58 protein-coding genes, 1 tRNA gene and 2 pseudogenes (1 of these 61 cut by a window edge) are annotated in these 54,856 nt (G+C 62.4%); 32 read left to right on the top strand and 29 right to left on the bottom strand.

The window, feature by feature from the left end; translation table 11 throughout:
• Positions 1 to 28: 28 nt before the first annotated feature.
• A complete protein-coding gene (gene cysE, locus NKH49_RS15380; protein WP_023717455.1) occupies positions 29 to 877 on the bottom strand; it encodes a serine O-acetyltransferase in 849 nt (282 codons plus the stop codon).
• Between the two features lie 159 nt (positions 878 to 1,036).
• On the opposite strand from cysE, the gene NKH49_RS15375 reads away from it, so the two are divergent.
• Positions 1,037 to 1,651, top strand: a complete 615-nt coding sequence (locus NKH49_RS15375; protein WP_352818205.1) for an HD domain-containing protein — start codon at positions 1,037 to 1,039, stop codon at positions 1,649 to 1,651.
• A gap of 42 nt (positions 1,652 to 1,693) precedes the next feature.
• On the opposite strand, the gene NKH49_RS15370 is transcribed toward NKH49_RS15375, so the two are convergent.
• The 4 genes from NKH49_RS15370 to NKH49_RS15355 form a co-directional block, all read right to left on the bottom strand.
• Positions 1,694 to 2,065: a hypothetical protein gene (locus tag NKH49_RS15370; protein WP_352472741.1), complete on the bottom strand. Its 372-nt coding sequence runs from the start codon at positions 2,063 to 2,065 to the stop codon at positions 1,694 to 1,696.
• A 135-nt stretch (positions 2,066 to 2,200) separates the two neighbouring features.
• Positions 2,201 to 2,968, bottom strand: coding sequence for an alpha/beta fold hydrolase (locus NKH49_RS15365; RefSeq protein WP_352702391.1), 768 nt, complete (start codon positions 2,966 to 2,968; stop codon positions 2,201 to 2,203).
• Positions 2,969 to 2,988: 20 nt separating this feature from the next.
• Positions 2,989 to 3,552 (bottom strand): DUF192 domain-containing protein, encoded by a 564-nt coding sequence (locus NKH49_RS15360; RefSeq protein WP_352477423.1) that lies wholly within the window; start codon positions 3,550 to 3,552, stop codon positions 2,989 to 2,991.
• Between the two features lie 19 nt (positions 3,553 to 3,571).
• Positions 3,572 to 4,147 (bottom strand): cold-shock protein, encoded by a 576-nt coding sequence (locus NKH49_RS15355; protein WP_352818201.1) that lies wholly within the window; start codon positions 4,145 to 4,147, stop codon positions 3,572 to 3,574.
• 236 nt (positions 4,148 to 4,383) lie between these two features.
• On the opposite strand from NKH49_RS15355, the gene gloA reads away from it, so the two are divergent.
• Positions 4,384 to 4,824, top strand: a complete 441-nt coding sequence (gene gloA / locus NKH49_RS15350) for a lactoylglutathione lyase (protein ID WP_352818198.1) — start codon at positions 4,384 to 4,386, stop codon at positions 4,822 to 4,824.
• Positions 4,825 to 4,896: 72 nt separating this feature from the next.
• Positions 4,897 to 5,190 carry a DUF2218 domain-containing protein gene (locus tag NKH49_RS15345; protein WP_352818195.1) on the top strand — a complete coding sequence of 98 codons (294 nt, stop codon included), beginning with the start codon at positions 4,897 to 4,899 and terminating at the stop codon, positions 5,188 to 5,190.
• 8 nt (positions 5,191 to 5,198) lie between these two features.
• On the opposite strand, the gene NKH49_RS15340 is transcribed toward NKH49_RS15345, so the two are convergent.
• Together NKH49_RS15340 and ilvA are read right to left on the bottom strand one after the other, a co-directional pair.
• Positions 5,199 to 5,771 (bottom strand): DUF1697 domain-containing protein, encoded by a 573-nt coding sequence (locus NKH49_RS15340; protein ID WP_352541391.1) that lies wholly within the window; start codon positions 5,769 to 5,771, stop codon positions 5,199 to 5,201.
• A complete protein-coding gene (gene ilvA, locus NKH49_RS15335; protein ID WP_352614213.1) occupies positions 5,768 to 7,024 on the bottom strand; it encodes a threonine ammonia-lyase IlvA in 1,257 nt (418 codons plus the stop codon). The genes NKH49_RS15340 and ilvA overlap by 4 nt, the downstream gene beginning before the upstream one ends.
• A gap of 126 nt (positions 7,025 to 7,150) precedes the next feature.
• Here ilvA and NKH49_RS15330 point away from each other — a divergent pair, with 126 nt between their 5' ends.
• From NKH49_RS15330 to NKH49_RS15320, 3 genes are all read left to right on the top strand, one after another.
• A complete protein-coding gene (locus NKH49_RS15330) occupies positions 7,151 to 8,545 on the top strand; it encodes a hypothetical protein (protein WP_352818192.1) in 1,395 nt (464 codons plus the stop codon).
• Positions 8,546 to 8,649: 104 nt separating this feature from the next.
• On the top strand, positions 8,650 to 9,723 hold the full coding sequence (locus tag NKH49_RS15325) for an alpha/beta hydrolase (protein ID WP_352451120.1): 1,074 nt from the start codon (positions 8,650 to 8,652) through the stop codon (positions 9,721 to 9,723).
• 132 nt (positions 9,724 to 9,855) lie between these two features.
• Positions 9,856 to 11,019, top strand: coding sequence for an alpha/beta hydrolase (locus tag NKH49_RS15320; RefSeq protein WP_352818190.1), 1,164 nt, complete (start codon positions 9,856 to 9,858; stop codon positions 11,017 to 11,019).
• Between the two features lie 244 nt (positions 11,020 to 11,263).
• On the opposite strand, the gene ade is transcribed toward NKH49_RS15320, so the two are convergent.
• From ade to NKH49_RS15305, 3 genes are all read right to left on the bottom strand, one after another.
• The gene (ade, locus tag NKH49_RS15315) at positions 11,264 to 13,075 is read right to left on the bottom strand and encodes an adenine deaminase (RefSeq protein WP_352541395.1); all 1,812 of its coding nucleotides are present in this window, start codon (positions 13,073 to 13,075) and stop codon (positions 11,264 to 11,266) included.
• Positions 13,076 to 13,897: 822 nt separating this feature from the next.
• On the bottom strand, positions 13,898 to 14,350 hold the full coding sequence (locus tag NKH49_RS15310; RefSeq protein ID WP_352453477.1) for a cupin domain-containing protein: 453 nt from the start codon (positions 14,348 to 14,350) through the stop codon (positions 13,898 to 13,900).
• A 578-nt stretch (positions 14,351 to 14,928) separates the two neighbouring features.
• Complete coding sequence (locus NKH49_RS15305) at positions 14,929 to 15,411, bottom strand: class I SAM-dependent methyltransferase (protein ID WP_352819708.1); 483 nt, start codon at positions 15,409 to 15,411, stop codon at positions 14,929 to 14,931.
• 349 nt (positions 15,412 to 15,760) lie between these two features.
• Between NKH49_RS15305 and NKH49_RS15300 the strand changes: the two genes are divergently transcribed.
• Positions 15,761 to 16,093, top strand: coding sequence for a tyrosine-type recombinase/integrase (locus NKH49_RS15300; RefSeq protein ID WP_352926508.1), 333 nt, complete (start codon positions 15,761 to 15,763; stop codon positions 16,091 to 16,093).
• A 57-nt stretch (positions 16,094 to 16,150) separates the two neighbouring features.
• Positions 16,151 to 16,239, top strand: a tRNA-Leu gene (locus NKH49_RS15295).
• Between the two features lie 101 nt (positions 16,240 to 16,340).
• On the opposite strand, the gene NKH49_RS15290 is transcribed toward NKH49_RS15295, so the two are convergent.
• The gene (locus NKH49_RS15290) at positions 16,341 to 16,730 is read right to left on the bottom strand and encodes a hypothetical protein (RefSeq protein WP_352614073.1); all 390 of its coding nucleotides are present in this window, start codon (positions 16,728 to 16,730) and stop codon (positions 16,341 to 16,343) included.
• A 48-nt stretch (positions 16,731 to 16,778) separates the two neighbouring features.
• A complete protein-coding gene (locus NKH49_RS15285; RefSeq protein ID WP_352541399.1) occupies positions 16,779 to 17,357 on the bottom strand; it encodes an NUDIX domain-containing protein in 579 nt (192 codons plus the stop codon).
• Positions 17,358 to 17,510: 153 nt separating this feature from the next.
• Between NKH49_RS15285 and NKH49_RS15280 the strand changes: the two genes are divergently transcribed.
• The 8 genes from NKH49_RS15280 (at position 17,511) to NKH49_RS15245 (ending at position 24,209) form a co-directional block, all read left to right on the top strand.
• Positions 17,511 to 18,614: an NADH:flavin oxidoreductase/NADH oxidase gene (locus NKH49_RS15280; protein WP_352926505.1), complete on the top strand. Its 1,104-nt coding sequence runs from the start codon at positions 17,511 to 17,513 to the stop codon at positions 18,612 to 18,614.
• A gap of 109 nt (positions 18,615 to 18,723) precedes the next feature.
• On the top strand, positions 18,724 to 19,041 hold the full coding sequence (locus NKH49_RS15275) for an SH3 domain-containing protein (RefSeq protein WP_352926503.1): 318 nt from the start codon (positions 18,724 to 18,726) through the stop codon (positions 19,039 to 19,041).
• Between the two features lie 61 nt (positions 19,042 to 19,102).
• Complete coding sequence (locus tag NKH49_RS15270) at positions 19,103 to 19,396, top strand: DUF982 domain-containing protein (RefSeq protein ID WP_352749379.1); 294 nt, start codon at positions 19,103 to 19,105, stop codon at positions 19,394 to 19,396.
• 28 nt (positions 19,397 to 19,424) lie between these two features.
• The gene (locus tag NKH49_RS15265; protein ID WP_023674770.1) at positions 19,425 to 19,664 is read left to right on the top strand and encodes a DUF2188 domain-containing protein; all 240 of its coding nucleotides are present in this window, start codon (positions 19,425 to 19,427) and stop codon (positions 19,662 to 19,664) included.
• A gap of 166 nt (positions 19,665 to 19,830) precedes the next feature.
• Entirely contained in the window at positions 19,831 to 20,916 is a 1,086-nt protein-coding gene (locus NKH49_RS15260; protein ID WP_352474052.1) for an ABC transporter ATP-binding protein, read from the top strand.
• A 33-nt stretch (positions 20,917 to 20,949) separates the two neighbouring features.
• Entirely contained in the window at positions 20,950 to 22,275 is a 1,326-nt protein-coding gene (locus NKH49_RS15255) for an ABC transporter substrate-binding protein (RefSeq protein WP_352501618.1), read from the top strand.
• A 187-nt stretch (positions 22,276 to 22,462) separates the two neighbouring features.
• Positions 22,463 to 23,314 (top strand): carbohydrate ABC transporter permease, encoded by an 852-nt coding sequence (locus tag NKH49_RS15250; RefSeq protein WP_502893743.1) that lies wholly within the window; start codon positions 22,463 to 22,465, stop codon positions 23,312 to 23,314.
• 1 nt (position 23,315) lies between these two features.
• Complete coding sequence (locus NKH49_RS15245; RefSeq protein WP_352926496.1) at positions 23,316 to 24,209, top strand: carbohydrate ABC transporter permease; 894 nt, start codon at positions 23,316 to 23,318, stop codon at positions 24,207 to 24,209.
• 88 nt (positions 24,210 to 24,297) lie between these two features.
• Here NKH49_RS15245 and NKH49_RS15240 read toward each other — a convergent pair whose 3' ends face one another.
• Positions 24,298 to 25,284, bottom strand: a complete 987-nt coding sequence (locus NKH49_RS15240; RefSeq protein ID WP_352766768.1) for an alpha/beta fold hydrolase — start codon at positions 25,282 to 25,284, stop codon at positions 24,298 to 24,300.
• A gap of 149 nt (positions 25,285 to 25,433) precedes the next feature.
• Between NKH49_RS15240 and NKH49_RS15235 the strand changes: the two genes are divergently transcribed.
• The 7 genes from NKH49_RS15235 to NKH49_RS15205 all read left to right on the top strand — a co-directional run bounded on the left by NKH49_RS15235 (position 25,434) and on the right by NKH49_RS15205 (position 34,656).
• The gene (locus NKH49_RS15235; protein WP_352926493.1) at positions 25,434 to 26,183 is read left to right on the top strand and encodes a competence/damage-inducible protein A; all 750 of its coding nucleotides are present in this window, start codon (positions 25,434 to 25,436) and stop codon (positions 26,181 to 26,183) included.
• 78 nt (positions 26,184 to 26,261) lie between these two features.
• The gene (locus NKH49_RS15230) at positions 26,262 to 27,095 is read left to right on the top strand and encodes a universal stress protein (RefSeq protein ID WP_352699960.1); all 834 of its coding nucleotides are present in this window, start codon (positions 26,262 to 26,264) and stop codon (positions 27,093 to 27,095) included.
• Between the two features lie 127 nt (positions 27,096 to 27,222).
• On the top strand, positions 27,223 to 27,723 hold the full coding sequence (gene gpt, locus NKH49_RS15225) for a xanthine phosphoribosyltransferase (RefSeq protein ID WP_023674762.1): 501 nt from the start codon (positions 27,223 to 27,225) through the stop codon (positions 27,721 to 27,723).
• Between the two features lie 222 nt (positions 27,724 to 27,945).
• Positions 27,946 to 28,434, top strand: a complete 489-nt coding sequence (locus tag NKH49_RS15220) for an NUDIX hydrolase (RefSeq protein WP_352541407.1) — start codon at positions 27,946 to 27,948, stop codon at positions 28,432 to 28,434.
• A 647-nt stretch (positions 28,435 to 29,081) separates the two neighbouring features.
• Positions 29,082 to 32,846 carry a vitamin B12-dependent ribonucleotide reductase gene (locus NKH49_RS15215; protein ID WP_352926489.1) on the top strand — a complete coding sequence of 1,255 codons (3,765 nt, stop codon included), beginning with the start codon at positions 29,082 to 29,084 and terminating at the stop codon, positions 32,844 to 32,846.
• Positions 32,847 to 32,918: 72 nt separating this feature from the next.
• Positions 32,919 to 33,785, top strand: a complete 867-nt coding sequence (locus tag NKH49_RS15210; protein ID WP_352819691.1) for a HipA family kinase — start codon at positions 32,919 to 32,921, stop codon at positions 33,783 to 33,785.
• Positions 33,745 to 34,656: a DUF3037 domain-containing protein gene (locus NKH49_RS15205; protein WP_352819689.1), complete on the top strand. Its 912-nt coding sequence runs from the start codon at positions 33,745 to 33,747 to the stop codon at positions 34,654 to 34,656. Before NKH49_RS15210 ends, NKH49_RS15205 begins: the two co-directional genes overlap by 41 nt.
• 17 nt (positions 34,657 to 34,673) lie before the next feature.
• Here NKH49_RS15205 and NKH49_RS15200 read toward each other — a convergent pair.
• Positions 34,674 to 34,823: pseudogene (locus NKH49_RS15200) on the bottom strand (glycoside hydrolase family 25 protein); the annotation flags it as partial.
• A 50-nt stretch (positions 34,824 to 34,873) separates the two neighbouring features.
• Here NKH49_RS15200 and NKH49_RS15195 point away from each other — a divergent pair.
• Positions 34,874 to 35,080, top strand: a complete 207-nt coding sequence (locus tag NKH49_RS15195) for a type II toxin-antitoxin system HicB family antitoxin (RefSeq protein WP_352926486.1) — start codon at positions 34,874 to 34,876, stop codon at positions 35,078 to 35,080.
• A gap of 170 nt (positions 35,081 to 35,250) precedes the next feature.
• Here NKH49_RS15195 and NKH49_RS15190 read toward each other — a convergent pair whose 3' ends face one another.
• A complete protein-coding gene (locus NKH49_RS15190) occupies positions 35,251 to 35,622 on the bottom strand; it encodes an endonuclease domain-containing protein (protein WP_352926483.1) in 372 nt (123 codons plus the stop codon).
• 230 nt (positions 35,623 to 35,852) lie between these two features.
• Positions 35,853 to 36,872, bottom strand: a complete 1,020-nt coding sequence (locus NKH49_RS15185) for a glycoside hydrolase family 25 protein (RefSeq protein ID WP_352926480.1) — start codon at positions 36,870 to 36,872, stop codon at positions 35,853 to 35,855.
• 259 nt (positions 36,873 to 37,131) lie between these two features.
• On the opposite strand from NKH49_RS15185, the gene NKH49_RS15180 reads away from it, so the two are divergent.
• Positions 37,132 to 38,046 (top strand): hypothetical protein, encoded by a 915-nt coding sequence (locus NKH49_RS15180; protein WP_352926477.1) that lies wholly within the window; start codon positions 37,132 to 37,134, stop codon positions 38,044 to 38,046.
• Positions 38,047 to 38,059: 13 nt separating this feature from the next.
• Here NKH49_RS15180 and NKH49_RS15175 read toward each other — a convergent pair whose 3' ends face one another.
• From NKH49_RS15175 to NKH49_RS15155, 5 genes are all read right to left on the bottom strand, one after another.
• A complete protein-coding gene (locus tag NKH49_RS15175; protein WP_023717422.1) occupies positions 38,060 to 38,272 on the bottom strand; it encodes a hypothetical protein in 213 nt (70 codons plus the stop codon).
• Positions 38,273 to 38,390: 118 nt separating this feature from the next.
• Positions 38,391 to 38,789, bottom strand: coding sequence for a GFA family protein (locus NKH49_RS15170; protein ID WP_352926475.1), 399 nt, complete (start codon positions 38,787 to 38,789; stop codon positions 38,391 to 38,393).
• Positions 38,790 to 38,985: 196 nt separating this feature from the next.
• On the bottom strand, positions 38,986 to 39,942 hold the full coding sequence (locus NKH49_RS15165; RefSeq protein WP_352926472.1) for an alpha/beta fold hydrolase: 957 nt from the start codon (positions 39,940 to 39,942) through the stop codon (positions 38,986 to 38,988).
• Between the two features lie 24 nt (positions 39,943 to 39,966).
• The gene (locus tag NKH49_RS15160; protein WP_352620675.1) at positions 39,967 to 40,452 is read right to left on the bottom strand and encodes an SRPBCC family protein; all 486 of its coding nucleotides are present in this window, start codon (positions 40,450 to 40,452) and stop codon (positions 39,967 to 39,969) included.
• Positions 40,453 to 40,573: 121 nt separating this feature from the next.
• Entirely contained in the window at positions 40,574 to 40,822 is a 249-nt protein-coding gene (locus NKH49_RS15155; protein ID WP_023674751.1) for a ParB N-terminal domain-containing protein, read from the bottom strand.
• Between the two features lie 155 nt (positions 40,823 to 40,977).
• Here NKH49_RS15155 and NKH49_RS15150 point away from each other — a divergent pair, with 155 nt between their 5' ends.
• Genes NKH49_RS15150 through NKH49_RS15130 form a run of 5 tightly spaced genes read left to right on the top strand, consistent with a single transcriptional unit; the run spans position 40,978 to position 46,477 of the window.
• Positions 40,978 to 42,618: a N,N-dimethylformamidase beta subunit family domain-containing protein gene (locus tag NKH49_RS15150; protein ID WP_352926469.1), complete on the top strand. Its 1,641-nt coding sequence runs from the start codon at positions 40,978 to 40,980 to the stop codon at positions 42,616 to 42,618.
• Between the two features lies 1 nt (position 42,619).
• Positions 42,620 to 43,987 carry an aminotransferase family protein gene (locus tag NKH49_RS15145; RefSeq protein ID WP_352926466.1) on the top strand — a complete coding sequence of 456 codons (1,368 nt, stop codon included), beginning with the start codon at positions 42,620 to 42,622 and terminating at the stop codon, positions 43,985 to 43,987.
• Positions 43,988 to 43,997: 10 nt separating this feature from the next.
• The gene (kce, locus tag NKH49_RS15140) at positions 43,998 to 44,927 is read left to right on the top strand and encodes a 3,5-dioxohexanoate:acetyl-CoA acetone transferase (RefSeq protein ID WP_352501605.1); all 930 of its coding nucleotides are present in this window, start codon (positions 43,998 to 44,000) and stop codon (positions 44,925 to 44,927) included.
• A gap of 9 nt (positions 44,928 to 44,936) precedes the next feature.
• Entirely contained in the window at positions 44,937 to 45,449 is a 513-nt protein-coding gene (locus tag NKH49_RS15135) for a GNAT family N-acetyltransferase (protein ID WP_352926463.1), read from the top strand.
• On the top strand, positions 45,446 to 46,477 hold the full coding sequence (locus NKH49_RS15130; protein ID WP_352474026.1) for a histone deacetylase family protein: 1,032 nt from the start codon (positions 45,446 to 45,448) through the stop codon (positions 46,475 to 46,477). The genes NKH49_RS15135 and NKH49_RS15130 overlap by 4 nt, the downstream gene beginning before the upstream one ends.
• A gap of 18 nt (positions 46,478 to 46,495) precedes the next feature.
• On the opposite strand, the gene NKH49_RS15125 is transcribed toward NKH49_RS15130, so the two are convergent.
• Both NKH49_RS15125 and NKH49_RS15120 read right to left on the bottom strand, forming a co-directional pair.
• Positions 46,496 to 47,761, bottom strand: a complete 1,266-nt coding sequence (locus tag NKH49_RS15125) for a cysteine desulfurase-like protein (protein WP_352818143.1) — start codon at positions 47,759 to 47,761, stop codon at positions 46,496 to 46,498.
• A gap of 48 nt (positions 47,762 to 47,809) precedes the next feature.
• On the bottom strand, positions 47,810 to 48,877 hold the full coding sequence (locus tag NKH49_RS15120) for an aldo/keto reductase (protein ID WP_352818140.1): 1,068 nt from the start codon (positions 48,875 to 48,877) through the stop codon (positions 47,810 to 47,812).
• 383 nt (positions 48,878 to 49,260) lie between these two features.
• On the opposite strand from NKH49_RS15120, the gene NKH49_RS15115 reads away from it, so the two are divergent.
• Positions 49,261 to 49,425, top strand: coding sequence for a hypothetical protein (locus tag NKH49_RS15115; RefSeq protein ID WP_023674744.1), 165 nt, complete (start codon positions 49,261 to 49,263; stop codon positions 49,423 to 49,425).
• 45 nt (positions 49,426 to 49,470) lie between these two features.
• Here NKH49_RS15115 and NKH49_RS15110 read toward each other — a convergent pair whose 3' ends face one another.
• A complete protein-coding gene (locus NKH49_RS15110; RefSeq protein WP_352766959.1) occupies positions 49,471 to 49,977 on the bottom strand; it encodes a DUF1993 domain-containing protein in 507 nt (168 codons plus the stop codon).
• Between the two features lie 123 nt (positions 49,978 to 50,100).
• On the opposite strand from NKH49_RS15110, the gene NKH49_RS15105 reads away from it, so the two are divergent.
• A complete protein-coding gene (locus tag NKH49_RS15105) occupies positions 50,101 to 51,138 on the top strand; it encodes a DUF1176 domain-containing protein (RefSeq protein WP_352818137.1) in 1,038 nt (345 codons plus the stop codon).
• On the opposite strand, the gene NKH49_RS15100 is transcribed toward NKH49_RS15105, so the two are convergent.
• The 5 genes and pseudogenes from NKH49_RS15100 to NKH49_RS34920 all read right to left on the bottom strand — a co-directional run.
• Complete coding sequence (locus NKH49_RS15100) at positions 51,135 to 51,992, bottom strand: alpha/beta hydrolase (protein WP_352772732.1); 858 nt, start codon at positions 51,990 to 51,992, stop codon at positions 51,135 to 51,137. The genes NKH49_RS15105 and NKH49_RS15100 overlap by 4 nt on opposite strands.
• A 92-nt stretch (positions 51,993 to 52,084) precedes the next feature.
• Positions 52,085 to 53,695 (bottom strand): NTP transferase domain-containing protein, encoded by a 1,611-nt coding sequence (locus NKH49_RS15095; RefSeq protein ID WP_352818134.1) that lies wholly within the window; start codon positions 53,693 to 53,695, stop codon positions 52,085 to 52,087.
• Positions 53,692 to 54,396, bottom strand: coding sequence for an XdhC family protein (locus NKH49_RS15090; RefSeq protein ID WP_352614091.1), 705 nt, complete (start codon positions 54,394 to 54,396; stop codon positions 53,692 to 53,694). The genes NKH49_RS15095 and NKH49_RS15090 overlap by 4 nt, the downstream gene beginning before the upstream one ends.
• Before the next feature lie 6 nt (positions 54,397 to 54,402).
• Positions 54,403 to 54,741: an XdhC family protein gene (locus tag NKH49_RS15085; protein WP_352474017.1), complete on the bottom strand. Its 339-nt coding sequence runs from the start codon at positions 54,739 to 54,741 to the stop codon at positions 54,403 to 54,405.
• An 85-nt stretch (positions 54,742 to 54,826) separates the two neighbouring features.
• Positions 54,827 to 54,856, bottom strand: a pseudogene (locus NKH49_RS34920) (AAA family ATPase) (its annotated part continues 67 nt past the right edge of the window); the annotation flags it as partial.

Below are 54,856 nucleotides of genomic sequence, written 5' to 3'. Positions count from 1 at the left end.
GGCAGGAATTCAGCCCCTGCCCGAGCACTCAGATGTCGAAGCTGACGACGTGGTCCATCGTCTGCGATGGCAACAGCTGGTCCATCTGCCGCGAAGGCTGGTCGCAGCCGGTCTCGCCGACGACGCGGGCCGGCACGCCGGCAACCGTCTTGTTGTGCGGTACCGGCGACAGCACCACCGAGCCGGCCGCGATCTTCGAGCAATGGCCGATCTCGATGTTGCCGAGGATCTTGGCGCCGGCGCCGATCAGCACGCCGTAGCGGATCTTGGGATGGCGGTCGCCGCCGGCTTTGCCGGTGCCGCCCAGCGTCACGCCGTGCAGGATTGACACGTCGTCCTCGATCACCGCCGTCTGGCCGACGACGAGGCCGGTGGCGTGGTCGAGGAAGATGCCCTTGCCGATGCGGGCAGCCGGATTGATGTCGGTCTGGAACACCGAGGACGACCGGCTCTGCAAATACAGCGCGAAGTCCTGGCGGCCCTGGTTCCACAGCCAATGCGCCAGCCGGTGCGTCTGGATGGCGTGAAAACCCTTGAAGTAGAGCACCGGCATGATGAAGCGGTCGCATGCCGGATCACGGTCGTAATAGGCCTGGATATCGACGCGCACCGTCGTCGACCAGTCCTTGTCGTCGGCCGCCATCGCCTTGAACGTCTGGCGGATGAGGTCGGAGCCGATGTCCTGATGGGCGAGGCGCTCGGCCAGCCGGTGAATGACCGCTTCTTCCAGGTTTTCCTGATTGAGGATGGTCGAATAGAGGAACGCCGCCAGCAGCGGATCGCGGTTGACCGCTTCCATCGCTTCGTCGCGGATCGAACGCCAGATCGGATCTACCGGCTGCACCCTGGTGGGACGGGAAATCGTAACGCTGTTCATCTGATGTCTCCGGCCATCCAATGTCTCGGCTACCCAATGTCTCGGTTGGCGGCTTGCCTATTCTCCGGCCGCACCTATAAGCCAGATCATAGCACGGGTGAACTCAATTTTCCTTAGTGCTTGGTGAAATGGATTTGGTTGGCGGAATTTCAAGCAGCCATGGAAAACGCAACCTTGATGGACGAGACCCTGAAGCGCGAGCTTTCCGCGCTCTATGAGGCCGAAGATCGCCACTACCACGACCTTGGCCACATCGAGGCGATGCTGGCGCTGGCCAATGATTACAAGGCGTTGTTGCATGACCCTGAAGCAGTCGAGGCAGCGATCTGGTTTCACGACGCGATCTACGACAGCCGCGCCAAGGACAATGAGGCGAGGAGTGCCGCACTTGCCGAGGAAAAGCTCGCCCGTCGCGCCGATGCACAACGCCTCGGCCACATCGCGGCGATGATCACTGCCACCGCCGGCCACGAATTGCCGCCCCTTGGCGACCAGCATTCGGTTCGCGACGCGGCGCTGTTCCTCGACATGGACCTGGCGATCCTGGGTGCTGCGCCCGAGGCGTTCGACGCTTATGAACAGGCGGTCCGCCGCGAATATAAGTGGGTCGATGAGCCGATGTGGCGGGCCGGCCGTGCCGCAGTGCTAGAGGGCTTCCTCGCGCGTCCGCATATCTTCCACAGCGAGGAATTCCGCCGGCGCTTCGAAACCCAGGCCCGGCATAACATGGCGCGCTCGCTCAGGGCGCTGGGGCACAGCCCGCGCCGATCGTAGCCCGAAGCGTCGGCCACTTGCGTCCGGAAGATTTGCCGGAAATCACGTAAACGCGCCTATGGTCGATGCCATGGCCCACAGCATAAACACCCCGGCGGCAAGCGACGCGCCGTTGACCACGATGCCAGCCAGGCCGAGCAAACGATTGTCGTTTGGACGACCCAGCGCCATCAGCCCGAAGACCGCGCCGGTAAGATGCGCCAATGGCCCGACCAGGAAAAATACCGCCATGAAGAAGCCTGTCACACTGTGCTGGATAAGCACGGACGCGTCGCTGGGCATTGCCATCAACGCGGTGATCGCCATCGCGCCTGCCACCAATGCAGCCAGCGCTAGAACAACGGACCATTCGCCGAACCTGCTTTTCGCAACGACGCCCAGCAAAGCGGCGTCGCTTCTTCCCCATTGTGCCATCGTACCCCCTGCCCCTCGTTCAGCGTGGCGGGTTTGAACCGATCCACGCGTCACGCTTAGTTACCCCGGTATCGTTGCAAAACCGCTAAGGACCCCAGCTTCAGGCCCGATGGCCGCTTTTTGGGTAGCCATCCATCAGAGCGGATGCTCGGCATAAAACTCCAGCACGCGCTGCTTGAAGGTCTTGTCGCCGACCGCCAGCATATGGTCGCGGCCTTCGATGTGAAAAGCCCTGGCGTTGGGCATCAGGGCGGCGAGTTCATCCGGCGAGCCGCCGATGTCGTCCTTGGTTCCCACCGCAATCAAGGTCGGCTGGGCAATGCGGGCAATGTCGGCCTCGCTCAGCAATTCGCGCGAGGTGGCGATGCAGGCTGCGAGCGCGCGGCGATCGCTGCGGGTCTGATCGGCGAAGGCGCGGAACGAGCGGCCGCGCGGATCGCTGGTGCCTGCCGGATCGTCGGCCAGAAGGGCGTCGGCTATCGGATCCCAGTCGCCGACGCCGTCGACCATGCCGATGCCGAGACCGCCGAAGACCAGCGTCGCCACCTTCTCCGGGTCGGAGAGCGCCAGGAAGGCCGATATGCGCGCGCCCATCGAATAACCCATGACATGAGCGCGTTCGATGCCGAGATGGTTCAAAAGCGCTGCCGCGTCCGACGCCATTTTTGCCGGCGTGTAGTCAGCTTCGTCATAGCTCTTCGACGACGAGCCATGGCCGCGATTATCGAAGGCGATCGCACGATAGCCGGCGTCGTTCAGCGTCTTGAACCAGCCGGGTGACACCCAGTTGACGTAATGGCTCGAGGCAAAGCCGTGGATCATCAGCACCGGATCGCCCTGCCCCGATGCCGGCTGGCGGTCAAGGAAAGCAAGGTCGAAACCGTCATGTGAGAAGAACTGCATCGGCTGAAGATCCTGCCCGCTCAGTCGGAATCGACACTCGGCGCATCGCCCTTGTCGGGCGGCGGCATGGCCGGCCCCGGCGCCGTGCCGATGGCCGGATGGCGCAGCAGGTCGCCGTCCTTAATGCCCTTTTTGGCGGCCGTGCCCGCCTTGAGCTCGAGCACGAAGCGCACCGGTTCGTCCGGCGAGATGATCGCCTCCGACTGCGGCTCGCCTTGCTCGATCGCCCGGATCCGGCCGTCCTGTCCGACGAAGATCAGGTCGAGCGGCATCGGCGTGTTCTTCATCCAGAAACTCACATCCTGCGGCGCGCCGAAGACGAACAGCATGCCGTGATTGTCGGCCATGTGGCGGCGGAACATCAGGCCGGCTTCGCGCTCGGCGGGCGTGTCGGCGATTTCCACGGAAAAAGAACGCTCGCCGGCCTTCGTCACCGCGACCAGCGGCGCCGGGTCGACGGGAAGGATCATCGCCTTGCCGTCGGCCGAACTCGGTTGCTGAAAATAGAAGAACGCACTTGCGGCGACGATGAGGAAAATCCCGGCGCAGAGCGCGCCCGCCGTCAGCCGGTTCCTGTGAGCCATATGAAATCCTCGGCCGGAACTAATGCGAGACCGGCAAGGTACCCATATCGGGGTGAATTTCGGCAGCCATAAGGCCTTTGTCGCCGCGTCCGAAGCGGACCAGCACCACCTGGCCCGGCCGGAGTTCGGTGATGCCGTAGCGGCGCAGCGTCTCCATGTGGACGAAAATGTCCTCGGTGCCCTCGCCCCGGGTCAGAAAGCCGAACCCCTTGGTGCGGTTGAACCATTTGACCAGCGCCCGTTCGAGGCCGCTTTCCGGCGTCACCGCGACACGGGTGCGCTGCTCCTGCAGCTCCGCCGGATGCACCGCCGTGGTGACATCCATCGAGAGCACGCGGAAGGCCTGCAACCCGCGCTCGCCCTGCTTGACCAGGCAGACGACACGGGCGCCTTCCAGGGCGGTCTGAAAACCGTCCTTTCGAAGGCATGTCACATGGAGGAGGATGTCGCCCGAAGTACCATCATCGGGAAGGATGAAACCGTAGCCCTTGGCCACGTCGAACCATTTGATGGCGCCGGCGATTTCGATGAGATCGGCCGTATCGGCGCTCTCATCCCGCTTCAACGCATCGTTACCGGCCCCGTCCCGCCCCATGAAAGAGGCCTTTTCCCCCATAAGAACGCCCCCTTTTTTCAACAAACACCGCAACTGATTCTTGGTATCAGATTAACACCGCGGCTTCCGGTGTGTGCAAGACCTGACGTGCCTTTTTTCACGGTTCCGTACAGGAATAGCGGATTTGCCGTTTGCCGGCGCCGGCAAGCGTGGCCAATTGCCCTTTGGCCGGGCCGCCCCTATGTTGCGCCGCAACGCAACATAAGGAGGAAATCATGCGCTATCTGCACACCATGGTCCGTGTCGCCGACATCGATGCTTCGCTCGATTTCTACTGCAGCAAGCTTGGCCTCAAGGAAGTGCGCCGCCATGAAAACGAGCAAGGCCGCTACACGCTGATCTTCCTCGCCGCCCCCGAAGACGAGCAAAGCGGCATCAGCGAGAAAGCGCCGCTGGTCGAGCTGACCTACAATTGGGACCCGGAAGACTACAAGGGCGGCCGCAATTTCGGCCATCTCGCCTATGAGGTCGACGACATCTACGCCACCTGTCAGCGGCTGATGGACAATGGCGTTACCATCAACCGGCCGCCGCGCGACGGCAACATGGCGTTCGTCAAATCGCCGGACGGCATCTCGATCGAGCTGTTGCAGAAAGGTCCGGCCAAGCCGAAGGCCGAGCCGTGGGCGTCGATGCCGAACACCGGCAGCTGGTAACCGATCACGTTGAACGGACGCAGGCGGGCCCTGGTTCGGTTTTCGCGTCCGCATTCCCAAGGAGAATTCATCATGCCGGCCAGCCATGTCGACGTCGCCACCGAACACGCCAGCCGCTATCTGCAGCAGCTGTGCAAACATTGGGCGCACAAGTTTCCCGTCGAATTCGACCCGAACCACGGCACCATCGATCTGACGCTCGGCCGCACGGTTCTCGATGCCGACCCGGCTGCGCTGCACATTGCAGTGACGACCGATGAAGCCGGGTCGCTCGAGCGCCTGGAAACGGTCGTCGCCGAGCACATCAAGCGCTTCGCCTTCCGTGAAGAGCTGGCATTCGACTGGAAACGCGATCCGACCGCGTAGACGACCTGTCAACCGCCGGCCTTGGCCATGTCCAGCAGCATCAGCACGGTGCGCCAATTGCGCGCCGTGCCCGGCACCTTCAGAACGCGCGGAATTTGATTGGCAAACACGGATTTGCCGAGCCCGTCAGGCGCATGCAGGTAGAGCACGTCGCCCTTGATCTCGAAGCGTTCTGGCCCGGTGCATTTTTCCGCCAGCCGGGCGACCTCCTCGGCGGTCGGCCGGCGCTCCAGCGCATAGGCATGCAGCTTGGTCGGCTCGCCGGCCACTTCCGGATAGGGATTGTCCGCCGCCAGCCGCTCGAGCCAGCCGAGATCGCGCACCATGATGCGTGAATGGAACCCCCATTTCTTCTCGAATTCCGCTTCCAACCGCTTGGTCAGCGTCGCCCCATCGCCATCTGGCGACCGGAACACGGCGTTGCCGCTCTGCACATAGGTGGCGACATCGGAGAAGCCGAGCTGCTCCAAAAATGACCTGAGTTCCGCCATCTTAACGATGCGGTTGCCGCCGACATTGATGCCGGAAAACAGCGCGATAAAATCCTTCGCCGGAGCGTTCGGAAGATCGTTGCTGCTCATATGATGAACCCGGCGAGCGTCTCGTTGTCCGTGATGTCCTGGTAATGGACGCTCTCGGCGTCGAAATTCGCCTTGAGCAGGTCGAAATTGCGGCGGTCCTTGGTTTCGATGCCGATCAGCACCGAACCGAAATTGCGCGCCGATTTCTTCAGATATTCGAAGCGGGCGATATCGTCGTCGGGACCCAGCAATTCGAGGAAATCGCGCAGCGCGCCGGGCCGTTGCGGGAAGCGGATGATGAAGTATTTCTTCAAGCCCTCGAAGCGCAGCGCCCGTTCCTTCACATCCGGCAGCCGCTCGAAATCGAAATTGCCGCCCGACACCACGGCAACGATGGTCTTGCCCCTGATTTCCTTCCTGGAAAAATCCTTGAGCGCATCGATCGCCAGCGCGCCGGCCGGCTCGAGCACGACCCCTTCGACATTGAGCATTTCGATCATGGTTGCGCAGAGCCGGTTTTCCGGGATCAGCCGCACGGTGTCGGCGGCAAACTCCTTCAGGTGGCGCAACGGCTCGCGGCCGATCTCGGCCACTGCTGCGCCGTCGACGAAATTGTCGACCTTGGCGAGCTTGATCCGCTTTCCGGCGGCAAGGCTATCGCTCAAACTCGGGGCGCCGGCCGGCTCGCAAAAGACGAAGCGCGTTTCGCGGTGCTGGTCGGCGAAATAATGGGTGACACCGGCGGCCAGGCCGCCGCCGCCGACCGGCAGCATGACGATATCAGCCATGCGCGCGCCGGGCATCTGGCCTGATATCTCATAGGCGACGGTCGCCTGCCCTTCGATGATGTCCTTATGGTCGAACGGCGGCACCATGTGGGCGCCGGCAGTTTCGGTGAATTCAAGTGCCGCGCGGTAGCAGTCGTCGAAGAAATCGCCGACCAGCCTGATCTCGACGAATTCGCCGCCGAACAGCCGCGTCTTGTCGATCTTCTGCTGCGGCGTCGTCACCGGCATGAAGACGACGCCCTTCTTGCCGAAATGGCGGCAGACGAAGGCAAAGCCCTGCGCATGATTGCCGGCCGAGGCGCAGACAAACAGCTCGGCCTCATTGCCGGCGGCGAGCGTCTTGCGGAAGAAGTTGAAGGCGCCGCGGATCTTGTAGGAGCGCACCGGCGTCAGGTCCTCGCGCTTCAGCAGCACCCGCGCGCCGGTCTTCTTCGACAGATAGTCGTTTTCCTGCAGCGGCGTTTCCGGAAAGATCTCGCGGATCGCGGCAGCGGCGGCAGCGACGCGAGAGGAGAAACTGGTCATGGCAGGAGCACCCCACAGGCTAGGCGAATTCGGTCCCGCTATTGCATATCCGGCCTCGCGAAGCCATTGTCCGGCCACCCGAAAGGGTGTTCCCAAAACCTCGTTGGCCGTTAGGAGCGTGTGTTCATGCCTGTCGCATCGGTGGCCCAGAAAACCGTGTCGCTGCCGGAGTTCGGCGAGCCGACGGTGATGCCGCTGGTTACGCGCGCCACCTACGAGGCCCGTATAGCGGCACTGGTCGCGCGCGGCGGGTTCGATGCCTTCGTCGTCTATGGCGACCGCGAACATGCGGCCAATGTCGCCTACCTCTGCGGCTACGATCCTCGCTTCGAGGAGACGCTGCTGGTCATCGTTCCCGGCAAGCCGCCGAAACTGCTGGTCGGCAACGAGGGCTGGGGCTATGCCGAGATCTGCGACGGGCCTTACGAGCGCGTGCTCTACCAGACGTTCTCGCTGCCGGCGCAGCCGCGCGACCGCTCGCAAGCGCTGGCCGACATCCTCGTCGGTTGCGGCCTGAAAGCCGGCCAGCGCATCGGCGCCATCGGCTGGAAGCCGTTCGGCCCCGGCGATGCGGGTTTTGGCGAAACGACGCTCGACCTGCCGTCCTTCATCGCCGACACGCTGCGCAGCCTTGCCGGCGATAGGGGCGTGATCATCAACGCGGCGAACCTTTTGATGAACCCTGCCGACGGCCTGCGCGCCATCAACGAGGCCGACCAACTGGCCGCGTTCGAATTCGCCGCGACCTATTCCTCGCAAGGCCTGCGCAATGTCCTGCAAGGCATCGAACCCGGCATGACCGAATTGCAGGCGGCGCGGCTGATGGGCATCAACGGCCTGCCGCAATGCTGCCACCCGATGCTGTCGGCCGGCAGGCGGGCGGCCTATGGCCTGCCGAGCCCGCGTCTTGACGTCATCAAGCGCGGCGACCCGATCACCATGGCCTATGGCATCCAGGGCTCGCTCAATGCCCGCGCCGGTTTTCTGGTCGAGGACGCGGCCGAGCTTCCGAGGGGCATCCAGGACTATGTCGAGAAGCTGGTCGCGCCCTATTTCTGCGCCGTCGTCGACTGGTACGAGACGGTCGGCATCGGCGTTCCCGGCGGCGCGTTGTGGCAAGCTGTGCACGAGCGCATCGGCGATCGGTTCTTCGGCGTAGCGCTCAACCCCGGCCATCTCATCCATATCGACGAATGGATGCATTCGCCGGTATTTTCCGGCTCCGACATCAGATTGAAATCGGGCATGGCGTTGCAGGTCGACATCATCCCGGCGACCGGCACCGATTATTTCACTACAAACATCGAGGACGGCATCGCGCTGGCCGACGAGGCGCTGCGCGAAGAGATCGCGGCGCGCTATCCGGAAGCCTGGCGCCGCATCGAGGCGCGCCGCGCCTTCATGCGCGACGTGCTTGGCATAAGACTGAAGCCGGAAGTGCTGCCGTTTTCCAACATTCCGGCGTTCCTGCCGCCGTTCTGGCTTTCGCGCAACAGTGCGATGGCAGTCGTGGGGCGCTGAGCGCATTTCGGGCGCCTGCGACTTACTTCTGCCGCACTTCGCCTGTCCGGGAGGTGCGGCGGAGGTGGATGGGCCTTTGGTCAGGCCGGAGTGGAATTGCTTAAGTGCCCTTGAAGACGATTTGCATCATTGTCCTTGCCGCGCTGCTCGCTGGCTGCGGCGGCCGCCAAACCGAGGAACTGCTCGGCAGCGCCATGATGGCGGTGCCGGTGACGGAAATCGCCGGCAATCACTCGATCTTCATCGCCACGACGCGCAAGCGCTCCGACGATCCCAACAAGGTCTTCGACGGCGAGCGCTCGGCGACGCTGAACTATGCCCGCGTCAACGTCACCGTCCCCGGCATCCACAAGACAGGCCAGATCGAGCGGCGCTCACGCGGCAAGTCGGACGATCCGGCCAAATACTTCATGGCTTCCGAGGTCGTCGGCTACGACACCCAGCCGAAATTCTCCAGCGCCCTCAGCGCCGACATCGCGGCGCGCGGCGGCCGCGTCATGGTCTTCGTCCACGGCTACAACACCGGCTTCGACGACGCAGTCTACCGCGTCACCCAGATCACCCATGATTCCGGCTATCCGGGCACGCCGGTGCTGTTTTCCTGGGCGTCGGGCGCCAAGACCACCGACTACGTTTACGACAAGGAAAGCGCCAGCGTTGCCCGCGACCAGTTGGAAGTGACGCTGAGAATGCTGGCGCAGACCGGCGCGCGGCGCATCGACATCGTCGCCCATTCGCTGGGGACCTGGGTTACCATGGAGGCGTTGCGCCAGCTCGCCATCACCGGCGACCGTGATCTGGGCGGCAAGCTCGGCGACGTCGTGCTGGCCTCGCCCGACATCGACGTCGACGTGTTCAAGAGCCAGATGCGCCGCTACGGCAAGCCGGACAAGCCGTTCATCCTGCTGCTCTCCGACGACGACCGGGCGCTACGGCTCTCCGGCCTGATCGCCGGTGCGCGGCCGCGCGTCGGCGACTACAAGAACGCCGCCGACCTCGCCAGCTATGGCGTGTCGGTCGTCGATCTCTCCAGCGTCAAGGGAACCGACCGCTTCAACCACACCAAATTCGCCGATAATCCGGAATTGGTGCAGTTGATCGGCCAGAAGCTGCGCGAGGATGACGGGTTTGCCAGCGACCGCGAAGTGACAGACCGCATCGCCTCGGTCGGACAATAGCTGCATTGCGCGGCAGCGACCGTTGACCATTGCCGCACAATCGGAACAGTTTGAACTGGACCGTGCCGGCCTCTGCCTCTATCGAATAGGCCAAGACGTCTCCGGCTCGACGTCGCCTTTGCGGGAGCCCGCGTGATCGTGCCTTCGAAGATCTTTCTCGTCGCTGCGTTCGCGCTCGCGGTTACCGGCTGCGCCGGCCAGAACACGCACGATCTGCTCAACAAGACGACAATCACCGTGCCTGCTGCCGATATCGCGGCGACGCATCAAATCTTCGTCGCAACGACCCGGCAAAAGGCAATGAAAGCGCCCCGGCAGGTGTTCGACGGCGACCGTTCGCCGACCACCAGCTTTGCCAGCGTCGAGGTGACGGTGCCCAAAATCCACCAGCTCGGCGCCATCGAGCGGGTCAAGGGCTCGGCCAACAGCAATCCGGCGAAGGATTTCACGGCGACGGGCGTCACCTTCTACGAAGGCGCGCCGCAATTCGCCAAAGCGGTCGGCGCCGATATCGCGATGCGCGGCGACCGCGCGCTGGTTTTCGTGCACGGCTTCAACAACGGCTTCGACGACGGTATCTACCGGCTGACGCAGATCGCGCACGACACGAAATACCCAGGCACGCCGGTGCTGTTTTCGTGGGCGTCGAGCGGCAAGACGACCGGCTACATCTACGACAAGGAAAGCGCCAATGCGGCGCGCGACGATCTCGAAGCGACGCTGCGCATGCTCGCCAAGAGCCGCGCCAAGAGCATCGACATCATTGCCCATTCGATGGGGACCTGGGTGACCATGGAAGCGTTGCGCCAGCTTGCCATCACCGGCGACCGCGACCTCGGCGGCAAGCTCGGCTACGTCATCCTGGCCTCACCCGATATCGACGTCGACGTGTTCAAGAAGCAGATGATCCGCTACGGCAAGCCCGACAAGCCGTTCGCCGTGCTGCTTTCGGGCGACGACCGGGCGCTCAGGCTGTCGACCCTGATCTCTGGCGACAAGCCACGCGTCGGCGATTATGGCGACGCGGCCGACCTCGCCAGCTATGGCGTCTCGGTGGTCGACCTGACCAAGACCAAGGGCGGCGACCGGCTGAACCACGCCAAATTCGCCGACAATCCGTTCCTGGTGCAGCTGCTCGGCGACCGCTTGCGTGCCCCCGCGGGCCTCGCCTCCGAAGAGACCGCGCCGGCCCAGCTCGACAATCTCGGCCAGGGCCTCGGCAAGGCCGTCGGTTCGGTCGCCGAAATCGTCATCACCACGCCGTTCAAAGTGCTGACCATCGCCACCGGCGGGTGAGCGATCGATGAGCGGTCACTGTTGACGTCAGTTCGGAACAAAGCGCACGGCAGCGATCCTTCGCGCCCCTCTGTCCTGCCGGACATCTCCCCCTCTAGTGGGGAGATTGGCCACCACTTTCGGCTTTCGCCAATCTCCATCTTTGAACAAGGCGCTGTCAACGAAACTGCCAATTTCCCCCCTTGAGGGGGAGATGTCCGGCAGGACAGAGGGGGGCGCTGTCCCTCCAGGGTTCAATGATTCTTCAAACGAACAGATCGACCTTCTGAAAAGTCGTCACGTCGATCAGGCCGACGTCGGAAATTCTGAGCTCGGGGATGACGACCAGCGCCAGCAGCGAGTGCTGCATGTAGGCGTTGTTGAGCGAGCAGCCCATCTGCCGCATGGCGTCGCTGAGTTTGTCGGCCTTGGCGGCGACGATTTCGGCGCGCTCGTCCGACATCAGCCCGGCGATCCGCATTTCGACCAGCGCCAGCTCCTTGCCGTTGGAAAACAGCACGACGCCGCCGCCGACCTCGCCCAGCCGGTTCACGGCCAGAGCCATATCCTGCTTGTTGGTGCCGACGACGATGATGTGGTGGGCATCGTGGGCCACGCTCGACGCCATGGCGCAATCGCCGATGTAGCCGAAGCCGGAGACGAAGGCGTTGGTGACGCCACCGGTGCCCTTGTGGCGCTCGACCAGCGCGATCTGGCAGACATCGTTGCGGCGGTCCATGGCGACCAGCCCGTCCTCGACGGCAAGATCGGCCTCCAGCGCCCGCGTCGGCGCCTGATTCTCGATCACGCCGATGACGCGCACCCGCACCTCGTTGGCGCCCATGGGTGCGGCGATGTCGAAGTCGCCGGGCTTGAGCTTCCTGCCGAGCTTGACGGTGTTCTTCGCCGTCTTCGGATAGTCGTAGGCCGGAATGTCGATTTCGAGCTTGCCGCCCTTGGCCAGCCTGACGCCGCGGCCATAGACCTCGTCGATGGTCATTTCGGCGAGGTCGGAGACGATCAGCAGATCGGCGAGCCGTCCCGGCGCGATCGAGCCGATCTCGCGCTCCAGCCGGAAATGCTGGGCGGTGTTGAGCGTCGCCATCTGGATCGCCGTCACCGGCTTCAAGCCCTGGCTGATGGCGTGGCGCACGACCCGGTCCATATGGCCTTCGTGCACCAGCGTGCCGGAGTGGCTGTCGTCGGTGCACAGGATGAAGTTGCGCGGGTCGAGCCCGCTCTCCGTCACCGCCTTGATCTGCGAGGCCACGTCGTACCAGGCCGAGCCCAGCCGCAGCATTGCCTTCATGCCCTGGCGGACGCGGGCGATGGCGTCCTCGGCGCGCGTGCCTTCGTGGTCATCCTCAGGGCCGCCGGCGACATAGCCATGGAACGGCAGGCCGAGATCGCGCGAGGCATAATGCCCGCCGACGGTCTTGCCGGCCCTCACCGTCGCGGCGATCTCACCCGACATCACCGGATCGTTGGCGGCGACGCCGGGAAAATTCATCACCTCGCCGAGCCCGATGATGTTTTCCCAGCTCATCGCTTCGGCAACGTCGGCGACGGTCAGTTCGGCGCCGGCATGCTCCAGCCCCGGTGCCGAAGGCACGCAGGACGGCATCTGCACGAGTACGTTGACCGGCATGGCGACGGCCTCGTCATGCATCAGCCGCACGCCCGGCAGGCCGAGCACGTTGGCGATCTCATGCGGATCGATGAACATCGAGGTGGTGCCGTGCGGGATCACCGCGCGGCAGAATTCCGTCACCGTCACCATGCCGCTCTCGACATGCATATGCGCGTCGCAAAGCCCCGGCACCAGATAGCGGCCGCCGGCATCGACCACCTTAGTGCCCTGGCCGATGGCATGGCCGGCGTTCGGCCCGCAATAGGCAAAGCGGCCGCCGGCAATGGCAATGTCGGTGCCGGCGATGATCTCGCCTGAATGGACGTTGACCCAGCGCCCGTTGCGGATGACGAGATCGGCGGGCTTGCGGCCCATGGCGACATCGACCAGATGCGTCGCCATCTCGGCCCAGGGTTTTGGTTTCGTCGCATTGGCGGTCTTCGGCATCAACAGGCTCCTCTTTGCCCGACTGTGCCAAGCCGCGAGGATTTTGACCAGCGGGGAAGTAAGCGCGGACGGCGAAGTTGCAGATCTCCCCCCTCGAGGCCCTTGTGGGGAGGGGTTAGGGGTGGGGGTACGTCGTAGAGCGAAAGCCTCGGCGTTCCATCTGCGATAGCCCTGCCCTCGAGGGGGAGATGTCGCCGAAGGCGACAGAGGGGTCGCCTATCCACGCGCGACGACCCCCTCTGGCCTACCGGCCATCTCCCCTCAAGGAGCAGGGCAATCGCATTTGGATTCTTACGAAGATGGACCCCCACCCTAACCCTCCCCACAAGGGGGAGGGAACGCTGCCGCCCGCCCTTACTTCCCCTTTTGGCGCCGAAAGGCAGGCAATTTGCCGAGGTCAGCGCCAACGAAAGTCTCCCTCCCCCTTGTGGGGAGGGGCTAGGGGTGGGGGTACGTCGTAGAGCGAAAGCCTCGGCTTTCCATCTGCGATAGCCCTGCCTCAAGGAGGGAGATCGATGCGCCATGGCCTTCGCCAATCGCCAAGGGCATTTTGTGCCGGCCGCAGCAACTTTGTTCTTGCTTTGTGCCTGCAGCTATGCTACTAATTTGGGTATGGTGCTAATTGGCTCCAACGACCCGCCTCCCGAGGCGGGTTTTTCTGTTATGGCGCCATTCACGGCAAAATGGCCCAAGCGGGAATGCGATTCCGTTGCGGCCAATCAGCTTTCGTCTCGTTAGAGGATCCTTCTGAATCGACGGTGGCGGAGTTCGACGCACTCGTTCCGAGCCTTCGGCCGGTTCACTCAATTCGATCCCGAACTGTCACTTCTTGCTCGGATCGTCTGCCGGGTTGACGTAGGTGATCTTGAATGGCCCCTCGCCATGAACCTGGATGATCGTATCGCTTGTCGTCCAGGCGAAGTGATTCATTCCGGCCGGCGCGACGCCGAAGCCGCCAGCAGTCAGTTCGACACCTTTCGCCTCGTCGAGCTTATCGCCCATTCCAATATGGAAGTTGCCGGAAAGCACCGTTACGTATTCCGTGGTGGGATGATTATGTGCGGCAATTTTGTAGCCGGCGGGTGTCTTCAACCGCAGCACATAGGCGCCCTCCTTTGAGGGGTCTCCAGCGACAACAGCCATTTCCGCGCCAGCGGGAATGACAGCTGGAGCAGGACCCCATTTGATGTCTTTGGCGTTCATCGGCATCTCATCGGCAAACAGAGACGCCGTCCCAACAACCAGCAGTGCCAGGGCAGAGGCAAGCTTGAGCATGACAATCTCCCAATGTCTGTAGAGGACGGCGTCGAGTATCGGCGCGCCGATCCACTTGCCAATTGGAGTCTATCAGGGCAGAGCGCCCGAACGCATCCTGCGAACGGGGGACGCGCATTCGCGGTAGCCGCGGAAGCTGCCGCTAAAAACATTTCCAGGTGAAACGATTTTGTTTGTATCACTGTAGGTGATCGGCCTCGCTAGCTTCCAGTGCCAGATTTGTCGACGGCAGAAGACGGCTTGACGGCCCCTGCCCGGCATCTGAACAGGACTGGCCTGCGGACGTGGCGGAATTGGTAGACGCAAGGGACTTAAAATCCCGTTCTAGTCCGTTGCACCCTCGCAACTAACCCCTCAACGCTTGTAATTCCCCGGTTTGCGCCGGGGTTTTTCATTTCATTTTAATCTCTCCACTCGTGCAACGGATTTTGTGGGAAACACGCCGTTGTGGGAATCGTGTGGCAAAAGGAGAACAGACGTTCATGGCCAAACCAATCCACATCAATCTGCAGGCCGGCACCGACGACGAGTTAGACAACTACGCCAAGGGTGGCTCCAGAAGAGGAAATCGAATTAAATCAGCACAATCTTAGAGGTGCGTGAGGCGGTTTCTCAAACACCAGCACATGACTGCCAAGAGGCGATGTGTGAGTGCTCTTAACCTGGAACCCCTCGTCAGAAAGCGTTTCGATGAATTCGCCATCCGTTCCAGGCGGAACGCGGGCAACGACGTTCGAGGTGCGCCTCACAATATTGGAAAGCACCCTTCGCGCCTTGCCTGGGCCGATGTTGCGCTGCATGTGCTGATAGACGGCCAGCAGCAGGACGATATCGTATTTCGGTAGAAGGATATTGCCGAGGCGCCGGCTGCCGAGGTTTAGGCGATCGAACCTGGCATGTACCGGGGAGCCACTCAACAACATCTTTGCGGTCTCGATGTGCGGCTTGGCAATGTCGATCCCGTGGATCGAACTGGGTTTCAGCTTGGAGATCTCATAGGCGACAACACCCATATTGCAGCCAACATCGAGAATGGATTTCCCAGCATAGTCGATCTCCAATGAGAATATCCCGTCCAGTCTATCCTCCCATGTTCCTGCAAAACCTCTTTTGAACCTTGACCACCACAAATCATATACTCCTAAATTAGAGATCGCCGAAATATAGCGCTCGTTACCTTCTACTATTCATAAGTCGTGGCCAAGAAAAGCCTGCCCCCCACAAAAACACAGAAAAACATCATGGACACCACGTTCAAGGGCGCTGCGAGGCGCCTTGCTGATCTCAACTTGCGGGAAACTAGGCGCTCGCATTGGAGTAGGAGAGGACGGTGTTTAGGACATCGCCTTCAAAGCTAGTCCAGCCAACCCCATTAACGCATCACGACCACGATCTCTCGGCAGTCGCCTGATGGCTCAGAACCGCAAGGGCATCCACCGTCCGATGCAGCACAGCGACCTCTGCGACATCGGCAAGTGGGAGGTCGTAGAGGTGTGGCGCAGCATCCGCGAACACATCCCAGGACTGTCCGACACCGTGGTCTACACAACGCGGCATACGTGCTGCTCGTGGCAGATCATCCGTGGCATCGACATCCGGCGCGTCCAAATCTGGATGGGCCACAAGTCGATCCAGACCACCCTGAACTACGCCCACCTTGCGCCGAACCATCTGCTCGACAACCTCACGGCGCTCGAAGGTGGCGCGGCTCCGAGGCTCGTGGTAGTGAACGGCAAATCCTAGGCCGACCGTGTGGGAAACCATGTGGGAGACTGGTGGGATTTCCCCACAATGTGGGAGGTGGGCGTGGCGGAACTGGTATACGCAGCAGACTTAAAATCTGCCGGTGTTTCAAGCACTTACGGGTTCAAATCCCGTCGCCCACACCAACCCTCGCAACGGACTTAAAATCCCTCGATCTCCGATCGTACGGGTTCGATTCCCGTCGTCCGCACCAGATTTGGATTTGCCAAGACAGCTTAAGGGCGGTTCACTTTGCGGGACCGCAATTACCGACAGCTCGCTTGTTGAGCTTACCAGCCTTCAGGTCTGAAAGCTGCGGAATGGATGCATCAAATCCGGCGTATTTTTCGTAGACTTCCCTGTCCAACGAGATTTGCCGACCGGCGGCAGTAAAAGCGACCATCCCTGTAGTGCCGATATAGGCTCGCGCCGCTCGCATTCTGCAGAAGTATTTTTTCTCGCCGTTGGACACGAACCAGCCCAGCGAGCCTGATGCACCTCGCGACAGCTTGCCGGTCTTGTATCCTTTGCTTTGCAGGTTGGAATAGGATTCAGCGTGTGACGGGGTAATCGATGCCAGGAGAAAGACAGCCATCGAAGTCGCACCCAACCACTTCGGCAAGTTTTTGATAATCATAGATCTGTTCCCTTTCAGCTGCATCTCAGCCCGTTGCGGCAAAGCCGTTCACCCCCCGATCGGGTTCAGCTTCAAATGCTGGATCAGGATAATCGTCTTGGCGTCGATAATCCGACCGTCGTGGATGCCGGCCAGCGCCTCGTCGAGCGGCATTTCCAAAACTTCGATGTCTTCGCCTTCGTCATGCGCGCCGCCGCCGTCGGAAATGCGGTCGGCGGGCGAATAGCGGGCGACGAAGAACCAGAGCCGCTCGGTCACGCTGCCGGGGCTCATATAGGGCGAAAACAGCCGCTGCACGTCCTTCAGCCGATAGCCGAGTTCCTCCTCGGCCTCCTTGCGGATGCAGGTTTCGGGATCGTCTTCGTCGAGCAGGCCGGCGCAGGCCTCGATCAGCGGCTCCTTGTGGCCGGTGACGTAGGCCGGGTAGCGGAACTGCCGCACCAGAAGCACCGTCGAACGCTCCGGATCGAAAGGCAGGATCACCGCGCCGTCGCCGCGATCGTAGGTCTGGCGGGTGTGCGTTTCCCATTTGCCGTCGCGCCGGCGGTAGTCGAAGACGGTCTTTTTCAAAACCGCCCACTCGTCGGACAGGACTTCCTCGGAGCGGATGCGAATGCGATCTTCCATGGTGGACTCCCTGCTGCCGCGGCAAGGCGTAGCCGCGAACGGCGGTTCGTGCAATCGGGTCAGCAATTGGTCCAGAGCGCCGGTTCACCGTCTCGTGTCTGGCGCTGGCACAATCGGCTGCCTAAATAGCGGCAACCCTTTCCGGAGTTTTTTATGACCTCATCGCTTTTCCAGCCGATCACCCTCGACGGCCTCACCTTCCCCAACCGCATCGCGGTCGCGCCGATGTGCCAGTATTCGGCCGAGGACGGCTCGGCCTGCGATTGGCATCTCTATCACTGGATGAACCTGGCGATGTCCGGCGCCGGCATGGTCACCGTCGAGATGACCGATGTCGAACGGCGCGGCCGCATCTCGCATGGCTGTCTCGGCCTTTATTCCGAGGACAACGAGGCGGCCGCGCGACGCACGCTGGATGCAGCCAAGCGTGTCGCCGCACCGGGCACGAAATTCGGTACGCAGCTTGCCCATGCCGGGCGCAAGGCCTCCAACCGGAAACCCTGGGAGGGCGGCGGCCCGCTGCATGCCGATCAGGATCCGTGGCCGATCGTGTCGGCCTCGGCGATCGCCTACGACACCGGCTGGCAGGTACCGCGGGCGCTGGAGGACGACGAGATCCTGCAAATCATCGAACGCTTCGCCGATGCGGCGCGGCGGGCCGAGCGCGCCGGCTTCGACTTCATCGAGCTGCATGCCGCGCATGGCTATCTGATCTTCCAATTCCTGTCGCCGCTGTCCAACCGGCGCACCGACCGCTGGGGCGGCTCGCTGGAGAACCGCATGCGTTTCGCCGTCGAGATCGCCAAGGCGGTAAAGAAGGCGACGCCCAGGCTGATGCTGGGCGCCCGTCTGTCGATCAAGGAATGGGTCGATGGCGGCTTCGAGGTCGAGGATGCGATCGAAGTGGCAAAAGCGCTGAAGGAAGCCGGCGTCGCCTATCTCTGCTGCTCGAGCGGCGGCAACTCGCCCTTGCAGAAGCTGCCCTCCGGGCCCGGCTACCAGGTGCATCTGGCCGAAGCGGTGCGCAAGGCCGTCGGCATCCCGACGCGGGCCGTCGGCCTGATCGACGATCCGAAACAGGCCGAGGCGATCGTCGCCGACGGCCGCGCCGACATGGTGGCGCTGGCGCGCGCCTTTCTTGCCGATCCGCGCTGGGGCTGGCGCGCCGCGGCCACCTTCGGTGAAAAAATCCACCCGGCGCCGCAGCTTGCCCGCTCGGTGACGACGATGCAGCACTGGATGAAGGCGGCGAACTGACGGCGGGTTCGTCTCGCTGGACGGGCCAGCACAGCTTCGCATGGATCCTCTGCCGGTGTAGAGTGGCCGGGGGCCGCGGCTGGGCGCGGCGGGTTGGGGGAGCAGAGACATGTCGTTCAGGGGGATTTCCATTGCGGCCGCCGCCGCGGTTGTGGCCGAGCTGTCGTTCGCCGCGCCGACGCCGGCCGGGGCGCAATATTGCGAAGGCACGGTGCACGGACTTTCCAGGCACTACAATCTGGCGACGGGAAGCGGCTTTCTCGCCGTTCGGGCCCGGCCGAACTCGTCGTCGCGCATGGTCGGGCAATTGTTCAACGGCGACCAAACCGAGATCTTCGACCACCGCGGAAACTGGTACAAGGTCGATTTCGGCGGCCGCACCGGCTGGGCGAATGCACGCTGGCTGCGCAACGACTGCGGCTATTGAGCTATTTTCGCCTGAGCTAAAAAGCAGTTGCAACCAAATCGGCCGCTCCGCGTTGGCGGCGATGATGGACAGCAAGCCATTTGAAAAGCCGGTCGTGGTCGAACTCGGCCATGTCGGCAAATATCGGCAGATCCGCAGCGCCCAGGAGGCGGCGGAGTGCCTGATGACGATCTGGCCACTCAACCGCGGGCCGCGTCATCGTGATGCCCTCGACACTTGCCTAAAAGTGCTGGAAGGTTATCGTTCGACGGCGGATGCGCGCCGGGCACTGATCGAAGCCGCCAGGGAATCGGACGTGCTGGTCGCAGACGACAGGCTGCCAGACGACAGACTGGCCGACGACAGGCTGCATTGAGGCAACGGGCTTTCAACCGGAGGGTTTCATGGCGAAACTGACCTACAAGATCGTCGAGCATGACGGAGGCTGGGCCTACAAGGTCGGCTCGACATTCTCCGAAACGTTCCCCACCCATCAGGACGCGTTGCGCGCCGCGGAGATCGCTTCGGCCGAACAGCAGGTCGCCGGCAACACCGACGGCATCCAGTACGAGGACGCCGACGGCAAATGGCACGACGAGCTCGCCGACGGCCGCGACCGGCCGCAGACCGAGGTTTCGGATTAGAGTGTGCGCCGATATCCAGGTGATGCCGGCGTGCTTTACAGGTCGGTTTGGTAGCGCTACCGTCTCACATCGCGCGTGACCGGGGAGGAGCCTGGGCGCCGTCGCGGGCCAGGCAGGAAAGCGGTTTCCTTCGAAGTCGTTGCAGGAATCAATCGGGAGGAGATCGATGGCGTCTGTCGCAATCGGCGATGTCTACAAATCATTTGGGACCGTCGAGGTCCTGCACGGGGTCAGCGTCGATATAAACGACGGCGAGTTCGTCACGCTGGTCGGTCCTTCGGGTTGCGGAAAGTCGACGCTGCTCAGGATGATCGCCGGCCTGGAAAAGATCTCGCGCGGCCAGATCGCGATCGGCAAACGTGTCGTCAATAACGTTGCGCCAAAGGAGCGCGACGTCGCCATGGTCTTCCAGAACTATGCGCTCTACCCGCATATGACGGTCGCCGAGAACATGGCGTTCTCGCTGATGCTCAAGGGCGTTCCCAAGACGGAGAGCGATGCCGGCGTGCGGCGCGCGGCCGAAATCCTGGGACTGGTGCCGCTGCTCGACCGCTATCCGCGCCAGCTTTCCGGCGGCCAGCGCCAGCGCGTTGCCATGGGCCGGGCGATCGTGCGCGACCCGCAGGTTTTCCTGTTCGACGAGCCGCTGTCCAATCTCGATGCCAAGCTCCGGGTGCAGATGCGCGCCGAGATCAAGGAACTGCACCAGCGCCTGAAGACGACGACGGTCTACGTCACCCACGACCAGATCGAGGCGATGACCATGGCCGACAAGATCGTCGTCATGCATGACGGCATCGTCGAGCAGATCGGGCCGCCGCTCGAGTTGTACGACCGGCCGAACAATCTGTTTGTCGCCAGTTTCATCGGCTCGCCCGCCATGAACATGCTCAGAGGCGACATCGTAAGCGACGGCTCGCCGTCATTTCGCGGCGCCGGCGGGATTTCGGTCCCGTTGGCCTCGGCACTTTCCATCGGCAATGGTGAGCCGGTCGTGCTGGGGATACGGCCCGAGCATTTACGGCTGTCCGACAATCAGGGCATTCCGGTCACCGTCGTGGTGGTCGAGCCGACAGGGTCCGAAGTGCAGCTCATCGGCCGCACCGCCGGCGGCGATGAGATCGTCGCAAATTTCCGCGAACGCCATTCCTTCACGCCGGGCGAAACCATCCGGCTTACGGCCGAGCCTGGCCTCATCCACCTCTTTCACGGCGAAACCGGTCAGCGGTTCGAAACGCCCATCAGGCAGTAGGACGGCAAGGACAATAAGCAGGAGGAAGCGAGCATGAAATTCACCAGACGCGACGTGATCCGCACCACCGCCGGCGTTGCGGCGGGAGCCTTGGGAAGCCGGCTCATCGGCTCTCCCGCCTTTGCCCAGGAGGGGTTGAAATACAAGCCCGAGGACGGCGCCAAGCTCAGGCTGCTGCGCTGGTCGCCCTTCGTGCAGGGCGACGAGGATCAATGGCTGGCCAACACCAAGCGCTTCACCGAAGCGACCGGTGTCGAGGTCCGCGTCGACAAGGAAAGCTGGGAGGACATCCGTCCCAAGGCGGCGGTCGCCGCCAATGTCGGCTCCGGCCCGGACCTGATGTTCGTCTGGTTCGACGACCCGCACCAATATCCCGACAAGCTGCACGATGTGACGGAGCTGGGCGAATATCTCGGCTCGAAATATGGCGGCTGGCACGATGGACCGCACCAATATGCGACACGGCAAGGCAAGTTCCTCGGCCTGCCGCTGGCGACCATCGGCAATGCCATCGTCTATCGTGAAAGCTGGGTGAAAGAGGCTGGCTTCTCCGAATTTCCGAAGGACACGGCAGGCCTGCTCGAGCTTTGCAAGGCATTGCAGGCGAAGGGGCACCCGGCCGGCTTCACGCATGGCCACGGCGTCGGCGATGGCAACAACTACGCCCACTGGCTGCTGTGGAGCCATGGCGGCCAGATGGTCGACGAGAGCAGCAAGGTGACGATCAACAGCCCCGAGACGCTGAAGGCGATCGAATACGCGCAGCAACTCTACAAGACCTTCATTCCCGGTACCGAAAGCTGGCTCGACGTCAACAACAACCGCGCCTTCCTGGCCGGCGAATTGAGCGTCATCGCCAACGGCATTTCGGCCTACAACACCGCCAAGATCAACAAGGACAAGGATCCGAAACTGGCCGAGATGGCCAAAGACATCCGCACCACCAACCTGCCGATCGGCCCGGTCGGAAAATCCGTCGAGCTGTTCCAGGTGACCACGGCCGTGATCTTCGACTACACGCCCTACCCCAACGCCGCCAAGGCCTACCTGCAGTTCATGTTCGAGGATCCGCAAATGTCGCAGTGGATCACGTCGTCGGCAGGCTATTGCTGCCAGACGCTCAAGGCCTTCGACAACAACCCGGTGTGGACGGCCGATCCGAACAATGCCGCCTACGCCAAGGCCTCGGCGACGCTGCGGCCCAACGGCTATGCCGGCCCGCTTGGCTATGCCTCGGCAGCGACCATGGCCGATTATGTGCTGGTCGACATGTTCGCCAAGGCGGTGACAGGCCAGGCGACGCCGCAAGAAGCGATGGAAGAAGCCGAGAAGCGCGCAAACCGCTACTATCGCGTTTGAGCCGGGTTCAGCCGGGCAGCCATGCTGCCCGGCTTCGAATCGCGCATGGCCGCCCGGCCGTTCAATGAGACCTTAGAGGAGCCGACCCATGGCCGTGACCTCCACTGCCGCTCAGCCACGCCGGTCGGCGCTGTCGCGCATTCTGACGTTCGTGTCCGAAAGTCATAACGCGCTTGGCTTCGGCTTCATGCTGCCGGCGGCGGCGCTGCTGCTGGTCTTCCTGACCTATCCGCTCGGGCTCGGCGTCTGGCTCGGCTTCACCGATGCCCGCATCGGCCGCCCCGGCATCTTCATCGGTATCGAGAACTACGAATATCTGTGGGATGACGCCGTCTTCTGGCTCTCCGTCTTCAACACCTTGCTCTACACGATCAGCGCCTCGGTCCTGAAGTTTGTGCTCGGCCTGTGGCTGGCGCTTATCCTCAACCAGAACCTGCCGTTCAAGTCGTTCTTCCGCGCGATCGTCCTGCTGCCCTGGGTGGTGCCGACGGTGCTGTCGGCGATCGCCTTCTGGTGGATCTACGATTCGCAATTCTCGATCCTGTCCTGGGCGCTTATGGAAATGGGCCTGATCGACCATCGCATCAACTTCCTCGGCGATCCCGAGAATGCGCGGGCTTCGGTTATCGCCGCCAACGTCTGGCGCGGCATTCCTTTCGTGGCGATCACGCTGCTTGCCGGCCTGCAGACGATTCCGCAGTCGCTCTACGAGGCCGCCACGCTCGACGGCGCCAGCCGCTGGCAATTGTTCCGCTATGTGACGCTGCCGCTGCTGACGCCGATCATCGCCATCACCATGACGTTTTCGGTGCTGTTCACCTTCACCGACTTCCAGCTGATCTATGTGCTGACACGCGGCGGGCCGGTGAATGCCACGCACCTGATGGCGACGCTGTCGTTCCAGCGCGGCATTTCCGGAGGCCAGCTTGGCGAAGGCGCCGCGATCGCGGTCGCCATGATCCCGTTCCTGCTGGCGGCGATCCTGTTCAGCTATTTTGGCCTGCAACGCCGCAAATGGCAGCAGGGCGGCGGAGATTGACATGACTGCGATCGAAACGAGCAAACGCCCGGAACTCGACGAAGGCGGCATGGGCTACCTGCAGAGTTTGCCGCGCCGCGTGGTGACGGTCTACCTGCCGTTGCTGATCTTCGTCATCGTGCTGTTGTTTCCGTTCTACTGGATGACGATCACGGCGGTTAAGCCCAACCTCGAGATGACCGACTACGCCAATTTCAATCCGTTCTGGGTGGTGCATCCGACGCTCGAGCATATCCGCTACCTGCTCTTCGAGACGTCTTATCCGGGCTGGCTGCTCAACACGATCATCATCTCGACCGCCGCCACGTTCCTGTCGCTGCTGGCTGCGGTGTTCGCTGCCTATGCGATCGAACGCTTGAGGTTCTCCGGGGCGCGGCAGGTCGGCCTCGCGGTGTTCCTCGCCTATCTCGTGCCGCCCTCGATCCTGTTCATTCCGCTGTCTGTGATGGTGTTCAACCTTGGTCTTTACGACACGCCGTACGCGCTCATCCTCACCTATCCGACCTTCCTGATCCCGTTCTGCACATGGCTGCTGATGGGCTATTTCCGCTCGATCCCGTTCGAGCTGGAAGAATGCGCGCTGATCGACGGGGCGAGCCGCTGGCAGATCCTCACCAAGATCGTGCTGCCGCTGTCGGTACCGGGGCTGATTTCCGCCGGCATCTTCGCATTCACGCTGTCATGGAACGAGTTCATCTACGCCTTGACCTTCATCCAGTCGTCCGAAAACAAGACTGTGCCGGTCGGCGTGCTCACCGAGCTGGTGCGCTCGGACGTCTATGAATGGGGGGCGCTGATGGCGGGAGCGCTGATCGGCTCGCTGCCGGTGGTGGTGCTCTATTCGTTCTTTGTCGAGCATTATGTTTCCTCGATGACCGGAGCCGTGAAGGAATAGCCGACGTGATTAAGTTCGGAGGTATTCCCGGCGGCCCGGATGCCCGGGGCGGGCACCCTGCCGGCCGAGACCGCGTTCCGGGAGGGTGTCAGCTGCCGGTGTCGGACTTCGGCGCAAATGCGCGGTCGGCAATGCGTTCGATGAAAGCGACGACCCGTTCCGGCTCGACGAATTGCGGCATGTGGCCAAGCCCCTCGACAGGTTCGAAATCGAGCCCGCTGATCTTTTCCATCACCGGCCAGCCGTGGATATCGATGCCCAGCACGCGGTCGGAAGCACCAAACAGAATGCCGGCCGGCATGGTGATTTCACCATAGCGTTGCTCGATGCGGCCAAGGTCATGCTCGATGGCCACGACATCGGTCGACGTTGCATAGAAATGGCTTGGCCTGAGCCCGCACCAGCCGCCGCCCTCGACCATATAGTCGGCCGGCGCCGTCTGCGGCGCGAAAATGAAGGCAAGCGTCGCTTCGGCATATTTGAGAGCCGCCGGGATCGCCACCGTATAAGCCATGATCCGGCGCCGCAGCGGCGACTTGACGTACAGCGGGCCGAACTTCTCGCGCGCGTCCGGCTCCAGATGGGTCAGCGGTGCCAGCAAGGCGATGCCGGAAATCGCCTCTGGATGCTCGACAGCCAGCGTCAGCGCGATGGCGCCACCCAGCGAATGACCGACGACCAGCGGCTTTTCCAGCCCAAGCGCGTCGATAAAATGCCGCACGACCTCGGCCTGCTCGGACAGCCGTCCGCTGGCGGCCCTGGCCCGCACCGAATAGCCGGAGCCCGGACGGTCGAGCGCGATCAGCCGATAGTCCGGGCCGAACCGACCGAACAGCGTGTGGCCGAATTGATGAAGCTGCGCGCCGAGGCCGTGCAGGAAGACGATCGGCCGCCCCTCGCCCGTCTCGACATAATGGATGCGGTTGCCGTCGATCTCGATGAATTTGCCACTGGCCGGCACCAGCCTTTCGGCCTTCGCCGCGATCCGCAGCGTCGCCAGCAGCGGATAGGCTGCCACGACGAGCGCCAGCAGAAACAGCGCGCCGGGTAGCCATAGCAGAATTGATACCGGCATTTTTTCACTCAGCGCCCAAACCAGCGCGCAGCATCACCCGCCGACGGCTCCACTGCAAGGGAGGTGGCACAGGTGGATCCGTCGTTTGGCGGCATTGCCGCCGGCCGTTTGCCGCGCTATCTCAGGCGACCCGTTTTCCGGAGCCTGCCATGACCGAAATCGTCACCGCCGCCATGCTCGTCATCGGCGACGAGATTCTGTCCGGCCGCACCAAAGACAAGAACATCGGCCACCTCGCCGAGATCATGACGGCGATCGGCATCGACCTGAAGGAAGTCCGCATCGTTCCCGACGAAGAAGACGAGATCGTCGCTGCGGTGAATGCGCTGCGCACCCGCTATACTTATGTCTTCACCACCGGCGGCATCGGCCCGACGCATGACGACATCACCGCCGATTCGGTTGCCAAGGCCTTTGGCGTGCCATGCGAATACGACGCCAAGGCCTACGCCCTGCTGGAGGCAAGCTACGCCGCCCGCGGCATCGAATACACCGAAGCGCGCAAGCGCATGGCGCGGATGCCGCGCGGGGCAGACCACATCGATAATCCAGTGTCGGTTGCACCGGGCTTTCGCATTGGCAACGTCCATGTCATGGCCGGCGTGCCGGCGATTTTCCAGGCGATGCTCGACAATGTCGTGCCGACATTGCGAGCCGGCACCAAAATGCTGTCGGCAACCGTGGAATGCCCGTTCGGCGAAGGCCTGATCGGCGGGCCGCTGGGCGACATCCAGAAGGCGCATCCGGACACGATCATCGGCTCCTACCCGAAATATGGCGACGGCAAGTTCTGGACGGAACTGGTGGTGCGCGCCCGCAGCCAGCAGGCGCTGGACTCCGCACGCGCAGACGTAGAGGCTATGGTGGCGGGCTTGATCAAGGCAAGCCGAGTGGGCTGATCGGCCGGCCTGACGGAACCAGCATCGCGCAGTGACGTTTGTCACGGATGGGATCGCCGTAAGAAGTGAGGGACTGCCATGCGCTTCAAGACCATCGTCGCCATACTACAGAACGAACAGGATGCCGAGCGCGTCCTCGACTGCGCGATCCCGCTGGCAGGCCGGTTCCAGAGCCATCTGATCGGCATCCATGCCGAGGCGCTGCCCGTGCCCTACACCTCTGCCACCGGCTTTCCGGACACCGAGTTCCTGCAGGTTTCCGCCGATATGAACCGGGAGCGCGCCGAGAAGTTGCAGGCCGCCTTTCACAAGCGCATCGAGAATTCCGGCCTGTCGTTCGAGTGGCGCAGTCTCGAGAGTTTTTCCGGCGACAGTGCGCTGACCGGCATCTCGACCGTTCGCACCGCGGACCTGATCATCGCCGCGCAGCGCGAATCGGGCAGCGACCCGAGCGCCGACGTCGACACGCTGGTCTACGATGCCGGCCGGCCGGTGCTGGTGGTGCCGCATTCGGGTCCGCTCGTCACTAGCTTCAAGCACGTGCTGCTCGCCTGGAACGGCAGCAAGGAAGCCGCGCGCGCGGCCTTCGATGCCCTGCCCTTCATCATCGAGGCCGAGAAGACGGACATCGTCGTCATCGACCCGCCAGATACGCTGGACGAGGCGCCGGAAACAGCCGGCGCCGAGATCGCCGCCTCGCTGTCCAGGCATGGCGCGACCGTCAGCGTCTCGGTGCTGAGGTCCGGCGGCGCCTCGGTCGACGACATCATCCAGACCAGGGTCGCCGAGTCGGGTGCGGACCTGCTCGTGCTCGGCGCCTACAGCCATTCCTGGCTGCGCCAGCTGCTGTTCGGCGGGGTGACGCGAACGGTGCTGCGCACCGCCCCGGTGGCGGCTTTCCTGTCGCGGTAGGTTCACAGGGATAGCTGGCAGGACAATAGCTTTGCCGCGCCCTTGCCAAGGCCAAGCCTTTCCAGTTAATTCCGCGCGCATTCCATAGTGTCTGCGCGCGATGCGCGCTTTGCGGAGTGCGCGAAAGATGTCCCTGCCCGAAAAAGCCTTCCCGGTCTCCTGGGACCAGTTCCACCGCGATGCGCGCGCGCTCGCCTGGCGGCTTGCCGGCGCCAACAAGGGGCAATGGAAGGCGATCGTCTGCATCACGCGCGGCGGCCTGGTTCCGGCGGCTATCATTTCGCGCGAACTTGGCATCCGCATCATCGAGACGGTCTGCGTCGCCTCCTACCACGATTATACCAGCCAGGGGCAATTGCAGGTGCTGAAGGAGGTCACGCCGGCGCTGCTCGCCGATGACGGGGCCGGCGTGCTGATCATCGACGACCTCACCGACACCGGCAAGACGGCGGGCATCGTGCGCGCGATGATGCCTAAGGCGCATTTCGCCACCGTCTATGCCAAGCCGAAAGGCAGGCCGATGGTGGACACTTTCGTTACCGAGGTCAGCCAGGACACCTGGATCTATTTCCCCTGGGACATGGGCTTCACCTACCAGAAGCCGATCGCCGACGATCACGCCGGCTGATTCGCGGCAACGCCGCTTGATGCACCGAGTCCGCCCAGGGGACCTCCGCACACCGATAAAGGCGTGGCGCGACGCTGCTGCAGTCGCGCCATTAGGCTGAGATCGGCGCAGATTGACGGAATCTGGCCGATCCGTGCAACATTTTTTACTTTCATTGCTTATAATTAGCCGTAAGATTCGTGAGACGGCAAATGATTCTGGAAGCTGGGGCAAGCTTCTCCGATGTTGACGAGGCCAACGACGCACAACCATAAGGCCGAAAGGGTCCGGCGACTCTTAGGCGCGGTGCCGTACCGCCTGCAGGTTGCAGCCCTGCCTTGGCGCGATAGCGGGGACGGCGTCGAAATCATGCTGATCACCAGCCGCGATACCGGCCGCTGGGTGCTTCCCAAGGGCTGGCCGGAAGCAAAGGAGCCGCTTTGTGAAGCGGCGGCACGCGAAGCGGGCGAGGAGGCCGGGCTGCGCGGCACGATCTCGCATCACGAGGCCGGCCGTTATTTCTACGCCAAGGTGCTGGATTCCGGCGAGGAAGTGCCGTGCGAGGTGCTGGTCTTCCCGCTGCAGGTCGACAAGGTCGCCGACCGATGGAAGGAAAAGCGGGCACGCACCCGCAAGTGGGTCAGCGCCGCCGAGGCTGTGCGCATGGTCAACGAACCCGACCTCAGCCAGATCATCGCCCATTTCTGCGCGGATCCGCATCGGTTCTCCTGAGTCTCAGTCGCGCATAGCCTATCGCTCAGGTGCTGTGGAACGTCGTTGCCGAAGCGCCTCCACCCAGAGCCGACCCTTCCTTGCGCTCCGCTTCTATCCCCGTTATCCACATGTGTGACACACAAGATGTGGGGGTCATAAAAGCTACGCAAACGAATCCTTGACGGCGCAAAACGAGTCGCCTTTTATAGGCCATGCGCTCCTGTTGAGAGTGCGACCGGAAAAGTTTCGAGGCCGGTCTTTTTCCCGGAATATGTGCGTTTTGAGCCGCATTCCCGCCTGTTTACGAGGCCGGCGAAGGCGTGGGATTTTGAAGCCTTGGGGGGCGAAAGGGGAGGATTGTCGGACTTGAATAAATTGTCTGTTAATACTATATTTAGTGTTTGCAGGTAGGTTCGACGCTAGATAATGTGAATTTCCCTCGATCGAGGGCGTTACAAAAAGTTTTCAGTTTTGAGGGACCCACAGGGTCCGTGAGCGCGTTGGACAGCGGCCTCGCAAGAGGTTTGGCCGGCAGGGCGGCGGAGACTGTGACGATGAGAGCCGGCGGTTTTCGAACGCCGGCAGACGGCGGACATGCGCGTTTCGTCAAGAGGGCAGAAATCCTCTGGGAAAAGCGCTATATGTAGACAAAAGGGACCGGACCAATGCGCATCGAGCGTCGTTTCACCAAGCCAGGACAATCTGCCTATGCGGAGATCGAATTCCGCAAGGCGCTTTCCGAGATCAAGAATCCGGATGGGTCGGTGGTGTTCCGCTTGGACAACATCGATGTGCCGGCGCAGTTCTCCCAGGTTGCCGCCGATATCCTGGCGCAGAAATATTTCCGCAAGGCGGGCGTCCCGGCACGGCTGAAGAAGGTCGAAGAGACGCAAGTCCCCTCCTTCCTGTGGCGCTCGGTCGCCGACGAGGTTGAACTGGCCAAGCTGCCGGAAGCCGAGCGCTACGGTTCCGAGACCGACGCCCGCCAGGTCTTCGACCGGCTTGCCGGTACCTGGACCTATTGGGGCTGGAAGGGCGGCTACTTCAAGTCGGAGGAAGACGCGCGCGCCTTCCGCGACGAGCTCGCCTATATGCTGGCCACCCAGCGCGTCGCGCCGAACTCGCCACAATGGTTCAACACCGGCCTGCACTGGGCCTATGGCATCGACGGTCCGAGCCAGGGCCACTTCTATGTCGACCCGTTCACCGGCAAGCTGACCAAGTCGAAGTCTTCCTACGAGCATCCGCAGCCGCATGCCTGCTTCATCCAGGGCGTGCAGGACGACCTCGTCAACGAGGGCGGCATCATGGATTTGTGGGTGCGTGAGGCGCGCCTGTTCAAATACGGCTCCGGCACCGGCTCCAACTTCTCGTTCCTGCGCGGCGAAGGCGAAAAGCTGTCGGGCGGCGGCCGCTCGTCGGGGCTGATGAGCTTCCTCAAGATCGGCGACCGCGCGGCGGGCGCCATCAAGTCGGGCGGCACGACGCGTCGCGCCGCGAAAATGGTCATCGTCGACGCCGATCATCCCGATATCGAGGAATTCATCGACTGGAAGGTCAATGAGGAGCAGAAGGTCGCCTCGCTGGTCACCGGCTCGAAGATCGTCAAGAAGCATCTCGAAGCGATCATGAAGGCCTGCATCAACTGCGAAGGCAATGGCGACGATTGCTTCGACCCGGCGGTCAACACCGCACTGAAGCGCGAGATCAAGGCGGCCAAGAAGGACGCGGTGCCGGAGAACTATATCTACCGCGTCATCCAGTTTGCAAAGCAGGGCTACACCTCGATGTCGTTCAAGACCTACGACACCGACTGGGATTCGGACGCCTATCTCACGGTTTCCGGTCAGAATTCCAACAATTCGGTGTCGCTGAAGGACGATTTCCTGCGCGCCGTCGAGCAGGACGGCGACTGGCATCTTACCGCCCGCAAGGACGGCAAGGTGCTGAAGACGCTGAAGGCGCGCGATCTCTGGGAAAAGATCGGCTATGCCGCCTGGGCATCGGCCGATCCGGGCCTGCATTTCAACACGACGATGAACGACTGGCACACCTGCGCCTCGGCCGGTGCGATCCGGGCGTCCAACCCGTGCTCGGAATACATGTTCCTCGACGACACCGCCTGCAACCTGGCCTCGATCAACCTTCTGCCCTACCGCAATGCCGACGGCACCATCGACATCGCTGCCTACGAGCACACGGTGCGGCTGTGGACCATGGTGCTGGAAATCTCCGTCATGATGGCGCAGTTCCCGTCGAAGGAGATCGCCAAGCTTTCCTACGAGTACCGCACGCTCGGCCTCGGCTACGCCAATATTGGCGGCCTGCTGATGACCTCGGGTATTCCCTATGATTCCGACGAGGGCCGCGCCATCTGCGCCGCCCTCACCGCGATCATGACCGGCACGGCCTATGCCACTTCGGCCGAAATGGCCGCCGAACTCGGCGCCTTCCCCGACTACGACCGCAATGCGCAGAACATGCTGCGCGTCATGCGCAACCACCGCCGCGCGGCCTATGGCGAAAGGGACGGCTACGAGAGGCTAGCCGTCAACCCGGTGCCGCTGGTCGCCTCGGATCTCAAGCAGCAGGAGCTTGCCGACCATGCCAAGGCCGCCTGGGACCGCGCCATCGAGCTTGGCGAGGAGCATGGCTACCGCAACGCACAGGCAACCGTGATCGCGCCGACCGGCACGATCGGCCTGGTGATGGATTGCGACACCACCGGCATCGAGCCCGACTTCGCGCTGGTGAAATTCAAGAAGCTCGCCGGCGGCGGTTATTTCAAGATCATCAACCGCGCGGTGCCCGAAGCGCTGCGCACGCTCGGCTATTCCGAGGCCCAGATCGCCGAGATCGAGGCCTATGCCGTCGGCCACGGCAATCTCAACCAGGCGCCGGGCATCAACCCCGGCTCGCTCAAGGCAAAAGGCTTTACCGACGACAAGATCGCCGCGCTCAATGCGGCATTGAAGTCGGCCTTCGACATCAAGTTCGTCTTCAACCAGTGGACGCTGGGCGCCGACTGGGTGAAGGAGACGTTCGGCTTCACCGATGAGCAGCTCAACGATTTCTCGTTCGAGATGCTGCCGGCGCTGGGCTTCTCGAAGAAGGACATCGAGGCCGCCAACATCCATGTCTGCGGGGCGATGACGCTGGAAGGCGCGCCGTTCCTGAAGGCCGAACACCTGCCGGTGTTCGACTGCGCCAGCCCGTGCGGCAAGATCGGCAAGCGTTCGCTGTCGATCAACAGCCACATCATGATGATGGCGGCGGCGCAGCCCTTCATCTCCGGCGCCATCTCCAAGACCATCAACATGCCGAACGACGCAACGGTGGAAGACGCCAAGGGCGCCTACATGCTGTCGTGGAAGCTGGCGCTCAAGGCCAACGCGCTCTATCGCGACGGCTCGAAGCTGTCGCAGCCGCTCAACGCCTCGTTGCTTGCCGACGTCGAAGACGACGAGGACGAAGCCATCGAGCAGCTGATCGCGGCGCCGGCCGCGCAGCGCGCCGTGCAGGTGACCGAGAAGATCGTGGAACGCGTCGTCGAGCGTCTCTACCGCGACCGCGAGAAACTGCCGAACCGCCGCAAGGGCTATACCCAGAAGGCGGTCGTCGGCGGCCACAAGGTCTATCTCAGGACCGGCGAATTCGATGACGGCCGCCTCGGCGAGATCTTCATCGACATGCACAAGGAAGGTGCCGCCTTCCGGGCGATGATGAACAACTTCGCCATCGCCATCTCGCTCGGTTTGCAATATGGCGTGCCGCTCGAGGAATTCGTCGAAGCCTTCACCTTCACCAAATTCGAGCCGGCCGGCATGGTGCAAGGCAATGACGCCATCAAGAACGCCACGTCGATCCTCGACTATGTCTTCCGCGAACTCGCCGTCTCCTATCTCGGCCGCAACGACCTCGCCCATGTCGACCAGTCGGACTTCGACAAGACTGCGCTCGGGCGCGGCATCAACGAAGGCAAGGCAACGCCCTTCTCCAAGGGCCTGACCCGCGGCGCCTCGCCGGTCAAGCTGGTGTCGGGCATGGGCGCCGAGCCGAAAGGCTTTGCTGGCTCGGGCTCCGGAACTCCAGCCCGTACCGCCCCGACCGCCTTCTCCGGCTCCAACGTGCTGACGCTGAAGCCGGCCAGCGACGAAGCCATCGCCTATAAGCGCGACTACGAGGAGCGCGCCAGGGAACTGGTCGAGGACATCGTCTACGCGGAAGCCTCCGACCCGACGGAGCTGTTCACCGATGAGGCCGCGAAAGAAGCAGCCGAAGCCAAAGCGCTCGCCGCCAACCGGCGCCAGCAATCATTGATGCAGGGCTACACCGGCAACGAATGCTCGGAATGCCATAACTTCACGATGGTGCGGAACGGGACTTGCGAGAAGTGCGATACTTGTGGGGCTACGAGCGGGTGTAGCTGAGGGGCTGTAGCAGTCTGATTTCAAGGAGGGGGATCTCCACGATGATGTGTACATACAACCGACCCAAACCTGATGGCTTGGGTCACCTGTTCCGAGGATTACATGTCCAGAGGCTCATCCGCTAAGCCTGTCTCCGTCGCTGTTATTCGACCTGGCCTTCTCCCGTTTATGCCGGTAGAGAGACAGGTTGAACTTTTCCCCCTAACCACCCTGATTGAGATGCCAGATACGACTGGTACTGCCGACGCATGGGGACGTGTTGAAGCGTCAGACTCGCATCTTTATTTGGTCAAGACAGACGAACGCGGTGGGAAAGCAATTCGAGCATCCGAGTGGGTTGGAACGCGCTTGGCTGAAGAACTCAATATGCCTTGCCCCACACCGAAGATCATACAGCTTTCGGATGGCCGATTGTGTTTCGGGTCTCGGATAATTTCCGGAATTGCGGACGTAGCGAAGACATCGCAGATACTGACTTCCGTCACGGTCGGGACTGGCGTAACACCCATTCTTGGGCTGCAAGCACTCTTGAGCGCCTTGTATGCGTTCGACATGTTCACGAACAACGTGGACCGCCACGATGAAAACTACCTTTCGATAGAAGACAGAGGCACGCGGCGCTTCTACGCCATTGACTTTGGACGTTCACTCTTCTGGCATGGCAAGCTCGATAATTTTCCGACAGCGACCCAGCTGACGAGGATCACATTTAAGAAGATCGTACAAAGACATGGCTACGATCCGGCTGCTGCGAACGCGATGCTTGATCGACTTGCTGAAATCGGCTCAGACAAAATATCAGCTGCGTTTTCGTCGATGCCGGATTCATGGCTTGAGCAAGCTGCAAGAGTGGAGTTTACTAGTTGGTGGGAGAACGGCGAGAGGCAAAGGCGCATAGATGCGCTTCGCAAGGGCTTATCTGATGCCTCACTCATATAAGTTCGCCATTGTGCGGCTTGAACCCAACGACGGTCGAGGAGAACGGCTGAACCTCGGCATAGTTGTGTTGCGGAATGATAGCCTAGACGTGCGTGTGACGCGAAGTCTGGACCGAGCACGCGTATTGTCGGCTGCACTCGATAAGCAAGTGTTAGTCGATCTATTTTCAAACTTCAGGGATATTGACGATCGCGCTAGGCGTGAAGGCCCAATTACTGAAGAGGAAAGGTTTGGTCGCCTCGCGCGATTGGGACCACTTTCAGTCGTTAAGGCTGGACAGTTTATGGCTGATTCACAACAGGCTTATGAGAGCCGGATATCAACCGTTTTAGAACGATTGATCGAACCAGAGCCGGCTCCTCGAAAGGTGAGGGAGAAGCGTACACGGCTGTATAGTCAAGTGAAGAGAGTTTTGAAGGACCAGAGAATCCTCGCTCGAAAGGAAGAGGGTCTTGATTCCCATCGTTTTGTCGCTGGATACGAGCTCGACGATGGCCTTGTCGCTGATCTTGTTTTGCGGAACGGCGCCTTCCATGTCTTTGAAACAGTGGACGCCTCTGGTGATGAAGCGTCTTTTCGAAAAGCTGTGTCAGAAATCGCCATCTCGGCGCTGGTGATCGAACGGGCAAAAATGCGGTTTGGAGAAAAGTCAACAAAAGCGCGCTTGATCTATTCGACGTCTGCCGCATTGGAAAAGCTTGCCCGGCCCTCGCTTGATGCAGCAGCTCATCAGGGCATCGAACTTGTAAATTGGGCTAGTCTAAACGATAGGAATAGTTTCCTCATTACCGTTTCCCCTCTTGCCCACCCGATAGAAGATGGAAAGGGCAGGCAATTTGCTTCAATCCTTCAAGAGAAACTCTTCCATTAACGATCGCAGCGAGTAAACTACTCGGCGTCGGCCACGTCCTGCCGTCCGCCAACCCAGTCCGGCCAGGCATTCTCATCACCATGGAAGACGTTGAGGTCGATGCGGCCCCGCACCCCGTGCGACAGGCCGGAGCCGAAGTATTGCCAGAACAGCAATTTGTGGCCGGGTTAGACCAGAAACAGCATCCTCAAGCAGTCCGGTCTGAAGGAGTGACGACATGCGATACGCGGTGGTGATTGAAAAAGCCGGAAACAATTTTTCCGCTTATGTTCCGGATCTGCCCGGCTGCATCGCCACCGCTGCGACGGTGCCTGAGGTTGAAGCCGAAATTCGTGACGCAATACGCTTTCATATCGAAGGCCTGCGGGCCGATGGGCTGGATGTGCCCAAAGCTGTCAACCTGGCGGAATATGTAGAGGCGTAGAAGGTGCGATCTCCCCTTCTCCCCTTGTGGGAGAAGGTGGCCTCGCGAAGCGAGGTCGGATGAGGGGTGCTCCAGCTTGGCACCGGCGGCGCTACGTCCAACACCCCTCAACCGTCTCGGCGCTCCGCGCCGAGCCACCTTCTCCCACAGGGGGAGAAGGGAAGAGCGCGCTACCGCCAAGGCTGCAAACTCTCGTCCCGTACGTAGGCGATGATGGTATCGCAGACGGCGTTCAGATCCCGCAGCACGTCATCGTTCCAGAAGCGCAGCACGCGAAAGCCCCTCGCCTTCAATTCGGCATTCCGCTCCCGATCATAGCCCGAATCCGCGTGCTGGCTGCCGTCGATCTCGACAATCAGCCTACCCTCGGCGCAAACAAAATCGGCGATGAACCGGCCGACCGGGACCTGACGCCGGAATTTGATGCTGTCGAGCTTGCGTCCGCGCAGCTCATGCCACAGGCGGTCTTCCGCCTCGGTCGGCTCGCGTCGCATAGAGCGGGCGAAACGACGCTTGGTCGGCGCGACGGGCTGGTGCGGCATGGGACGAGGGTATCCAATCTGGGCATGACGTCCAAGGAATTTGAGACCAAGTGTGGAAAACCGAGCGCTATCCCTTCTCCCCTTGTGGGAGAAGGTGGCCTCGCGAAGCGAGGTCGGATGAGGGGTGCTCCAGCTTGGCACCGACGGCGATCCGTCCAACACCCCTCATCCGGCTCGGCGCTGCGCGCCGATCCACCTTCTCCCACAAGGAGAGAAGGCAAGAGCTGCCGCTACTCCGCCTCCGCTACCATCTGCCTTCCACCAACCCAGTCGCGCCACGCCCTCTCATCACCATGGAACACGTTGAGGTCGATGCGGCCTCTTACGCCGTGCGACAGGCCGGAGCCGGAATATTGCCAGAACAGCCATTTGCGGCCGGGATAAACCTTTGATGGGTGCGCCGCCACGGCGCGCAGCCAAAATGGATAATCTGGGAAGGCGCCCCTGAGATTGTCACGGTAGAAGTCAGGCGCGGTGTAGATGATCGGGCGCTGGCCGTAGTAGCGCTCGAGCATGTCCATGAACACCTGCATCTTCTCCAGCACCTTTTGCCGCGACGGGCGGCGCTTGCAGCTGGATTCGCCGTTCCACTCGACGTCGATCACCGGCGGCAGCGCGCCCTCGACCCTCGGCACGTTGCGGATGAACCAGTCGGCCTGCTCGCCGGCGGTGCGGCACCAGTAGAAGAAGTGGTAGGCGCCGCGCTTCAGGCCGGCAGCGTCGGCATTGCGCCAGTTCCTGGTAAACATCGGGTCGAGATGATCGCCGCCGTCGGTGGCCTTGATGTAGGCGAAGTTGGCGCCCTGGGCGCGCAGCTTTTGCCAGTTCACATTGCCCTGCCAGCGCGAAACGTCGACGCCGTGGACGGCAAGGCGCCTCGGCGAGGAGGATTTACCGAAATTGATCGGCTTGGCGTCGCGAAAACCATAGCGCGTGACCGGCTCGGCAAGCATCGCCGGTGCTGCGCGTGTCAGCCGCTTCGGCGGCGCCATCAGCGCGATCACCTCGGCCGGCGGATCGATGCTTTGGTCGGGTACGTCCATCGCGACCTGTTGTTCGTCCTGCTCCTGTTCCGCGAAGGCTGGCGCAGCATCAGTTTTCGCCACGGATGCCACCGGCGCTGGTGGCCGCACCACCGAGCTGGTGGTCTCGCTGGACGGCACTTGCAGCGCATCGACGCCGGAGGTTGAGGTGCAGCCGGCAAGGCACAGCGCTGCGATCGAGAAGATGACGACGCCTGATAACCGCATCTGGACCTGTACGCAAAACACAACAGACCGAAGGCAGGACAACGCCGCCGGACAAACCAAGCTGGATTCCTAACAAGAAACTACCAACAAAGTTTGAATCGAATTATTAGGGCTTTGCATCGGGACCTTGGCCCGCACCGAGGTGCGCTATCCCCCAACGTTCGGCCACCTGGCTGCCTCGCAATCCCGCTTGACAACTCACTGCATGAGATTAGTCTCCACTAATCTTACGGTGTAAGGCCATACTTGGGAGGAAGTCATGCAGCCCGCCGCCTTGTCAGAATTGCAGCCCGTAGTCCCGCCGGAGCCATGCTCGCCCGCCATCGGGATCGACGAGATATCTGGCGATCTCAGCCGCGTCATCGAACGCGCCGAGGTCGATGCCTGGCTCGACCTCTATCGCGCCGCCCCGGCAGACTTTGCCGCAAGGCAAGGCCTTGCCATCGCCGAAGATGGCGATCTCGTCTGGACCACCTGCACGACGATCCCGTTCATCCATTTCAACTGCGTCAAGAATCTCGGTGTCGATAGCGCAGCCACCGAGAGCCGGCTCGACGCGCTTCTGGCGCATTATCGCGACGCCGGCATTCTGCGGCCCTGGTTCTACACCAATCCACATACCGAGCCGGCGACGCTCAGCTGCTGGCTCGAGGCGCGCGGCTTGCAGCGTCAGGGCGGCTGGGAACGCATCTTTCGCGACGCCGCGCCATTGCCAGCGGAGCCGCTTTTCCCGACTGAGAACGTCTCGGTCGAGCGGGTGACGCCGGCAACGGCAAGGGAATGGGCTGGGTTCATCGACAGCCAATATCGGTTGCCGACCTCACCGTGGTTGCTGGCGCTGGCCGGCCGACGCGGCTGGCATCATTACATGCTGCGGCGGGACGGCGCGGTGGCGGCGGTGCGCTCGATGTTCATCGGTGTCGACGGCATGGCCTGGAGCGGCATCGACGCGCCGGTTCCCGGCATCATGGCGCCGAGCTTCGACCTCGATGCAATGCTCGGCGAAGCGATGGTGCGCGACGGACTTGCGGGCGGTGCAAAACTGTTCGTGACCGACATTGAGGCGCCGCAGTCCGAACGCGACGGGCCGGCCTACCGCAACTATGCACGCCTCGGCTTCAAGCTTGCCTATTTCCGCAGCCATTACAGCTATTTGCCGGCAAATTCCGGCTGACCGTTTCAAGACCCTAGCCGCACAGCCACAGCTTGTGGCAGGTCGTGGCCATCAGGTGGGCCGGCGGTACAAAACGATCGTTGACCGCCACATCGTCGTCCGCCCGGCGGACCTTTTCCTCGAGCAGCGTACGAAGTTCTGCCGGCTGCACGCGGTCGCGCTCCATCACCAGCTTGATCATCGGATCACTCAAGAGCTCGTCCAGGGTGTTGATGCTGTCGTTCATTCCGTCGCCTCCTCGACTGCCGCCCGCACGCAATAGATAGGCAGCAATGATGGCCCGCCAATGACGCTTTGCCGGCTATCTCGTGTCGCTTCGGATTAAATTTTGTCCAGATTTCACCTCAAGCCGGAGGTGGCGCGCCTTCATATTGCGGCAGGCCGTCGTCGATCTGCACCCAGGGCTGCTTCGAGGCGGTCCAGATATGCATCTCAGGCCTGAACAACGAGGGATCATCGAGCGAGCCGGTGGTGATGCCGATAATGCCGGCGGAGTCGCGTCGGGAAAACATCGTCGTGCCGCAGCGCGGGCAAAAGCCGCGCTTGAGATCGGGCGAGGAATTCACCGTCGCCAGCGGTCCGTCGAGCGTCACATCATCGATGCGGAACAGCACGCGCGCGTTGAAGGCGGCACCCAGCGCCTTCTGGCACAACCGGCAATGGCAGACGCGCTCATTGATCGGTGCCGCCTCGGCGCGGTAGCGCACCGCGCCGCACAAACACCCGCCCTGATATCTTGCCATCACCCGCGTCCCTGCCCTGTGAGGATAGGCGGCATACCTATCGATAGGCGTGGCAGCGTCAATTGAAAAGCTTTGATGGCGCCATCTATAGCTGTGATGCGGCCAATACACGATTGGCCGATGCGCCGGGCCAAGGCCCCATGGGCGAAATGCCGGCCATCTCGCGGAAGACAGCCGGCAGACAATTGACTGGGCGTCAGTTCGTTTCGTTGACGACCTCGTCCCAGGTCTTGACCTTGGTCTGGCCATTGAGGAACGGCAGCGCGGCAGCTGTCAGTTCCGGCGCGAAGAACACATCGTAGTGGGTCCGGTTCGGCACGATCGCCAGGCGGTTCTGCGACAGGTTCTCGCGCATCCAGCCGGCGTCCTTCAACCCGCCGCCAAGCATCTGGTAGAACTTGATCTCGTGCTCGGGCCGGTACATGTCGCTGTCGCCGAACACCAGCATGACCGGCATTTTCAGCTTCGGCACGTCGGCTGAATAATCGTAGTCCTTGCGCATATAGGCGCCCAGCTGGTCGAGCAGTTTCGGAAAATCCTCCGGATGCGGCGCAACCGCGACGTAGGACTTGTACATCGGCGTGTCCTTCATCATGTCGGCCATCGCCGCGCCGACCTGTGCCTGCTGGCCACGCATCTCGGCATAGAAGCCGTCCGCGGCATAGCCGGTCGAGACCAGCACCAGGCGGCGCACCGCTTCAGGCTGCTGGACGGCCATGCGGAAGGCGACGCCGCCACCCAGCGAATAACCCATGACGTCGACCTTGTCGTAGCCGAGCGCCTTGACGATCGCCGCCATGTCGTCGCCCATCGCCTCCAGGCTGAGCGGCCGGTCGCCGAGTGCGGTGCGGCCATGGCCCTGCAGGTCAACGCCGATGACGGTGCGGTTTTCGGCAAGCTTCGGCAGGATCGGCGCGAACATGTCGATCGTGCCGAGACCGCCATGCAGCAGAAGCAGCGGCTCGCCCTTGCCATAGACGGCGTAATAATAGTTCAGGCCGTTGATCGGCAGCAGGCCGGATTTTTCCGGCGTCGGCAGTGTTGCGGTTGCGGTCGTCATGGCGGGCTTGGCCTCCTCTGCGTTGATGGTGCCCGGCGCGGCAAATAGCGCGGCGGCCGAGGCGAATATGGCGAAAAATACCGATCTGGACACGTCAGTCTCCCTCTCCCGTTTGCATCAAAGTCGCTTTGCGACCTCCTCAAGCTGTTCGGCGCACTGGCCCCAGCCCTCGTGAAAACCCATTTTCTCGTGCTGTTCGCGGTCGGCGACCGACCAATGCGCGACGCGGGCAATGTAGCGGGTCTTACCCTCGCCCTCGTCCTCAAAGGTCAGCACGACCGTCATGAACGGCTTTTCGGACGGCTCCCACGCCTTCGTATAGGCATCGGTGAAGACGAGCTTTTTGCCCGGTACGACTTCGAGGAAGATGCCTGGATTCGGGAACTCCTTGCCGTCGGGATCGGCCATGACGACAAGGGTGGAGCCACCGGTCCGCACATCCATTTCGGCGCGCGGCGTCATCCACGGCTTCGGCGAGAACCATTGCGTCAACAGCTTTGGCTCGGTCCAGCAGCGATAGACGTTCTCGTGCGGCGCATCGATGATGCGCGCGAGAACCAGCTCGCGGTCGGAGTTGGGGGCGATGTCGAGCTTGGTGGTCATGGTGTTTCCTCACACGTCGGTTTTGGCTTCCGTGTCTAGGACGAACCGACACGACGCAAGCCGACACGGCCCGCGAAAAAATCCGCGGGACAGGAGATTCGAACGACGGAAATAAGTGGCTTCAGTGGCGCTTGGCTTGCACCAGATAGGCGTCGATCTCGGTCTCGCCGAGCCACTTGGCCGCTTCCAGCCGATGCAACCCTTCGACCAGGATATGGCGCTTGCCGTCATGGCGCACTTGGATCGGCATCTTCATGCCGTTTTCCAGAATGTCCTCGGCCAGATGGCGGACGGTCTCGGGATGCAGCGTCTTTTTGCGCGCCGTCGGCACGTAGATATCGTTGACCCTGACCTTTTGCACTCTCAGCATATCGGCTCCCGTGGCGGACAAGGCCGCGTTTTGTGAGATAGTCTGTTTGTCCGGCAACGCCAAGGGAGCGCCCGGCAATGGCTGGCCCGATCGTTTCCAATTGACGCTTGGCCGGCGGATGGCCGAAATGGCGGCCTTCGACCTTAGCGGTGTCCATGAACCACCTGCCGACCGAGTTTCCCGATTTCGGACTGACGCCGGAGCAGCGAGGCCAGGCGGTGCGCAGCCATTACTGGGAATGGCCGGGGATGGATGGCGCGCGCGGCGAAATCTGGTGCTACAGCGACCGTTTTTCCTACCGTCCTGGCGACATGGTGGCGCTGCATGTCAGTTCGACGGCCGCCAGTTTCGGCATCGCGATCATCCGCGACGGCGGCGCGGAAACGACAATGTTCGAAGGGACCGGAATCGCGGCGCGCTGGCAAGATACGCCGGACCAATGTTCGGTCGAAGGCTGCGGCTGGCAAGCGTCGTTCGAGTTTCGGATCGGCGACGACTGGCCGTCCGGCGCCTATCGCGTGACGCTGACAGCAGATGGCCGGGACGGCAAGCCGATCCGCTACCACCATCTTTTTATCGTCGCGCCGCAGCCCGGCAAGAAGCCTGGCCGTGTGCTGCAGGTGGCGGCCACCGGCACCTGGCTCGCCTACAATACATGGGGCGGTTCCAACCATTACGAAGGCATCACCGGGCCAGGCCGGGACCAATATGCACGAATGGTGTCGACGCAGCGGCCGTGGTGCCGCGGCTTCGTCGTGCTGCCCAGGGACGCGCCGCGCGTGCCGCTCGAAGTCGCCGTGCCGCCGAAAACCGTGCCGCGCTATCCGCATATGGAATGGGCCTTTGCTACCGGCCATTCGAAGAAATACGCCTCGTCCGGCTGGGCAAGCTACGACAGCCATTTCTTCCGCTTCGCCGAGCGTGCCGGCTACGCCGTCGATCTCGCCAGCCAGCACGATCTGCATTTTTCGCCCGACATTCTCGATGGCTATGACTGCGTCGTCCTGGTCGGCCACGACGAATATTGGACCTGGGAAATGCGCGATGCGGTCGACACCTATGTCGAGCGCGGCGGTCATGCGGCGCGCTTTGCCGGCAATTTCATGTGGCAGACCAGGCTGGAGGACGAAGGCCGCCGGCAGGTCTGCTACAAATACCGCGCTCGCGCCGAAGACCCGGCCTATCGCGGCGGTGATATAAGGCGCGCCACCAATTCCTGGGAAGCGCCGGAAATCGGCCGGCCGGGTGCCGCGACCTTCGGTCTCAACGCGACAAGAGGCGTCTATGCCGGCTGGGGCGGCTGCGCGCCGCGCGGCGTACGCGGCTTTCCGGTCTACCGGCCGGAGCATTGGGCGTTTGCCGGCACCGGCATCTACTATGGCGATCTGCTCGGCGCCGACAGCCATGTCTATGGGTACGAGGTCGACGGGCTCGATTTCGAGATCCGCGGCGGCCTGCCCTACCCCAAGCCCGACAGCGGTGCACCGGACGGGCTGCAAGTGCTGGCCGTCGGCATGGCGAGCCAGGTCGAGGAAAGCGCCGACATTGCGTTCGAGGACCAGTTTCTCGGCGACGAGGACGGACGCTTCACCGCCGAGACGCTGTTCGGCGAGGCAAGCGATGCCAACCTCGACAAGGTCAAACGCGGCAACGGCATGATCGTCAATTTCCCGCGCGGCAAAGGCGAGGTGTTTCACGCCGGAAGCTGCGAATGGGTTGCCGGCCTGCTAAGGCAGGATGCGATTGTCGAGCGCGTCACCAGAAATGTCCTTGACCGCTATCTTGGAAAGCCATGACATGTTGAAGTCTCCTGCCCCGGAAACTCGCGAAGCCTCGCATCTGTTTTATCTATCCAGCCTGCGCCGGCCGCTGATCGACCGCGCCGAAGGCATCTACATGTGGACGCAGGATGGCCGCCGCTTCATCGACGGATCGAGCGGTCCGATGGTTGCCAATATCGGCCACTCCAATCGCAACGTGCTCGACGCGATGAAAAGGCAGATGGACCGCGCCACCTTCGCTTACCGTCTGCATTTCGAGAACGAACCGGCCGAGGAGCTCGCGCGGCAGCTGGCCGCCAAACTCCCTGAAGGCATGGACCGCATCTTCTTTGTCTCCGGCGGCTCGGAAGCGACCGAATCCTGCATCAAGCTGGCGCGGCAATGGGCGGTCGCCACCGGGCAGCCCAGCCGTTGGAAGGTGATCTCGCGCTTTCCCTCCTATCATGGCGGCACGCTCGGCGCGCTCGCCGTTACCGGCGACGATGCGCTGTCCGAAACATTTGTGCCGATGATGCAGATGATGCCGACCGTGCCGGCGCCCATCGCCTGGCGCGACCGCGACAATCTTTCGATGGAACAGCGCGGCATCCGCTACGCCGACATGCTGGAGGAAAAGATTCTCGCCGAGGGACCGCAGAGCGTGCTCGCCTTCATCATGGAGCCGGTCGGCGGCGCTGCCACGGCAGCACTGGTGGCGCCCGACAGCTACTATCCGCGCATCCGCGAGATCTGCGATCGCTACGGCATCCTGCTCATCCATGACGAAGTGATGAGCGGTGCCGGCCGCACCGGAAAATTCCTCGGCGGCGACCACTGGAACTGCAAGCCCGACATCGTCGCGCTGTCGAAGGGGCTGGGCTCTGGCTACGCGCCGCTCGGCGCGCTGGCGGCACCGATGCGGCTGGTGCAGCCATTGCTCGCGTCGGGCGGCTTTCAGCACGGCCACACCTACGCCGGCAACCCGCTCGCCTGCGCCGCCGGGCTCGCCGTACTCGGCGAAATGGACCGTCTCGGCCTGATCGCCAATGCGGCTGACATGGGCGAGCTTTTGATGGACGAGTTGAAGCGATTGGCGAAGCGGTTTCCATTCATCGCCGACGTCCGTGGCAAGGGCCTGCTCACCGGTGCCGAGATGCTTGCGGATCCCGACACTCTGAGGCCGATCGAGCCTGCAAAGAAGGCCACCCAGCGGCTGCTCGACCTCGCCTATGAGCGCGGCCTGATCATCTACGGACGCAAGGTCAAGGGCGGCGTCGACGGCGACAATTTCATGGTCGCGCCGCCGATGATCGTCACCGCCGCGCAGATCGGCGAGATCATATCCATCATCGGCGACTCGCTCGAGGTGCTGGCCGGCGAGCTCGACCTGCCGGTCGAAGGCTGAGAGGCGAACCATGGCGTCGCGAAAAGTCATCATCACCTGCGCCATCACCGGGTCGGTACACACCCCGTCGATGTCGCCGCATCTGCCCGTGACGCCGGACCAGATCGCCGCAGACGCGATCGCCGCCGCCGAGGCCGGCGCTTCGATCCTGCATCTTCATGCCCGCGACCCCAGGGATGGGCGGCCGACCGCCGACCCCGAGGTGTTCATGCAGTTCCTGCCGCGCATCAAGCAGGCGACCGATGCGGTGATCAACATCACCACCGGCGGATCGTCGCTGATGACGCTCGACCAGCGGCTGGCCGCGCCGCTCAGGGCCGAGCCGGAAATGTGTTCGCTCAATATGGGTTCGATGAATTTCGCGCTGTTCCCGATGCTCGAGCGGCCGCGAGAATGGCAGCACGAATGGGAGCCGAAGCTGCTCGAGGCTACCCGTGACACGATCTTCAAGAACACCTTTGCCGACATGGAGACGGTGCTCGAGAAGCTCGGGCGTGGTTGCGGCACGCGCTTCGAATTCGAGTGCTACGATGTCGGCCATCTCTATTCGCTGGCGCATTTTCGCGATCGTGGACTGGTGTCCGGACCTTTATTCATCCAGTTTGTTTTGGGCATTCTTGGCGGCATCGGCGCCGATCCAGAAAACCTGATCCATATGAAGCGCATCGCCGACAAACTGTTCGGCGACAGCTACCGGTTTTCGGTGCTGGCCGCCGGACGCCACCAGATGCCGATGATCTCGATTGCGGCGGCGATGGGCGGCAATGTCCGCGTCGGGCTGGAGGATAGCCTCTACGAAGGGCGCCAGCTCGCCAAGTCCAATGCCGACCAGGTGCGCCGCATCCGCGGCGTGCTCGACGGATTGTCGCTGGACGTCGCGACGCCGGCCGAGGCGCGGCAGATGCTGGCGCTCAAGGGCGGCGACCGCGTGGCGTTCTGAGATGCGACCGTGACCAACCCACCGTCAAGAGACATTGTCATCCGGCCCGGGACCGTCGAGGACGTCGAAACCATCCACGCCGCGCTCCTGCGGCTCGGCGCGCATGTCGGCGCACATCAGGAGATCACCTCGACAGCTCAGGATCTCCGCACCTATGGCTTTGGCGAAAAGCCTGCCTTCTCGACCCTGATTGCCGAAATCGGTGGCGAATTTGCCGGGCTTTGCCTGTATTTCCCGATCTTCTCGACATGGATGGGACGGCCCGGCGTCTATGTGCAGGACCTCTATGTCGAGGACCGTTTTCGTGGCCGCAGGATCGGTGAACGCCTGCTGCGCCGAGTCGCGGCGCAATGCCGGAAGAGCGGCGGCGCCTATCTCAGGCTGTCCGTCGATACCGACAACGGGACCGCCAAGGCTTTTTACGAACGATTGGGCATTGCCTGGTCCAGCTACGAGCAGGTGCAGAAGATCGTCGGCGACGCCTTTTTCGCCTTTGCCGATGCACCGGAGGAGCCAACATGAAAGCCTTCTATGCCGAAGAACAGAAGCGCCATGACCCGAAGGCGTTCCTCTCGAGCGGCGCGCCGCAGCCCAATCCGGAAAGGCCGGAACGGGTCGAGCGATTGTTGGCCGGCGCAAAGGCTGCCGGCTGCACGATCGAACGGCCGCGGGATCACGGACTCAGCCCGATTGCGGCGGTGCATACGCCGGAATATCTCGATTTTCTCCAGCACATCTTCGCTCGCTGGCAGCGCATCGAGGGCGCCTCGGCCGAGGTCATCCCCAATATCCATCCGATCGCGCGGAACGGCTCCTATCCGGCCTCGGCGGTCGGCCAGGCCGGCTATCACATGGCCGACACCGCCTGCCCGATCTCCGGCGAGACGTGGCAGAGCGCGCTTTGGAGCGCCTGGAGCGCGGTTGAAACCGCCGAGGCGGTGATGTCTGGAGCGCCGGCCGCCTATGCGCTGTGCCGGCCGCCCGGCCATCACGCCTTTGCCGATGTCGCCGGCGGCTTCTGCTTCGTCAACAATTCGGCCGTCGCTGCACAGGTTCTGCGCAAACAGGCGGCGCGGGTGGCGATCCTCGATGTCGACCTCCACCACGGCAACGGCACGCAAGGCATCTTCTATGCCCGGCCGGACGTGCTCACCGTGTCGCTGCATGCCGACCCGGTGCGCTTCTACCCGTTTTTCTGGGGCCATGGCGACGAGCGCGGCGAAGGGCGCGGCCTCGGCTACAATCTCAACCTGCCGCTGCCGCGCAAATCCGGCGATACAACGTTCCTCGAAGCGCTGGAGGCATCGTTCCAGCGCATCAAGGCCTTCTCGCCCGATGCGCTTGTGGTGGCGCTGGGGCTAGACGCCTTCGAAGGTGATCCGTTCGGCGGGCTGTCGGTGAGCACGCCTGGTTTTTCGCGCATTGGCGAGGTGATCGCCGGGCTCGGCCTGCCAACGGTCATCGTCCAGGAAGGCGGCTATCTCTGCGACGAGCTCGGCGACAATCTCACCGCCTTCCTCACCGGTTTTGGCGGCACCCACAAGCGATGATCCGCCCGCGAGGGCCGCTCAGGATCGTTCCTGCCGCAGCATGGCGACAACGCGGTGCACGCTCTCCAGCGTCTCGTCGATCTCGGCTGCAGTGTTGTAATGAGCGATGCCGATGCGCACCACGCCCTGCTCGGCCGGAATGCCGAGCTGGTGGACGATCTCCCAGGCGTAGTTGTGGCCGGACCACAGGAAGATGTTTTCCGCATTCATCTGCCGCACGATCGTCTCCGGCACGATGCCCTCGACGGTGAACGACACCGTCGGCACGCGCTCATTGATCCGCTTCGGATCGGTGATGCCGTGGATGGTCAGGCCGGCAATATCCGACAAGCCATCGATCAGTTGTCGCGTCAGCGGGTTCTCGTAAGCGATTGAAACTTCGAAGGCCTTGGCGATTTTCAGCCGACGCGATCCTTGCGCGCCGGCTGCCGCGCCCAACTCGGCAAAATAATCGACAGCTGCCGACAGGCCGGCCATCAATTCAATCTGCGGCGTGCCGAGCTCGAAGCGCTCCGGCAAGGCATTGGACGAGCAACGGCATTTATACGGCTTAAGCGCATCGATAACGTCCAGCCTGCCCCACAAAATCCCCATGTGCGGGCCGAAGAACTTGTAAGCCGAGCAGATCAGGAAATCGCAGCCGAGGTTTTGGACGTCGATCAGGCCATGCGGCGCGAACTGGACGGCATCGACGTAGACCAACGCACCAGCCCGCCTGGCGATGCCGGTCAACGCCTTCACCCGGTTGATCGACCCGGTGAGATTGCTGGCGTAGTTGAGCGCGACGAGCCGCGTCCTCTCGGAAAGCAGCGCGGCGAGCGCCGCCTCTTCGATCTGCCAGCTCTGCTGGTCGAAGGGCAGCCAGCGCACGACAAGGCCAAGGTCTTCTGCCAGTTGCAGCCAGGGCGAGACGTTGCCCTCATGGTCCATGCGGGTGAGGATGATCTCGTCCCCGGGCTTCATCGTGCGGCCGAGCGTTCGCGACATGTGGTAGGTCAATGTCGTCATGTTGGCACCGATGATAATTTCCTGCGGGCTCGCAGCGCCGAGAAAATCCGCCATCGCCAGATGGGCCTCGTCCCCGATGCCTTGTGCTGCAACGGTGGTGTCGAAGAAGCCGCCGAGGTTGGCATTCGTGGTCAGCAAGCAACGCGATACTGCGTCCCCCACCGCCTGCGGGACCTGCGTGCCGGCAGGATTGTCGAGATAGATGCGCCGGCGGCCCTTGTCGGTCAGCGACAAAGCCGGAAATTTCGCGCGCACCGCGTCGATCCGGAAGTCCACGGCTGTTCCCCTCTCCTTATGACGATCGGACAACCACGTCCCGACGCATCAAGGGCACGGATTGCCGACGCGCTGGTGGATCGCATCAACGGCTTTCTGCATGTCCTCGGTCCAGACCACGTCGGCGGAAGAGAGCGCCATTTCGAGTTGCGAAATGGTGGTGGCGCCGATGATGTTCGAGGTGACCAAGGGCCGGTTCGAGACATAGGCATTGGCAAACAGCGCCGGCTCCATGCCGAAGGTGCGCGCCAACCGGTTGTATTCGAGCTGCACGTCGGCAGCATTCGGAGTCTCGTAGCGCTGGCCGCGGTTGAACAACTGCGAGCGCGAGCCCTGCGGCCGCGCGCCATGATCGTATTTGCCGGTCAAATAGCCTTGCGCCAGCGGCGAATAGGCAAGCAGCGACACCTGCTCGCGCTCGCAGACTTCGGCTAGGTTCACCTCGAAGGTGCGGTTGACGAAATTATAGGCGTTCTGCACGGAGGCGACGCGCGGACCGAGGCCCTTGTCGGCTTCGCCAATGAAACGCATGACGCCCCAGGAATTCTCGTTCGACAGGCCGAAATGGCGGATCTTGCCGGCCTTCACCAGTTCATCGAACACGGCAAGCGTCTCGGCGATCGGCGTCTCGCCCTCCGGCACGCCGGCGGCATCGGAGCGTCGCGGCACGGCGCCGATGCGGTTCGGATTGGCGCCCCACGGCACGTCGCGTTCCGGCCAATGGATCTGATAGAGGTCGATGTAATCGGTGTTGAGCCTGGCGAGTGACTTATCGATAGCGTCGAAGATATCGGCGCGCACCAGCTTAGACGGGCGGTCGCCCCGAAACCAAGTGTTGGCGGTGCGACCAACTACCTTCGAGGCGATGATCATCTGGCCGCGATTGCGCTTCTCCTTCATCCAATTGCCGATGAATGTCTCGGTACGGCCTTGTGTCTCCGCCTTGGGCGGGATCGGATAGAGTTCGGCGGTGTCGATGAAATTGACGCCGCGAGCAAACGCCAGATCCATCTGGGCGTGACCGTCCGCCTCGGTGTTCTGCTGGCCCCAGGTCATCGATCCGAGGCAGATTTGCGACACGAAAAGATCGGTCTGGCCGAGACGGCGTTTGTGCATGGAGTTTCTCCGGCGGGAATTTTGCGCGGCTGCGCGAGGAGGACGCAATAGCATACAGGAAAGCGTCGCCCGCTTCCAAGCCCACGGATGGAAGGTCAGACGACTTTCCCGGGACGCCGGCGGACAGGGTTTATCCCTGCGGCTAATAAAAAGCCGGACTGCATTTTCATGCAGTCCGGAAGTTCGCCAGGAATGGCGAGGAAAAAACCGGCCAAGTGCCGGCATAGACGCCTACGGTCAAAGCGCCGCAGAAGTTTCGCCGGACCAGCCGAATTATGTCAAAAAAGATCAGGGCAGCATGGCTGCCATGCGAATGCTGCACTGCACAATCGTCATGATCTGCTTATATTGACCGCCTTGGAGGTTCAATAAGGGCTTGAATCATGGGATTCTTCACTGAAATGTTCGCTCGTCCGCGTCCGCGGGAACAGCTGCGCTATCGAGCGGCGCTGGCGCTGCTCCATTCGATGAGCAATGCCGATCGCGCCGATATCGGCGTCAAGCCGGCCGATTTCCCGCGCATCGCCCGGGAAATGTCCCTGCGCTAAACAACTGTGAGATATCCGCCGTGGCGGATATCTCCCGAGCGGATCTCAACGCGATCCGAGGAAGATCGACTTGCCCAATGGCACGCCGTTGTGGCGCAGGATGTCGTAGGCGGTGGTCAGGTGGAAATAGAAATTGGGCATGGCGGCATGCAGTAGATACTGCATCCCCGGCATCGAAACCTCGCGTCCCGCAAGCCGCAGTTCGACTATCCTGTCATCTGAACCATCGAATTCGGCCGCCGAAAATGTCGCGAGATAATCGAGCGTCTTGGTAAGGCGGGCCTGCAGATCAGCGAAGTTCGCCTCATTGTCCTCGTATTTTGGCACCTCGCGTCCCGCAAGCCGTGACGGGGCGCCTTTGGCGTGATCGGTGGCAATCTGTACCTGCCTGGTCAGGGCAAACATGTCCGGCGCCAGCCTCGCCGTCAGATACACCTGCGGATCAATCTTGCGATCAGCCGCATTTTGCTCGGCAATGTTCAGCACATTGGCTAGTGCCTTCAGCCTCGCCGAAAATACCGGCACGGATGCTTCATACATTGATATGGTCACAAGAAATCTCCACGCGGCCCGACTGCCGAGGGCGAGAGGTAGCGCCTTCGCAGGCGATTGTTCAAGCGTCACCACGTCGCCGCAATCGATATGATAGGATTTTTCATCGAGTGGAGGTTCCCGATGAGACGCGCCCTTTTTGCAGCGACCGCTTTTGTGTCTCTTGCCATTGCCGGCCAATCGGCGCTCGCCGCAGACGCGCCTTATATCGATGACAGGTCGAATGCCGAAGCGGTCATCCGGTCACTTTATAGTGCCATCAGCCGGCACGAATTCGCGCGCGCCTGGGATTATTTCGGCGACACCAAGCCGGCCAAGGATTTCAATTCCTTCGTCAAAGGCTATGACAGCACGGACACGGTCGAAGTCAAAACCGGTGGCGTATCCGAAGACGGGGCTGCCGGCAGCATCTACTATAGCGTTCCGGTCGCCATCCGGGCGACGGCCAAGGACGGCAGCGAAAATGTCTTTGCCGGCTGCTATACGCTGCGCCAGATCAACGCCTCGATCCAGGAACCGCCATTTCGCTCGATCTTCATCGATAAGGGTGCGCTGAAACCCTCAAAGGCCGATTTCGAGGATGCGGTGCCGGCAAGCTGCGGCGAAGGACCGCCGCCGCCGAAGAAGGACGCAGCGCTTGAGCAAGCCAAAAAGGCGTTTGCCGCGACTTATGGCGACCAGTGTGACAAGGATCTTTTGGCGCAGGAGCCGGACATTTTCTCGATCCACTATAAGGGCAAGGATGCGTCTGCCAGTGATCCCGAAAGCGAAACGCGGCTTTTCCATTTCGCCTGCTCGGCCGCGGCCTACAACGAAAACTCGATCTATTACATGAGCGACGACGTGCTTGGCGTGAGACAATTGCAGTTCGCCGAACCTGAGATGGACATCCGCTACGAGAACAATGACAGCGACGGCAAATTGCTGGGCATGACCATAGTTGGCTTCCAGACCTCCGGCTGGGCAACTAATTCCGATTACGACGAAGAGACCAAGACGATCACCAGCTTCAACAAATGGCGTGGCATCGGCGATGCCTCTTCATCAGGGACCTATCTGTTTCGCAACGGCGATTTTTCCCTGGTCCAGTACGATGTCGACGCGTCTTATGACGGCGAGGAAAATCCGCAGACGGTCGTCGACTACAATACCGCGCCTTAGGGAGCCTTCGACAACATCCAATTGAGCGTGCCGCGCCAGTCGGTCATGCGGATAGGGGTGCCATGCGTGCCGGTCTCGAAGCGGACGAAGCGGGTCGGATAGGCTTTCGATTTGGCCAGAATCGATCGGAAGAAGGCTTCCTGTTTCTCGATTGGAAACACCGGGTCCTTGCTGCCCTGGCCGAAGAAGACCGGCACACGACGCTTGAAGGCGGGGCTTGAGAAGAAACTCTCGTCCCATAGCGAGCCGAGCAGCAGCAGCCCGTCGATGCGCCCGCCGGTGTCATGGCGGGCGGCCAGCTTCCAGCATATTGAGCCGCCCATCGAGCCGCAGGCGACGAAGATTTTTGCGCTCGGCGATTGTTCGGCATAGTGGTTGATCAGCGCGGCGATCTGGGTGGCACCGGTGTCGCCGAAATCGGAAAAATCCGGCGACAGATAGAGGCCGCCATTGCCGGCCATCAGGTTCTTGATGCGGTTGAAATTGCCGCCGAAGGTGAAGTCGTCGCTGCCCTGCTTACGGCTGCCGCCCTGCCCGTGCAGATAAAGCACGATGATGCTGGCGCCCCCGGTCTTGCCGACGGCAATGTGGCGGACATCGCCTGCATCGGTCGGCAGCAAGAGATCCTGCTGCACCTTACGCACGCCGGTGTCGGTGTATTGCGCGTGTACACGACGCTCAGGCACTTCGTCACGAGCGTTGATGTCGCGCAGCTCACGATAATCGACAACCGTATAGGCGCCGTTGCTCTCGGACGAGAGCGTGCCCGGGTAGGCGAACAGATCGTCCTTGAAGGGTTTGAGTTCGAGAGCGTTGGCGTAGGCGGCACAAGAGAGCGACAAAAGAATCGCCATCAGCAGGGCCGGGAGGCCGGAGGAAGGCAAGCGGAACCGGAAGCAGGAACGAAAGGCCATCCCTCAGCCATGCGTTTTTCGGCTTCGGTTTGTCAATCCTGCAGCACGCCGCCGGCGCCTTCCAGCGCCTCGCGCGTGTCGACGTCGACGGCTGCCCCTTCGCCGATCTCGACATCGATGACATCGAGCCCTTCGGCCTCGACCAGATGGCGGGCGCCGGTATCGCCTTCGAGGTGAGCGATCGCGGCAAACAGCGAACGCGGCAGCAGCACCGGATTGCCGCGCCGCCCGTCGTGCGAGGCCCGCACCACCGATCGGCCTTCGGACCTGCGGAACGCCTCAATCAGCCTGTCGAGGTCGGCCGAGGCGACGCCAGGCATATCGCCGAGGACAATCATGGCGCCGGCGGCGTCGCCGGAAATCTTGGCGATGCCGGCCTTCAGCGACGAAGACAGACCCTCGCCGAAATCCGGATTGTCGGCGAAGGTCACATCGAGGCCAGACAGTGCATCGCGCACGCGCTCGCGCTGGTGGCCAGTGACGACGATGGTGGCCGCGGCTTTCGAACCGACCGCGCGTTCGGCAGTGCGACGGACCAGCGGCTTGCAGTCGAAGAGCGCCAAGAGCTTGTTCGGCCCGCCCATGCGGCTGGAGCGGCCGGCGGCCAGAAGCACGATCTCGACCTTTGGTTCGGCTTTGGCCGGCAATGGCTCGCGCGGCTGCGGCCGCGTCGGAATTTCCATCAACAGCCCGCCGACACCCATGCCGGCAATATCCCTGGCGGTCACGTCGAGACCGGCGATCAGCCGGTCAAGCACCCAGTCGAAGCCGTTCTCCTTGGGACTGCGGGCGCAGCCCGGCGCACCGATGATGCGCTTGCCGCCTAGAGTGCCTAGCACCAGCAGATTGCCGGGATCGACCGGCATGCCGGCGCGGATGACAGTGCCGCCTGCCTTTTCGATGGCAGCGGGAACGACGTCGCCGAAATCGGCCATCGCCGAGGCGCCAAAGATAACCACCATATCGTTGTCGCGGATCAGCGAGGCCGCAGCCTCGGCGACGGGGATAATTTCATGCGAGGTTCGACGCTCCGCCGTCAGCCTGCCGCCCGAACGCGCCAGGCGCGCTTCGGTGACGCGCAGCGTCTTGTCGAGCACGCTGGGTTTGATGCCGGGCAGCACCGTCTGGATGACACCGACGCGCACCGGGTGATAGGCGTTGACCGCAAATATGTCGCCGCCGGCGCAGATCCTTGCCACGGCATCGACCAAAGCGGAGGCGACGGCAAATGGGATGATCTTCACCGTTGCTACCATCTGACCTTTTTCGACCGGCGCATGCTGCGCGAGCGTGGCGATGGTGATCGTCGGATCGACGGCGTTGATGGCGTTGATCATCGCCGCGTCGACGGTGAACATGCCGGCCGCCTGCGCGTGGAGGTTGACCCTACCTGTCGCGGCGGGCTTCGCCTCGATGTTGCGATGGATCATGGATGCGGCGATCTTTTCGGCGGCGACGTCCTCGCTGAGATCATCGGGCGCCAACACCGCCGCTACGACCTCGGAAATGCCAGCGGCCTTCAAAAGGGACACATCCCTGGCGCTTAGCCTGTGCGCCTTGCGGAAGCGGCGCTCTCCGACCGTGGTGGCGTGCGCAAGCACTGCCCCTTCGGCCGTATCGATCGCAACGGGACCAAATTTCACGCGACCGCGCCTTTGGATTCGAGGCCGCGGGAGCGAAAGGCGTGGATCGCTTGCGCCAACACCGCGACGGCGATCTCGGCCGGGCTGGCAGCCCCAATGTCGAGGCCGATCGGGGCATGAATGCGGGCGATCTGGTCGGCGGTCGCTCCCGAAGCCAGCAGGCGTTCCACACGTTTGGCGTGGGTCTTGCGGCTGCCGAGCGCGCCGACATAAAAGCAGCCGGCGTCGAGCGCCGCCTTCAGCGCGAAATCGTCGATCTTCGGATCGTGGGTGAGAGCAGCCAGCGCCGTATAGCTATCGAGCGGCTGAGGCGTCAGCACATCCTCTGGCCATTCGGCATGCAGCGCGATATCGGGAAAACGATCGGGCGTGGCAAAGGCCGTGCGCGGATCGATGATCTCGACAGGATAGCCGGCGATCCTGGCCATCGGTGCCAGCGCCTGGCTGATGTGGACGGCGCCGATCACCACCAGGCGCGGCTGCGGCAGATGTGCGTTGAGGAAGAAGGTCCGTCCCTCAGCTTCGACCAAACCGGAATTGCCCGTGCGAAATGCCTTGGCGATGGCCGCCCCGAGTTCGCCGGCTACCCGGTCGCCCTCGCGCACGACACGGTCGCGGCCGTCGCCGAGATCGGTGACCAGGATTGCCGCGCGGCGGGCGCGGCGTTCGGCGTTGAGTGTCTTCAGCGCATAGGGATCCATTCGAGATCAACCCAATCTTTCTACATAGACCTTGATGCGGCCGCCGCATGACAGGCCGACTTGCCAGGCGGTCTCGTCTGCGACGCCGAATTCGAGCATTTTGGCCTTGCCGCTATCGATAACATCGACCGCCTCGGCGACCACGGCGCCTTCGACGCAGCCGCCCGAGACGGAGCCGTGGAAATTGCCTTCGGCGTCGATGACCAGGTGGCTACCGACCGGGCGCGGCGCCGAGCCCCAGGTCTCGACCACGGTGGCAATGGCGACATCCTTGCCGTCCTTCATCCAGCCCTCCGCGATGATCAGCGGGTCGCGGGCCTCATCGAGATAGATACTGCGTTCCATGATTTTCTCCCTGGCAGACATGTGGTGATGCGACGCGCTTCACGCCAGCCTCGATCCACGGGCGCGCGTCGACCGAACGCATAAAAAACAGCACGGTTGCCAGCGACCGGTCCGC

This window comes from Mesorhizobium sp. M1088 (genome assembly GCF_040318575.1).
In the GTDB taxonomy this organism is placed as follows: Bacteria; Pseudomonadota; Alphaproteobacteria; order Rhizobiales; family Rhizobiaceae; genus Mesorhizobium.
This window is presented reverse-complemented; position numbering and strand designations above follow the sequence as displayed.

Coding starts and splice junctions, on each gene's coding strand:
- NKH49_RS15115 (WP_023674744.1), top strand. CDS start 49,261: ATGGGATTCTTCACTGAAATGTTCGCTCGTCCGCGTCCGCGGGAACAG.
- NKH49_RS15120 (WP_352818140.1), bottom strand. CDS start 48,877: ATGCACAAACGCCGTCTCGGCCAGACCGATCTTTTCGTGTCGCAAATC.
- NKH49_RS15150 (WP_352926469.1), top strand. CDS start 40,978: ATGAACCACCTGCCGACCGAGTTTCCCGATTTCGGACTGACGCCGGAG.
- cysE (WP_023717455.1), bottom strand. CDS start 877: ATGAACAGCGTTACGATTTCCCGTCCCACCAGGGTGCAGCCGGTAGAT.
- NKH49_RS15290 (WP_352614073.1), bottom strand. CDS start 16,730: ATGATTATCAAAAACTTGCCGAAGTGGTTGGGTGCGACTTCGATGGCT.
- NKH49_RS15185 (WP_352926480.1), bottom strand. CDS start 36,872: ATGCGGTTATCAGGCGTCGTCATCTTCTCGATCGCAGCGCTGTGCCTT.
- NKH49_RS15105 (WP_352818137.1), top strand. CDS start 50,101: ATGAGACGCGCCCTTTTTGCAGCGACCGCTTTTGTGTCTCTTGCCATT.
- NKH49_RS15170 (WP_352926475.1), bottom strand. CDS start 38,789: ATGGCAAGATATCAGGGCGGGTGTTTGTGCGGCGCGGTGCGCTACCGC.
- NKH49_RS15240 (WP_352766768.1), bottom strand. CDS start 25,284: ATGCCGGTATCAATTCTGCTATGGCTACCCGGCGCGCTGTTTCTGCTG.
- NKH49_RS15245 (WP_352926496.1), top strand. CDS start 23,316: ATGACTGCGATCGAAACGAGCAAACGCCCGGAACTCGACGAAGGCGGC.
- NKH49_RS15345 (WP_352818195.1), top strand. CDS start 4,897: ATGCCGGCCAGCCATGTCGACGTCGCCACCGAACACGCCAGCCGCTAT.
- NKH49_RS15215 (WP_352926489.1), top strand. CDS start 29,082: ATGCGCATCGAGCGTCGTTTCACCAAGCCAGGACAATCTGCCTATGCG.
- NKH49_RS15270 (WP_352749379.1), top strand. CDS start 19,103: ATGATGGACAGCAAGCCATTTGAAAAGCCGGTCGTGGTCGAACTCGGC.
- NKH49_RS15230 (WP_352699960.1), top strand. CDS start 26,262: ATGCGCTTCAAGACCATCGTCGCCATACTACAGAACGAACAGGATGCC.
- NKH49_RS15090 (WP_352614091.1), bottom strand. CDS start 54,396: ATGGATCCCTATGCGCTGAAGACACTCAACGCCGAACGCCGCGCCCGC.
- NKH49_RS15210 (WP_352819691.1), top strand. CDS start 32,919: ATGGCTTGGGTCACCTGTTCCGAGGATTACATGTCCAGAGGCTCATCC.
- NKH49_RS15160 (WP_352620675.1), bottom strand. CDS start 40,452: ATGACCACCAAGCTCGACATCGCCCCCAACTCCGACCGCGAGCTGGTT.
- NKH49_RS15255 (WP_352501618.1), top strand. CDS start 20,950: ATGAAATTCACCAGACGCGACGTGATCCGCACCACCGCCGGCGTTGCG.
- NKH49_RS15260 (WP_352474052.1), top strand. CDS start 19,831: ATGGCGTCTGTCGCAATCGGCGATGTCTACAAATCATTTGGGACCGTC.
- NKH49_RS15085 (WP_352474017.1), bottom strand. CDS start 54,741: ATGGAACGCAGTATCTATCTCGATGAGGCCCGCGACCCGCTGATCATC.
- NKH49_RS15220 (WP_352541407.1), top strand. CDS start 27,946: ATGTTGACGAGGCCAACGACGCACAACCATAAGGCCGAAAGGGTCCGG.
- NKH49_RS15300 (WP_352926508.1), top strand. CDS start 15,761: ATGGCTCAGAACCGCAAGGGCATCCACCGTCCGATGCAGCACAGCGAC.
- NKH49_RS15280 (WP_352926505.1), top strand. CDS start 17,511: ATGACCTCATCGCTTTTCCAGCCGATCACCCTCGACGGCCTCACCTTC.
- NKH49_RS15250 (WP_502893743.1), top strand. CDS start 22,463: ATGCTGCCGGCGGCGGCGCTGCTGCTGGTCTTCCTGACCTATCCGCTC.
- NKH49_RS15180 (WP_352926477.1), top strand. CDS start 37,132: ATGCAGCCCGCCGCCTTGTCAGAATTGCAGCCCGTAGTCCCGCCGGAG.
- NKH49_RS15195 (WP_352926486.1), top strand. CDS start 34,874: ATGCGATACGCGGTGGTGATTGAAAAAGCCGGAAACAATTTTTCCGCT.
- kce (WP_352501605.1), top strand. CDS start 43,998: ATGGCGTCGCGAAAAGTCATCATCACCTGCGCCATCACCGGGTCGGTA.
- NKH49_RS15175 (WP_023717422.1), bottom strand. CDS start 38,272: ATGAACGACAGCATCAACACCCTGGACGAGCTCTTGAGTGATCCGATG.
- NKH49_RS15205 (WP_352819689.1), top strand. CDS start 33,745: ATGCGCTTCGCAAGGGCTTATCTGATGCCTCACTCATATAAGTTCGCC.
- NKH49_RS15155 (WP_023674751.1), bottom strand. CDS start 40,822: ATGCTGAGAGTGCAAAAGGTCAGGGTCAACGATATCTACGTGCCGACG.
- NKH49_RS15100 (WP_352772732.1), bottom strand. CDS start 51,992: ATGGCGATTCTTTTGTCGCTCTCTTGTGCCGCCTACGCCAACGCTCTC.
- NKH49_RS15370 (WP_352472741.1), bottom strand. CDS start 2,065: ATGGCACAATGGGGAAGAAGCGACGCCGCTTTGCTGGGCGTCGTTGCG.
- gloA (WP_352818198.1), top strand. CDS start 4,384: ATGCGCTATCTGCACACCATGGTCCGTGTCGCCGACATCGATGCTTCG.
- NKH49_RS15235 (WP_352926493.1), top strand. CDS start 25,434: ATGACCGAAATCGTCACCGCCGCCATGCTCGTCATCGGCGACGAGATT.
- NKH49_RS15275 (WP_352926503.1), top strand. CDS start 18,724: ATGTCGTTCAGGGGGATTTCCATTGCGGCCGCCGCCGCGGTTGTGGCC.
- NKH49_RS15360 (WP_352477423.1), bottom strand. CDS start 3,552: ATGGCTCACAGGAACCGGCTGACGGCGGGCGCGCTCTGCGCCGGGATT.
- NKH49_RS15265 (WP_023674770.1), top strand. CDS start 19,425: ATGGCGAAACTGACCTACAAGATCGTCGAGCATGACGGAGGCTGGGCC.
- NKH49_RS15375 (WP_352818205.1), top strand. CDS start 1,037: ATGGAAAACGCAACCTTGATGGACGAGACCCTGAAGCGCGAGCTTTCC.
- NKH49_RS15310 (WP_352453477.1), bottom strand. CDS start 14,350: ATGCTCAAGCTTGCCTCTGCCCTGGCACTGCTGGTTGTTGGGACGGCG.
- ade (WP_352541395.1), bottom strand. CDS start 13,075: ATGCCGAAGACCGCCAATGCGACGAAACCAAAACCCTGGGCCGAGATG.
- NKH49_RS15190 (WP_352926483.1), bottom strand. CDS start 35,622: ATGCCGCACCAGCCCGTCGCGCCGACCAAGCGTCGTTTCGCCCGCTCT.
- NKH49_RS15340 (WP_352541391.1), bottom strand. CDS start 5,771: ATGAGCAGCAACGATCTTCCGAACGCTCCGGCGAAGGATTTTATCGCG.
- NKH49_RS15145 (WP_352926466.1), top strand. CDS start 42,620: ATGTTGAAGTCTCCTGCCCCGGAAACTCGCGAAGCCTCGCATCTGTTT.
- NKH49_RS15285 (WP_352541399.1), bottom strand. CDS start 17,357: ATGGAAGATCGCATTCGCATCCGCTCCGAGGAAGTCCTGTCCGACGAG.
- NKH49_RS15130 (WP_352474026.1), top strand. CDS start 45,446: ATGAAAGCCTTCTATGCCGAAGAACAGAAGCGCCATGACCCGAAGGCG.
- NKH49_RS15330 (WP_352818192.1), top strand. CDS start 7,151: ATGCCTGTCGCATCGGTGGCCCAGAAAACCGTGTCGCTGCCGGAGTTC.
- NKH49_RS15365 (WP_352702391.1), bottom strand. CDS start 2,968: ATGCAGTTCTTCTCACATGACGGTTTCGACCTTGCTTTCCTTGACCGC.
- NKH49_RS15355 (WP_352818201.1), bottom strand. CDS start 4,147: ATGGGGCGGGACGGGGCCGGTAACGATGCGTTGAAGCGGGATGAGAGC.
- ilvA (WP_352614213.1), bottom strand. CDS start 7,024: ATGACCAGTTTCTCCTCTCGCGTCGCTGCCGCCGCTGCCGCGATCCGC.
- gpt (WP_023674762.1), top strand. CDS start 27,223: ATGTCCCTGCCCGAAAAAGCCTTCCCGGTCTCCTGGGACCAGTTCCAC.